Annotated in this window: 59 protein-coding genes (1 of these 59 running past the window's edge); 36 read left to right on the forward strand and 23 right to left on the reverse strand. The window is 73.7% G+C overall.

What is annotated here, in order from left to right:
* Positions 1-387 carry the beginning of an IclR family transcriptional regulator gene (locus FB558_RS36865; protein ID WP_142062241.1) on the reverse strand. Its footprint begins 450 nt before the window's first position, so the window shows 387 of its 837 coding nt (coding positions 1-387); the start codon lies at positions 385-387; its stop codon lies beyond the left edge, outside the window.
* A complete protein-coding gene (locus tag FB558_RS36870) occupies positions 384-1574 on the reverse strand; it encodes a M20 family metallopeptidase (RefSeq protein ID WP_170231722.1) in 1191 nt (396 codons plus the stop codon). Before FB558_RS36870 ends, FB558_RS36865 begins: the two co-directional genes overlap by 4 nt.
* Before the next feature lie 120 nt (positions 1575-1694).
* On the opposite strand from FB558_RS36870, the gene FB558_RS36875 reads away from it, so the two are divergent.
* The 8 genes from FB558_RS36875 (at position 1695) to FB558_RS36910 (ending at position 11407) form a co-directional block, all read left to right on the forward strand.
* Positions 1695-2804 carry a sugar ABC transporter substrate-binding protein gene (locus tag FB558_RS36875; RefSeq protein ID WP_170231723.1) on the forward strand — a complete coding sequence of 370 codons (1110 nt, stop codon included), beginning with the start codon at positions 1695-1697 and terminating at the stop codon, positions 2802-2804.
* A gap of 42 nt (positions 2805-2846) precedes the next feature.
* Positions 2847-5369 (forward strand): ATP-binding cassette domain-containing protein, encoded by a 2523-nt coding sequence (locus FB558_RS36880; protein ID WP_142062250.1) that lies wholly within the window; start codon positions 2847-2849, stop codon positions 5367-5369.
* Positions 5366-6394, forward strand: coding sequence for a Gfo/Idh/MocA family protein (locus tag FB558_RS36885; RefSeq protein ID WP_142062254.1), 1029 nt, complete (start codon positions 5366-5368; stop codon positions 6392-6394). Before FB558_RS36880 ends, FB558_RS36885 begins: the two co-directional genes overlap by 4 nt.
* Positions 6391-7494 carry an aminotransferase class V-fold PLP-dependent enzyme gene (locus tag FB558_RS36890; protein ID WP_142062258.1) on the forward strand — a complete coding sequence of 368 codons (1104 nt, stop codon included), beginning with the start codon at positions 6391-6393 and terminating at the stop codon, positions 7492-7494. Before FB558_RS36885 ends, FB558_RS36890 begins: the two co-directional genes overlap by 4 nt.
* Positions 7491-8486 (forward strand): ABC transporter permease, encoded by a 996-nt coding sequence (locus FB558_RS36895; RefSeq protein ID WP_142062261.1) that lies wholly within the window; start codon positions 7491-7493, stop codon positions 8484-8486. The genes FB558_RS36890 and FB558_RS36895 overlap by 4 nt, the downstream gene beginning before the upstream one ends.
* A 110-nt stretch (positions 8487-8596) precedes the next feature.
* A complete protein-coding gene (gene thrC / locus FB558_RS36900; RefSeq protein WP_170231724.1) occupies positions 8597-9610 on the forward strand; it encodes a threonine synthase in 1014 nt (337 codons plus the stop codon).
* Between the two features lie 35 nt (positions 9611-9645).
* Positions 9646-10656 carry a Gfo/Idh/MocA family protein gene (locus tag FB558_RS36905; protein ID WP_281288720.1) on the forward strand — a complete coding sequence of 337 codons (1011 nt, stop codon included), beginning with the start codon at positions 9646-9648 and terminating at the stop codon, positions 10654-10656.
* A gap of 34 nt (positions 10657-10690) precedes the next feature.
* On the forward strand, positions 10691-11407 hold the full coding sequence (locus tag FB558_RS36910) for an MBL fold metallo-hydrolase (RefSeq protein WP_170231726.1): 717 nt from the start codon (positions 10691-10693) through the stop codon (positions 11405-11407).
* A 108-nt stretch (positions 11408-11515) separates the two neighbouring features.
* On the opposite strand, the gene FB558_RS36920 is transcribed toward FB558_RS36910, so the two are convergent.
* Positions 11516-11920, reverse strand: coding sequence for a DUF6223 family protein (locus tag FB558_RS36920; protein ID WP_142062275.1), 405 nt, complete (start codon positions 11918-11920; stop codon positions 11516-11518).
* A 295-nt stretch (positions 11921-12215) separates the two neighbouring features.
* Between FB558_RS36920 and FB558_RS36925 the strand changes: the two genes are divergently transcribed.
* The 7 genes from FB558_RS36925 to serA all read left to right on the forward strand — a co-directional run bounded on the left by FB558_RS36925 (position 12216) and on the right by serA (position 19707).
* Positions 12216-13403, forward strand: a complete 1188-nt coding sequence (locus FB558_RS36925; RefSeq protein ID WP_142062278.1) for a sensor histidine kinase — start codon at positions 12216-12218, stop codon at positions 13401-13403.
* Between the two features lie 7 nt (positions 13404-13410).
* Entirely contained in the window at positions 13411-14103 is a 693-nt protein-coding gene (locus FB558_RS36930) for a response regulator (RefSeq protein WP_246107036.1), read from the forward strand.
* Positions 14104-14574: 471 nt separating this feature from the next.
* Positions 14575-15516, forward strand: a complete 942-nt coding sequence (locus tag FB558_RS36935) for an NsdA family TPR-like regulatory protein (RefSeq protein WP_484291598.1) — start codon at positions 14575-14577, stop codon at positions 15514-15516.
* A gap of 10 nt (positions 15517-15526) precedes the next feature.
* On the forward strand, positions 15527-16009 hold the full coding sequence (locus FB558_RS36940; protein WP_246107037.1) for an NUDIX domain-containing protein: 483 nt from the start codon (positions 15527-15529) through the stop codon (positions 16007-16009).
* Between the two features lie 188 nt (positions 16010-16197).
* On the forward strand, positions 16198-16830 hold the full coding sequence (locus FB558_RS36945; protein ID WP_142062289.1) for a hypothetical protein: 633 nt from the start codon (positions 16198-16200) through the stop codon (positions 16828-16830).
* 197 nt (positions 16831-17027) lie between these two features.
* On the forward strand, positions 17028-18341 hold the full coding sequence (locus FB558_RS36950; RefSeq protein WP_142062292.1) for a lipopolysaccharide biosynthesis protein: 1314 nt from the start codon (positions 17028-17030) through the stop codon (positions 18339-18341).
* Between the two features lie 175 nt (positions 18342-18516).
* Positions 18517-19707 carry a phosphoglycerate dehydrogenase gene (gene serA / locus FB558_RS36955; protein ID WP_246107081.1) on the forward strand — a complete coding sequence of 397 codons (1191 nt, stop codon included), beginning with the start codon at positions 18517-18519 and terminating at the stop codon, positions 19705-19707.
* A 248-nt stretch (positions 19708-19955) separates the two neighbouring features.
* On the opposite strand, the gene FB558_RS36960 is transcribed toward serA, so the two are convergent.
* Both FB558_RS36960 and FB558_RS36965 read right to left on the reverse strand, forming a co-directional pair.
* On the reverse strand, positions 19956-20651 hold the full coding sequence (locus tag FB558_RS36960) for a cation diffusion facilitator family transporter (RefSeq protein WP_142062298.1): 696 nt from the start codon (positions 20649-20651) through the stop codon (positions 19956-19958).
* On the reverse strand, positions 20648-20998 hold the full coding sequence (locus FB558_RS36965; protein ID WP_211367111.1) for an ArsR/SmtB family transcription factor: 351 nt from the start codon (positions 20996-20998) through the stop codon (positions 20648-20650). Before FB558_RS36965 ends, FB558_RS36960 begins: the two co-directional genes overlap by 4 nt.
* A 74-nt stretch (positions 20999-21072) precedes the next feature.
* Here FB558_RS36965 and FB558_RS36970 point away from each other — a divergent pair, with 74 nt between their 5' ends.
* Together FB558_RS36970 and FB558_RS45370 are read left to right on the forward strand one after the other, a co-directional pair.
* Entirely contained in the window at positions 21073-22221 is a 1149-nt protein-coding gene (locus FB558_RS36970) for an MFS transporter (RefSeq protein ID WP_142062307.1), read from the forward strand.
* 92 nt (positions 22222-22313) lie between these two features.
* The gene (locus FB558_RS45370) at positions 22314-22442 is read left to right on the forward strand and encodes a hypothetical protein (RefSeq protein WP_281288717.1); all 129 of its coding nucleotides are present in this window, start codon (positions 22314-22316) and stop codon (positions 22440-22442) included.
* A gap of 52 nt (positions 22443-22494) precedes the next feature.
* Here the strand turns inward: FB558_RS45370 and FB558_RS36975 are convergent, their stop codons facing one another.
* The gene (locus FB558_RS36975; RefSeq protein WP_142062310.1) at positions 22495-23325 is read right to left on the reverse strand and encodes a helix-turn-helix transcriptional regulator; all 831 of its coding nucleotides are present in this window, start codon (positions 23323-23325) and stop codon (positions 22495-22497) included.
* Between the two features lie 139 nt (positions 23326-23464).
* On the opposite strand from FB558_RS36975, the gene FB558_RS36980 reads away from it, so the two are divergent.
* A complete protein-coding gene (locus FB558_RS36980; RefSeq protein WP_142062313.1) occupies positions 23465-24517 on the forward strand; it encodes a questin oxidase family protein in 1053 nt (350 codons plus the stop codon).
* Between the two features lie 64 nt (positions 24518-24581).
* On the opposite strand, the gene FB558_RS36985 is transcribed toward FB558_RS36980, so the two are convergent.
* Positions 24582-25328 (reverse strand): MerR family transcriptional regulator, encoded by a 747-nt coding sequence (locus tag FB558_RS36985; RefSeq protein WP_246107038.1) that lies wholly within the window; start codon positions 25326-25328, stop codon positions 24582-24584.
* A 38-nt stretch (positions 25329-25366) separates the two neighbouring features.
* Here FB558_RS36985 and FB558_RS36990 point away from each other — a divergent pair, with 38 nt between their 5' ends.
* Positions 25367-25627, forward strand: a complete 261-nt coding sequence (locus FB558_RS36990) for a hypothetical protein (protein ID WP_142062316.1) — start codon at positions 25367-25369, stop codon at positions 25625-25627.
* Positions 25628-25933: 306 nt separating this feature from the next.
* Positions 25934-26416 carry a CAP domain-containing protein gene (locus FB558_RS36995; protein ID WP_170231728.1) on the forward strand — a complete coding sequence of 161 codons (483 nt, stop codon included), beginning with the start codon at positions 25934-25936 and terminating at the stop codon, positions 26414-26416.
* A 13-nt stretch (positions 26417-26429) separates the two neighbouring features.
* Here the strand turns inward: FB558_RS36995 and FB558_RS37000 are convergent, their stop codons facing one another.
* A complete protein-coding gene (locus FB558_RS37000) occupies positions 26430-27476 on the reverse strand; it encodes a LacI family DNA-binding transcriptional regulator (protein ID WP_142062322.1) in 1047 nt (348 codons plus the stop codon).
* A 224-nt stretch (positions 27477-27700) separates the two neighbouring features.
* On the opposite strand from FB558_RS37000, the gene FB558_RS37005 reads away from it, so the two are divergent.
* The 6 genes from FB558_RS37005 to FB558_RS37030 are packed head-to-tail and all read left to right on the forward strand — an operon-like array spanning position 27701 to position 33637.
* Positions 27701-28873 (forward strand): Gfo/Idh/MocA family protein, encoded by a 1173-nt coding sequence (locus tag FB558_RS37005; protein ID WP_142062325.1) that lies wholly within the window; start codon positions 27701-27703, stop codon positions 28871-28873.
* 26 nt (positions 28874-28899) lie between these two features.
* Positions 28900-29754, forward strand: coding sequence for a sugar phosphate isomerase/epimerase family protein (locus FB558_RS37010; protein ID WP_142062328.1), 855 nt, complete (start codon positions 28900-28902; stop codon positions 29752-29754).
* A gap of 41 nt (positions 29755-29795) precedes the next feature.
* Entirely contained in the window at positions 29796-31052 is a 1257-nt protein-coding gene (locus tag FB558_RS37015) for an ABC transporter substrate-binding protein (protein WP_142062331.1), read from the forward strand.
* A complete protein-coding gene (locus FB558_RS37020) occupies positions 31039-32019 on the forward strand; it encodes a carbohydrate ABC transporter permease (protein WP_142062334.1) in 981 nt (326 codons plus the stop codon). The genes FB558_RS37015 and FB558_RS37020 overlap by 14 nt, the downstream gene beginning before the upstream one ends.
* The gene (locus tag FB558_RS37025) at positions 32016-32879 is read left to right on the forward strand and encodes a carbohydrate ABC transporter permease (protein WP_142062337.1); all 864 of its coding nucleotides are present in this window, start codon (positions 32016-32018) and stop codon (positions 32877-32879) included. Before FB558_RS37020 ends, FB558_RS37025 begins: the two co-directional genes overlap by 4 nt.
* On the forward strand, positions 32876-33637 hold the full coding sequence (locus FB558_RS37030; protein WP_142062340.1) for a sugar phosphate isomerase/epimerase family protein: 762 nt from the start codon (positions 32876-32878) through the stop codon (positions 33635-33637). The genes FB558_RS37025 and FB558_RS37030 overlap by 4 nt, the downstream gene beginning before the upstream one ends.
* 87 nt (positions 33638-33724) lie before the next feature.
* On the opposite strand, the gene FB558_RS37035 is transcribed toward FB558_RS37030, so the two are convergent.
* Positions 33725-34609 (reverse strand): LLM class flavin-dependent oxidoreductase, encoded by an 885-nt coding sequence (locus tag FB558_RS37035; RefSeq protein ID WP_142062343.1) that lies wholly within the window; start codon positions 34607-34609, stop codon positions 33725-33727.
* A gap of 136 nt (positions 34610-34745) precedes the next feature.
* Here FB558_RS37035 and FB558_RS37040 point away from each other — a divergent pair, with 136 nt between their 5' ends.
* The gene (locus FB558_RS37040; RefSeq protein ID WP_142062345.1) at positions 34746-35330 is read left to right on the forward strand and encodes a TetR/AcrR family transcriptional regulator; all 585 of its coding nucleotides are present in this window, start codon (positions 34746-34748) and stop codon (positions 35328-35330) included.
* A gap of 43 nt (positions 35331-35373) precedes the next feature.
* Here FB558_RS37040 and FB558_RS37045 read toward each other — a convergent pair whose 3' ends face one another.
* Positions 35374-36081 (reverse strand): DUF1990 family protein, encoded by a 708-nt coding sequence (locus tag FB558_RS37045; RefSeq protein WP_142062348.1) that lies wholly within the window; start codon positions 36079-36081, stop codon positions 35374-35376.
* Positions 36082-36517: 436 nt separating this feature from the next.
* Positions 36518-37153, reverse strand: a complete 636-nt coding sequence (locus FB558_RS37050) for a GntR family transcriptional regulator (protein ID WP_246107039.1) — start codon at positions 37151-37153, stop codon at positions 36518-36520.
* Positions 37154-37214: 61 nt separating this feature from the next.
* On the opposite strand from FB558_RS37050, the gene FB558_RS37055 reads away from it, so the two are divergent.
* From FB558_RS37055 to FB558_RS37085, 7 genes are all read left to right on the forward strand, one after another.
* On the forward strand, positions 37215-38222 hold the full coding sequence (locus tag FB558_RS37055) for a 1-aminocyclopropane-1-carboxylate deaminase (protein WP_142062354.1): 1008 nt from the start codon (positions 37215-37217) through the stop codon (positions 38220-38222).
* A gap of 90 nt (positions 38223-38312) precedes the next feature.
* Positions 38313-39056, forward strand: a complete 744-nt coding sequence (locus FB558_RS43600; protein ID WP_170231729.1) for a DUF4129 domain-containing protein — start codon at positions 38313-38315, stop codon at positions 39054-39056.
* Entirely contained in the window at positions 39053-39616 is a 564-nt protein-coding gene (locus FB558_RS37070) for a hypothetical protein (protein WP_142062360.1), read from the forward strand. The genes FB558_RS43600 and FB558_RS37070 overlap by 4 nt, the downstream gene beginning before the upstream one ends.
* Positions 39606-40610: an AAA family ATPase gene (locus tag FB558_RS37075; protein WP_142062363.1), complete on the forward strand. Its 1005-nt coding sequence runs from the start codon at positions 39606-39608 to the stop codon at positions 40608-40610. The genes FB558_RS37070 and FB558_RS37075 overlap by 11 nt, the downstream gene beginning before the upstream one ends.
* Positions 40607-41026, forward strand: coding sequence for a hypothetical protein (locus FB558_RS43605; protein WP_170231730.1), 420 nt, complete (start codon positions 40607-40609; stop codon positions 41024-41026). The genes FB558_RS37075 and FB558_RS43605 overlap by 4 nt, the downstream gene beginning before the upstream one ends.
* Positions 40939-41916, forward strand: a complete 978-nt coding sequence (locus FB558_RS37080; protein WP_170231731.1) for a DUF58 domain-containing protein — start codon at positions 40939-40941, stop codon at positions 41914-41916. Before FB558_RS43605 ends, FB558_RS37080 begins: the two co-directional genes overlap by 88 nt.
* Positions 41913-42485, forward strand: coding sequence for a hypothetical protein (locus tag FB558_RS37085; protein WP_142062370.1), 573 nt, complete (start codon positions 41913-41915; stop codon positions 42483-42485). Before FB558_RS37080 ends, FB558_RS37085 begins: the two co-directional genes overlap by 4 nt.
* Here the strand turns inward: FB558_RS37085 and FB558_RS43610 are convergent.
* The gene (locus FB558_RS43610) at positions 42482-43492 is read right to left on the reverse strand and encodes a sensor histidine kinase (RefSeq protein WP_170231732.1); all 1011 of its coding nucleotides are present in this window, start codon (positions 43490-43492) and stop codon (positions 42482-42484) included. The two genes, FB558_RS37085 and FB558_RS43610, sit on opposite strands and share 4 nt — an antisense overlap.
* A 302-nt stretch (positions 43493-43794) precedes the next feature.
* Between FB558_RS43610 and FB558_RS43615 the strand changes: the two genes are divergently transcribed.
* Positions 43795-43995: a hypothetical protein gene (locus tag FB558_RS43615; protein ID WP_170231716.1), complete on the forward strand. Its 201-nt coding sequence runs from the start codon at positions 43795-43797 to the stop codon at positions 43993-43995.
* Positions 43996-44049: 54 nt separating this feature from the next.
* On the opposite strand, the gene FB558_RS37095 is transcribed toward FB558_RS43615, so the two are convergent.
* Positions 44050-44511, reverse strand: a complete 462-nt coding sequence (locus tag FB558_RS37095) for a VOC family protein (RefSeq protein ID WP_142062375.1) — start codon at positions 44509-44511, stop codon at positions 44050-44052.
* Positions 44512-44641: 130 nt separating this feature from the next.
* Entirely contained in the window at positions 44642-45598 is a 957-nt protein-coding gene (locus tag FB558_RS37100; protein WP_142062378.1) for a GlxA family transcriptional regulator, read from the reverse strand.
* A 72-nt stretch (positions 45599-45670) separates the two neighbouring features.
* Between FB558_RS37100 and FB558_RS37105 the strand changes: the two genes are divergently transcribed.
* Complete coding sequence (locus FB558_RS37105; protein ID WP_142062381.1) at positions 45671-46696, forward strand: saccharopine dehydrogenase family protein; 1026 nt, start codon at positions 45671-45673, stop codon at positions 46694-46696.
* Here FB558_RS37105 and FB558_RS37110 read toward each other — a convergent pair.
* The 9 genes from FB558_RS37110 to FB558_RS37150 form a co-directional block, all read right to left on the reverse strand.
* Positions 46680-47723: a glycoside hydrolase family 183 protein gene (locus tag FB558_RS37110; RefSeq protein WP_142062384.1), complete on the reverse strand. Its 1044-nt coding sequence runs from the start codon at positions 47721-47723 to the stop codon at positions 46680-46682. The two genes, FB558_RS37105 and FB558_RS37110, sit on opposite strands and share 17 nt — an antisense overlap.
* A 10-nt stretch (positions 47724-47733) precedes the next feature.
* Positions 47734-49158 (reverse strand): SDR family oxidoreductase, encoded by a 1425-nt coding sequence (locus tag FB558_RS37115; protein ID WP_142062387.1) that lies wholly within the window; start codon positions 49156-49158, stop codon positions 47734-47736.
* Positions 49159-49178: 20 nt separating this feature from the next.
* Positions 49179-49553, reverse strand: a complete 375-nt coding sequence (locus tag FB558_RS37120) for a DUF6319 family protein (RefSeq protein ID WP_142062390.1) — start codon at positions 49551-49553, stop codon at positions 49179-49181.
* Positions 49554-49622: 69 nt separating this feature from the next.
* Entirely contained in the window at positions 49623-50120 is a 498-nt protein-coding gene (locus FB558_RS37125; protein WP_142062393.1) for a GtrA family protein, read from the reverse strand.
* A gap of 115 nt (positions 50121-50235) precedes the next feature.
* Positions 50236-50952: a GAF and ANTAR domain-containing protein gene (locus tag FB558_RS37130; protein WP_142062396.1), complete on the reverse strand. Its 717-nt coding sequence runs from the start codon at positions 50950-50952 to the stop codon at positions 50236-50238.
* Positions 50953-51429: 477 nt separating this feature from the next.
* Positions 51430-52653, reverse strand: coding sequence for a macrolide family glycosyltransferase (locus FB558_RS37135; protein WP_246107040.1), 1224 nt, complete (start codon positions 52651-52653; stop codon positions 51430-51432).
* On the reverse strand, positions 52650-53381 hold the full coding sequence (locus tag FB558_RS37140; RefSeq protein ID WP_170231733.1) for a TetR/AcrR family transcriptional regulator: 732 nt from the start codon (positions 53379-53381) through the stop codon (positions 52650-52652). The genes FB558_RS37135 and FB558_RS37140 overlap by 4 nt, the downstream gene beginning before the upstream one ends.
* Before the next feature lie 49 nt (positions 53382-53430).
* Entirely contained in the window at positions 53431-54105 is a 675-nt protein-coding gene (gene lipB, locus FB558_RS37145) for a lipoyl(octanoyl) transferase LipB (protein ID WP_246107041.1), read from the reverse strand.
* Between the two features lie 325 nt (positions 54106-54430).
* Positions 54431-55063, reverse strand: coding sequence for a TetR/AcrR family transcriptional regulator (locus FB558_RS37150; RefSeq protein ID WP_142062402.1), 633 nt, complete (start codon positions 55061-55063; stop codon positions 54431-54433).
* Positions 55064-55073 lie beyond the last annotated feature (10 nt).

The following is a 55073-nucleotide window of genomic DNA, read 5'->3' on the forward strand; positions in this document are numbered from 1 at the left end:
CCGGTCCTCGTCGAGGACGCCGAGCGCGCACGTCTCCCCGGTGTCGTCGGTGAGGCGCCGCATCAGGTCGCGCGCCTCCGAGCGGATCTCGATGGAGTCGAGGTAGGACGCGCCGAGCTCCAGCAGGTGCCGGCCGACGCGCCACCGCCCGCCCTCGCCGGTTCGCGCGACCCGCAGGTCCTGCAGCACGGTGAGCAGCCGGTGCACCGTGGCTTCCGGAAGGGAGGCTGCGGCGGCGAGTTCCGCGAGCGTGAGGCCGTCGACCGCCTCGGAGAGGAGGTCGAGCAGTGCGAACGCGCGGACGAGGTTGCGCGCGTGGCTCGGCTTGGCCGCGTCGTCGGTCGCGGGGGAGGCCGCCCGTCTGGCGGACATCTGCTGCTCGGTCATGCCGGTCCTCGTCGGTTCTCGCTGAGGTAGGTGTGGGCGAGCCGCTCGTACAGCCGCTCGGCCTGGGACAGCTGGGACACCCCGACGTGCTCGTCGGGGCCGTGTGCGACCGAGAGCCAGCCGGGGCCGAGGGCGGCGATCGAGGGGGTGTCGCCGATGTTGGTGAAGTGGGTGGCGTCGGTTCCGCCGGGGTATGCGCCGAGCGGTAGTTCGTGGCCCAGGACGTCGACACAAGCCTGTTGGGCGGCGGTGACCACGGAGTGGCGGGGATCGATCTCGGCTGCCTCCATCCAGCCGAGCGAGCCGTCGGCGTACCGGATCTCCCAGTTCACGTCGGTGGGGAGCGCGGCGGCGAGGAGGTCGCACAGCTCGCGGTGGAGGGTCTCGCGGTCCATTCCGGGGACCAGGCGGATGTCGGAGGCGATCATGGCCTCGCCGGGGTGGACGCCGTAGAAGACGCCGCCCGAGATCCGGACGGCGGCGTTCACGGTCGGTGTGCAGGGGATCGACGGGGGCCGCGGGACGCTGGGGGTGAAGTCCGCGATCGCGGTGGCGGCCCTGGCGGCGGCGACGGTGGCGCTGGTGGGGAGGCGGTCGGACAGGCCGCTGTGGCCCTGCTTGCCCCGGACGACCACCTCGAAGCAGCAGATGCCGCGGGAGATCAGGTACATCGCCTCCCACGGGCTAGATACTCCCGAGGGTTCGCCGATGACGATCGCGTCGGCGTCCACCAGGCCCTGCCGGGACAGGGCGATGGAGCCGTGGTCGGAGCCGGCCTCTTCGTCGGCGGTGAGGATGAGCGACAGTCGGCCGCGTCGGGCCGTGCGGGCCCAGGACTCGATGGCGAGGAGCATCGCGGCGATCGCGCCCTTCATGTCGGACGAGCCGAGGCCGTAGGCGAGGTCGCCGTCCACGACCAGGTCGAGCGGGGGCGTGTGCCAGGCCGAGAGGTCGCCGATCGGTTTGGTGTCGAGGTGCCCGGACAGCGCCAGGTGCGGCCCGGTTCCGGCGTCGGCGGTGACCAGGACGTTGCAGCGGCCCGGCGCGGTCTCGACCACCTCGGCGGTCAGCCCGCGCTCGCGGGCGTGGTCGGCGACGAACGCGGCGATCCGCGCCTCGCCGACACCGGGGTTCTGCGAGTCGATCGCCACCAGCTCCGCGGCCAGCGCCAGTACCGGTGATCCCACACCAAGCTCCCCTCCGGATGGCATGCCAGGGAGATGCCGTCCCCATCAAGTCTTGACGCAGTCTTCCATTTTTGCCTAGCGTTCGGAACCGCCTTCCAAATTTGCTCGACGAGGAGCGTCATGGGACGTGCGGAACCTGGAACACCGCGACCGGGGTGGCGCGCGCTGCTCGCCCTGCTGCTGGCCGTGGGGATCGCGGTGACCGGCTGTTCCATGACCCCACCCGGCCGCACGATCGATGCCGGCACCGCGGCGCCTGCGGGCGGTCAGTCAGGCCTCCCCGTCGTCGGGGTGTCCGCGATCGACCTGACGTCGTCGTTCTTCGTCGGGATGCGCAACGCGGGGGAGGAGGCGGCCGCCGACTACGGCGTCACCACCGTCTGGCAGAGCGCCGAGGGCAGCGTCGAGCGGCAGGTCTCGACGATCCAGAACTTCGTGAACCAGCGGGTCAGCGCGATCCTGATCGACCCGCTGGACAAGAACGCGTTGCAGCCCGCCATCGCCCGCGCCACCCAGGCCGGGATCCCGGTGGTGACCATGGGCAACAAGATCGAGGCCGACGGCAACCACAGCACCCTCTACCACGACGCCGAGAACATGGCGATGGTGGCGCGCGCGACCGGCGCGTACCTGGGCGGGCGCGGTGAGGTGGCGCTGCTGGTCGGTTCGCGCGGCAACTACGTCTCCGACACCCGGGAGCAGGCGTTCGTGTCCACGCTGCAGCGGGAGTACCCCGGTGTCCGACTGGTCTCGGTGCAGCCCACCGCGTTCGACGCGCGCAAGGCCTCCAACACCACGGTGACGTGGATGACCACCTACCCGGACCTGGACCTGATCGCGTGCATCAGCGGCCCGCTGTGCCTGTCCGCCAAGGCCACCGCGTCGTCGCTGAGCCGGCCGGACCTGAAGGTGGCCGGGCACGACGGCGAGCAGGACCTGCAGCCGTTGCTGGACAACGGCTCGATGATCATCGACGTGCTGACCGGTCCCGAGCGGGTCGGGTACTGGAACGTCGCGGTCGGGGCCCGGCTCGCCAAGGGGGCCGAACTGCCCCGCGACCTGTACATGCCTTCGTACTTCATCACCACCGACGCGACGGCGGCGCAGCTGGAGCAGCGCGGCCTCACCTTCCCGTACGTGACACCCGAGCGTGCCGCGGAGCTCAGCCGTGCCTACGAGTCCGAGTTCGGCCCGTCCCTGCCCGATTCCGAGATGACCACCTCCCAGTGACGCTCCGACCCCGAAGGACCCCGACCCCTTAAGGACAAGGCCATGTCCGCGATCTTGCGTCGCAGCCCGCTGTTGGTCCTCATCGTCGTCACCGTCGCCGTGTTCGGCGTGCTGCGCCCGGAGTTCCTCAGCGTCACCGGCTTCCTCGACATCGGGCAGCAGATCGCCGTCACCGCGATACTGGCGTTTGCACTGACGGCCGTGATCATCGCGCGCGGGATCGACATCTCGGTGGGCTCGACGCTCTCGGTGTCGGGCGTGGTCGGCGCGCAGGTGCTGTCGGCCGGGCTGCCCGCGCCGCTGGCGATGGCCGCATGCGTCCTCACCGGCGCACTGATCGGCGCGCTGAACGGCGTGCTCATCGGCCTGCTCGGGGTGAGCCCGCTGATCGCCACGCTGGGCACGATGGCGTTCGGCAGCGGTGCCGCGCTGGCGCTGTCCGGTGCCTCCTCGATCGCGGTCGAAGAGATCGCGATGCTGCTGCCCGGCGGCAGCTACGTCGGCCCGATCCCGTCGTCGGTGCTCATCGCGGTCGTGCTCATGATCGCCTGGATGTTGCTGCTCGGCCGCACCCTGTACGGCCGGTGGATCTACGCGGTGGGCGGCAACATCGACGCCGCCCGTGCCTCGCTGGTGCCCGCCCGGCTGGTCCAGCTGTCGACGTTCGTGCTGGCCGGTGCCTCGGCCGGGTTCGGCGCGGTCGTGATGATCGGACGGGTCGGTTCGGCGCAGCCGATGGCGGGGCAGGGTCTGGAGTTCGCCGCCATCACCGCTGCGGTGGTCGGCGGTGCCAAGCTGTCGGGCGGGTCCGGCACGATCGGCGGCACCATGCTCGGCGCGATCTTCGTCGGTGTCGTGAACTCGGGCCTGTCGTTCCTGGCCGTACCGCAGCAGACCATCTACGTCGTGACCGGCGCGCTGGTCATCATCGCCGTGCTGCTCACCCAGCGGCAGGAGCTGACCGCGTTGTGGGACGGCGCGCGCCGCGCGTTGCGAAGCGGCGGCGCGACGCGGGTGGGCACCTCGGCCGGCGGACGCCGTACGCACCGAATCGAGCTGGAGGGCATCGGCAAGAGCTACCCCGGTGTACGAGCGCTGCACGAGGTGTCGTTCGGGCTCGGTTCGGGCGAGGTCGTCGGGTTGGTCGGCGAGAACGGTGCGGGCAAGTCGACGCTGGTGAAGATGCTCGCCGGCGCCCACGAGCCGGACACCGGGCGGCTGCTGCTCGACGGTGAGCCGGTACGGCTGCGCTCTCCCGAGGATTCTCGCGCGGCCGGGGTCAGCGTGATCCACCAGCACTTCAGCCTGGTTCCCGACCTGACCGTGTTGGAGAACCTCTTCCTCGGCCGCGAGCCGACCCGGCTCGGGGTGCTGCGTCGCCGCCGCATGCGCAAGGAGGCGCGCAGGGTCCTCGCCGAGCTGGAACTGGACGTCGACCTGGACGCGCGGCTGGCCGGGCTGCCGGTCGGCGAGCGCCAGCTGGTCGAGGTCGCCAAGGCGATGCTGGACGACGCGTGGCTGGTCATCATGGACGAGCCCACCTCGACGCTGTCCCACCGCGAGCGCGAGCGGCTCTACGAGCTGGTCGGGCGCCTGCTCGACCGCCACGTGGCGGTCCTCTACATCTCGCACCGGATGGAGGAGGTCTACCAGCTGGCCCGGCGCGCGGTCGTGTTGCGCGACGGCGAGTTCGTCGGCGAGGCAGACCTGTCGGAGGTGGCCGAGCCGGCGTTGATCTCGATGATGGTGGGCCGGCGCATCGACGCGGTGTTCGCGCACCGCGGGACCGAACCGGGCGAGGCGCTTCTGGAGATCGACGGGATCGCCGACGGCGGCCGGCTGGTGGAGGCGTCGGTGACCGTGCGGGCCGGGGAGATCGTCGGGCTTGCCGGACTGATGGGCTCGGGCCGCAGCGAGGTGCTGCGCTGCGCGGCGGGCCTGTCCCGCCGGACCGCAGGACGGGTGCGGGTGGATGGGCGCGAGCTGCGGTCCGGCGACCTGCCCGAGGCGAACGAGCGGGGCGTGGCGTACGTGCCGGAGGAGCGGTTGCGCGAAGGCGTCGTGCCGGCGATGTCGGTCGCGGACAACATCGTGCTGGCCTGGCTGCGCCGCCACTCCCGGTTCGGCGTGGTGCCGCGCGGAGCCGGGCAGCTGGCGACCGAGTCGATCGCGCGGCTGGGGATCAAGCCGCCGGCACCGGACCGGGCCACCGGCGTCCTGTCCGGCGGCAACCAGCAAAAGGTGGTGCTGGCCCGCTGGCTGGCCACCGAGCCGCGGGTACTGCTCCTGGACGAGCCCACCAATGGCGTCGACGTGGGCTCCAAGGCGGAGATCCACGCGCTGATCGGAGACCTGAAGGAGCGCGGACTGGCCGTCCTGCTGGTCTCCAGCGAGCTGCCCGAGCTGCTCGGGGTGGCCGACCGGATCCACGTCATGCGCGACGGGCGCGTCGTGGGCGAGCTGGCGCGCGGGGCAACCGAGGAGCAGGTCATGGAGCTGGCGTTCGGGCAGAGCTCCGCGGTCGCGGCCGGACAGCACGAGATCCGATCTGGGAGGAACCAATGACCGTCAAGATCGCCGTTGTCGGGGCAGGCTTCATGGGGCGTCTGCACGCCCGAACCGTCGCCGAATCCACCGAGGCCGAGCTGACCGCCGTGGTCGACCGGGACCCGGAGGTCGGCCGGGCCACGGCCGAGGAGTTGGGCACCCGGCACCTGGCCGAGGTGGAGGACGCGCTGCACGAGGATGTCGACGCGTTCGTGGTGGCCGTACCGGACCGGGCGCACGTCGGCCCGGCCACGACGGTGCTGCGCGCGGGACGTCCGGTCCTGCTGGAGAAGCCGATGGCCGACACCCTGGAGGGCGCGCGGGCCATCGACCGCGCCGCCGCCGAGGGCGGGACCGGCGTGATGGTGGGCCAGCTCCTGCGCTTCGACCCGCGCTACGCGGGCGCCGCGGCCGCTGTCGCCGCCGGTGACATCGGTGAGCCCGTGCACGTGACGGCAGGGCGGATCGCGGCCCGCGACATCGGCCTGCGGATGAACGGCACCAGCTCGGTCCTGTTCTACCTGGGTGTCCACGACGTGGACGCGATGCAGTGGGTGACCGGCAAGCGCATCACCCGGGTGTACTCGCGCGCGGTCTCCAAACTCATGCCCGCCCACGGGGTGCGGTCCGAGGATGCGATCCTCACCGTCGCCGACCTGGAGGACGGCGCGATCGGTGAGCTGTTCAACGGCTGGACCCGCCGCTCGGACGACCCGGTCGGCATCGATGGCCGCCTGGAGGTCATGGGCACCGAGGGCATGGTCGCGGTCGACGTGCGCGATCACGGCCTTCGGGTGTACGGAGACGCCGGCCTCGCCACCCCGGACGCGCTGCACTGGCCGGAGGTCAATGCACGCATCCGTGGCGACCTCGCCGCCGAGGTGCGGGCGTTCGTCGCCTCCGTGCGCGACGGTGCGACGTTCCCCGTCCCGACCGCCGCCGCCATGCGCAACGTGGCGGTCAACGACGCGATCCTGCGTTCGGTGGAGAGCGGGAAGCCGGAGGACGTCGAGCTCGTCGACGAGGCCGAGTCGGCGCGATGAACCGGCCCGGGACGGCGGCGCGGGACCTCGCGTTCCCCGATCTCGGCGACCTCGCCCACCTGGACACCGCCACCATGGGCGTCCTCCCGGGCGAGGCCGCCGCGGCGCTGCACGACGCGGTCACGCAGTGGACCCGCGGCACGGGCGACCACGGCGTGTGGGAGGCGGCCGCGGAGGAGGCGCGGGGCCTGGTGGCGGGCCTGGTCGGGATGTCGGCGTGCGACGTGGCGTTGCTGCCCTCGCACGTCGCGGCCGCGACCACAGTGGCACGGGCGTGGCCGGACGCCCGCGTCGTCGTCCCGGAGGCCGAGTTCCGCGCGAACCTGCTGCCCTGGATCGCCGACCGCGACCGGGGCGCGGTACGGCTCGTGCCGTCGCCCGCCACGACCGACGCGCTGTGTGCCGCGGTGGACCAGGGCCCCGACCTGGTCGCGGTGTCGAGCGTCCAGTCCGCTGACGGGCTGCGCGTCGATCTGCCACGTCTGGTCGAGCACGCGCACCGTCGCGGGGCGCTCGTGTACGTCGACGCCAGCCAGTCCCTCGGGGTGGACGCGACGCTGGGCCGCTGCGGCGCCGACTTCATCGCGGCCGTCGGGTACAAGTGGCTGCTCGGCGCCCGGGGCACCGCGTTCCTGGCCGTGCGGCCCGAGCACCAACGGCGCTTCGCCCCGGTCCTCACGGGGCCGGAGTCGTGCGCCGACGGGGCGATCTACGGCGCCGGGTACCGGCTGTGGGACGACGCGCGCCGCTTCGACCAGCCCCAGGCGTGGCAGGCGTGGGTCGCGACCGCGGCCTCGCTGCGCCACCTGTGCGCCTACGACCAGGCGGAGCTGGAGCGCCACGCCACCGGCCTCGCCGGGCGTTTCGTCGAGGCGGTCCACGCGCTGGGCGTCGCGACCACCCCGGCCGACGTGCCCTCCGCGATCGTCGGGGTGACCCACCCCGACCCGCAGTCCGCCGTCCAGCGGCTCCGGGAGGCCGGGGTACGGGCCGCGGCGCGCGCCGAGTCCCTCCGCTTCGCCTTCCACCTCTACACCACCGAGCGCGACGTCGACCGCGCGATCGCCGCACTCGCAGCGACTACCGGGAGCACGACATGACAGCCCTCGCCCCGTCCCGCCGACCGTTGTCCCCGCGGCTGGCCGGTTCGGCGGTCGCACTCGTGCCCGTCGTCCTGCTGGTGCTGCTGCTGATCGCTTTCGCGATCGCTGACCCGCGCATCGCCGCACCGGTCAACCTGCGCAACATCCTGCTGCAGGCCGTGCCGATCGCGCTGCTGGCGCTGAGCGCCCACGTCGTGCTGGTGTCGGCGGGCATCGACCTGTCCGCCGGGTACGCGGTCGGGCTCTCGGGCGTGGTGATGGCGGGTCATCTCGACGTCGGCGGCGGTCTGCCGGCCGCCGCTCTCCTCGGCCTCGGTGGCGTGCTCGCGGTCGGTCTCGCCAACGGAGTCCTGGTCGGCGTCACCCGGTTGCCGCCGTTCATCGCGACGCTCGGCACGATGACGATCGTCCAGGGGCTCACACTGCTGGCCGCGCCCCAGGGCATGGTCCTGGTGGAGAGCGACTTCCTGGCCTTCCTCGGCCAGGGCTCGCTGCTCGGGATCCCCGTACCGCTGCTGGTCGTGGCCGGCGTGTCCGTCGCGCTGTGGTTCCTGATGAGGCGCACGCGCTTCGGGATCCGCACCTACGCGTACGGGTCCGACGAGCAGTCGAGCCTGCTGGCGGGCGTGCGGCGCGCGTCGCAGATGGTGGGCGTCTACGGCGTCGCGGCCGTCCTGGTGTTCCTGACCACGGTCATGGTGGTCGCGCAGGTGCCGCTGGTGCAGCCGAACCTCGGCGGGATCAACCTCCTGCTGGACGCGATCGCCGCCGCGGTGATCGGCGGCACCAGCATCTTCGGCGGCCGCGGCACGGTCGCCGGCGTCCTGGTCGGCGCGATGATCATCGCGTTGCTGACCAACGCCCTGCAGGTCCTCGGGGTGGATCCGTCCGCGATCGAGCTGTTCAAGGGCCTCATCATCGTCGTCGCCCTCGTGGTCGACGTGACCGTGCGCCGCCTGCACCAGCGGGTCACCGGGATCGCCGGATGAGCCCCCGCGAGTGGACGCCGGTCTGCCGGGCCTGCGGAGCGCGCAATCCCGGGACGTGGTCGCGCTGCCCGGGCTGTGGCGGGGTCCAGGTCCTGGAGGGCCCTCGCACCGTGCCGACGCCTTCGGGTGCCGGCGGTCTGTGGCGGTTCCGGGATGCCCTGCCGCCCGTCCGCCACGAGATCACGATGGGGGAGGGCGGAACCCCGCTTGTGCGCTGCGAGCGGCTCGCCGCCCGTACCGAGGTGGCGCAGGTACTGGTCAAGAACGAGACCGTCAACCCGACCCTGTCGTTCAAGGATCGGGCGATGGCCCTCGGCGTGAGCCTCGCCCGCGACGCCGACACGCCCGGGGTGGTGGCGGCCTCCACCGGCAACACCGCGGTGTCGGCCGCCGCGTACGCCGCCCGCGCCGGGCTGCCCTGCCGGCTCTACTGCGCCGCCGGCGCCGCCGGGAGCGCGAAGCTGCGCACCGCGCAGGCGTACGGAGCGGGTGTCGAGCCCGTGGACGGTGACTTCAGCTCCGCCCACGCCGCAGCCGCGGAGCTCGAGGCGGAGGGCTGGTTCCCGCTGACCACCACCTTCCGCAACCCGTACCTGGCCGAGGCCCACCGCACGGTCGCGCTGGAGCTGTTCGAGCAGACCGGTGGCTCCGTACCGGACTGGGTGCTGGTGCCGGTGGGGGCGGGGCCCCTGCTCGTCGGTGCGTACGAGGGCTTCCGCGCCCTCGCCGACGCGGGGCGGATCCCCCGCGTGCCCCGCATGGTCGCCGTTCAGGTCGACGCCTGCGCGCCTCTGGTGGACGCCTGGCGCACGAACGCAGCAACGGTGACGGCGGCGAACCCCCGCCCCACGGTGGCGGGCGCCATCGCCGACCCCCTGCGCGGCTACGAGGACGAAGGCGTGCTCACCCTGGAGGCCGTACGCGAATCGAACGGTCTCGCCGTCTCCGTCCCGGACGAGGCCGTGCTCGCGGCGGTGGACGACCTGGCACGCCACGAAGGCCTGCTCGTGGAGCCCGCGGGAGCAGCGCCCCTCGCCGCTCTGGCGGCGCTGGCCGCGGACGGCACGGTCGCACCGGACGCCCGGGTCGTCCTCCTGGCCACCGGCCACGGTGCCAAGGAATGAGAGCAGACGAGGGAGAGTCCGTGACACGAGTGGCGATGGCGGGTGCCGGCCGCTTCGGAGCGCTTCATCTGCAAGTGCTCCGATCGCTGCCGGTCGAGGTCGTGGCCGTGTGCGAGCCGGACGCGGGGCGGCGGGCGGCCGTGCAGGAGGAGTTCGGGATCGCCGCGGGGTACGCCTCGCTCGGCGACCTGCTGGCACGGGAGCGCGTCGATCTCGTCGACGTCGTGTCGGACGAGTCCTCGCACGGGAAGCTGGTACTGCAGGCCATCGATGCCGGCTGCCACGTCGTCGTCGAGAAGCCGTTGTGCACGGACGTCGACGAGGCGGAACGGATCCGTGCGGGGGCCCGGGAGCGGGGCGTCGAGGTGGTGACCGGGCAGATCAGCCGGTTCGGCGCGGGGTACCAGCACCTGCGGGACGTGCTCGACCGGGGCGAGCTGGGGCGGCCGGTGAACCTGAGGTTCCGGCGCGACTTCAGCCGGTCCTGGTTCCCGGCGTTCGGGAAGCGGATCCATCCGGTCTGGGAGTCCGGGATCCACGACATCGACCTCGCCGTCTGGTACGCCGGGGCGCCGTGCCGCGCGGTCTACGCCGTGCAGCGCACCATCTCCGGGCTGGAGCACCCGGACACGCTGGTCGCCGTGCTGACGTTCGCCAATGACGTGGTCGCCACGCTCGAGAGCGCTTGGCTCGTTCCGGACGCCGCGCCGCAGACGCTGCGGGGTGCGCTCGAGCTGGACGGGACGATCGACGCGGTGACCGAGCTGCTCGGTGACCGGGGGACCGCGGCGTACCGGCTCGCCCACGACGGGCTCACGGTCCGTACCGACAGCGCGGTGGCGCATCCGGAGCTCACACTGTGGCCGACCGTGGCCGGACGGGTGTCCGGGGCCCTGCGGGAGGAGCTGGGGTACGCCGTCGAGGTGGCTGCGGGGCAGCGGCACAACGACGTGATTCCACTGGACGAGGCGGTGGAGGGGGTCCGGATCGCGGCCGCGATCCAGGAGTCGGCACAGCGGTGCACCCGCGTATCGCTGGGAGGTTGAGGTGGGCGCCCGCAGGCTGAATGACTCCCTCTGGTTGATCGACACGGGGTCCCCGTACGACTGCCACGTGTACGTGGCCGACGGCGGCACCGGGGCGGCGCTGATCGACTGCGGGACCGGGCTGGCCGCCGAGCGCCTCCTCGAGGGGATCGAGGGGACCGGGTGCCTGGACCGCCTGTCGCACGTCTTCGTGACGCACTACCACGCGGACCACGCCGGTGGTGCCGCCGACGTGCACGCGGAGCGGGGCGTGCGCGTGCTGGCGAGCGCCGAGACCGCAGCGGCGCTGCGTGTCGGGGACGAGGACCGCACGCAGGTGGCGGTCGCGCGCGCGGCCGGCGTCTACCCGGCCGACTACCGGTTTCCGGCTTGCCGCGTGGACGAGGTGGTGGCCGACGGCGCCCGCCACGAGGTGGGAGAGCTGTCGGTGACGGTGCACGCCTCGCCCGGGCACTGCGACGGTCACCTCTGCTTCATGGTTGACGACGGTGATCGACGCGCGCTGTGCACGGGCGACTCGATCTTCAGCGGCGGACGGGTCTCGGTCCAGCCGATCCCGGACTGCAGCCCGTACCTGTACGCCCGCACGTCCCAGAGGCTGGCGGAGCTGTCGGCCGATATGCTGCTGCCCGGGCACCTGGATCTGGTCCTGACGGATGCGGCCGCCGATCTGGCCCGAGCCGCGGAGTCCTTCCGCCGACTGGTCCCCCCACCGAACATCCTGAAGGCGGACAACGCGGATCCCAACTGACGGGCGGGCGGGGTCGCATCCGTGAGCATCGCCGCCTCGCTCCGCGCCGCCGTGCTGGGGCCTGCCGCTCTTCCCCCACATGACGATGACGGTCACCCCGCTCGCCGCTCACCAGTCGGACGTCGGCCTCGCCTGACCGCTGCCCGCTCCTGCCCGGCGGGCGCGGCCCAGACCGAGCCCACCGAGGACCGTGCCGGTCAACCCCAGCACCAGCGCCACGACGGCCCCGGCCAGCCCGTTGCCGGTACCGAGACCACCGGCGGAGTTGGCGATGTGCACGGCGGCGACGCCCACGGCGACCAGCCCTGTCGCCAGAGCCACGATGATCCCGGTCCGCGAGTCGGCGGCGCGGACCCGACCGGCGGGGCGGGCGAGGACCAGACCGCCGACGATCGCACTGATCAGGCCCACCACGGCGGCCGCGGTGGGCACGAGCCGCCCGCTGCCGATGCCGCCTGCGGCCATGTGGAGGTGCGCGTCCGCTGACGCGGCGAACACGTGGAGAACGGACATCGAGGTCGTCCTTCCGGTCGGGTGACGGGTATCGGTAGGTGTGCTGCGGCGGTCCCTCCGCGCTGCACGTGCACCGCGCTCGGGTGGAGCCGCGGTGCGGTTCCTCGCCGATGGCGTGGAAGCGATGCTTCCTGCCGAGCCGGGTTCGCGCGTCGGGCGACGGAGGTGTTCTCCCGCTGCTGCTCTCGGCGTACGGTCAGCCGCCGGTCGTAGTGCCGAGACACCACGCCGGGTGGACGCGGGCGCTCGGTGGCACGCGGACCATGGGGCGTCGAGCCCGGAGCGAGGGGGCGCCATGCGTGAGACGGTGCGGCGGGTCCCCGTGCCGCCGGTGGTGGCCGACGCGGTTCTCGGGGCCTTCGTGGCGGTCGCGCTCCTCGCCGCCGCGTTCGCCCAGGTCGGCCCGTCGGCGGTCGCGGACCCCCGCCCACCGGACGCCGGAGCGGTCGCTCTCGCCGCGATGATCGCCGCCGCGGTCGCGGTGCGTCGCCGTTTCCCGGTCGCTGCACTGGTCGTGCTCAACGCGGTCACCGTCGTCTGGTTCCTCGGGGACCACCACGGGCGGCTGGTCGCGCTGGCTCCGCTGATCGGCTGCTACACGCTCGCAGCCTGCCGCGGTTGGCGGTGGGGCCTCGCGGGCGCGGTGTTCACCGCGCTGGTCGAGATCGTCGGGATCCGGGTGGTGGCCGGTGACACCGCGACCGACGGTGTGGTCCCCACCGCCGTGCTGCTGGCGGCCACCGCGGGCAGCGCCGGTGCGGCCGTGGGCTACTACCGGGCGGTGCTCGCGGCCACCCGCGCGCAACTCGCCCGGGAGGCCCAGACCCGCGAGGAGCGGGCCCGCCGGCTCGCGGCCGAGGAGCGGCTGCGCATCGCCCGCGAGCTGCACGACGTCTTCGGGCACACCATGGCCACCATCAGCGTGCAGGCGGGTGTCGGCCTGCACGTCATCGACAAACGCCCCGGGCAGGCGGGCGAGGCACTCGCGGCGATCAAGAAGATCTGCGACGAGGGCCTCACCGACGTCAAGATCATCCTCGGCGTCCTGCGGGCCGATACGTCGGCAGGGGAGCCGCCCGGGCAACCGCGGGCGCCCCTTGGCGGGCTCGGCCGGCTCACCGAGCTGTTCGACTCGGCCGAGGCCGCGGGCCTGCGGGTGGAGCTGGACGTCGACGGCGACCCGCGGCCGCTGCCCGCCGCCGTCGACCTGGCCGCCTACCGGATCGTCCAGGAGGCGCTGACCAACGTGCTGCGCCACGCCGGGGCCCGCACCGTGCGGCTGGCGCTGACCCACGAACCGTCGCGGCTGGTCGTCCGCATCCGCGACGACGGGCCGACCCGCGGTGCGGCGAGCCCCTCGGGGTACGGGATCGACGGGATGCGCGAACGCGCCCGGGCGCTGTCCGGTCGGCTCACCGCGGCTCCGCACCCCGATGGCGGCTTCGAGGTGTGCGCCGAGCTGCCCGTCCCGGAGCAGGGATGATGTCCGCGTGAGCGACCGGGGTGCGGAGGCGGTGCCGGAGCCCGTCCGCGTGCTCATCGCCGACGACGAAGCGCTCGTCCGCGGCGGCTTCCGGGTCCTCGTCGACTCCGAGCCCGGCATGCTCGTGGTGGGCGAGGCCGCGGACGGGGCCACCGCGGTGGAGCTGGCCCGGCGAACGCGCCCCGACGTGGTGCTGATGGACGTCAGGATGCCCGGCGTCGACGGTCTGGGCGCCACCCGCCAGATCGCCGCCGACCCCGACCTCGCGGGCGTCCACGTCCTCATCCTCACCACCTTCGACCACGACGAGTACGTCATCGAGGCGCTCGGCGCGGGTGCCGCCGGGTTCCTGGTCAAGAACACCGAGCCCGGTCAGCTGCTGCACGGCATCCGCGTCGTCGCAGGCGGGGAGTCGCTGCTGTCCCCGGGGCTGACCCGGCGGCTGATCGCCCGCCTCACCAGCCGGACCGCGGCGCCCCGCATCGACACCGACGCGCTGGCCCAGCTCACCGCCCGCGAGAAGGAGGTCGTCGGGCTCGTCGCCCACGGCTTGAGCAACAGCGACATCGCCGCCGCCCTCACCATCAGCCACGCCACGGCCAAGACCCACGTCAGCCGCGCCATGACCAAGCTGGGGGCCCGCGACCGCGCGCAGCTGGTCGCCATCGCCTACCAACACCGCCTCGTCACACCACCGTGACGGCCGGGGCGCCGAGCCGGCGTGCCGGGCATCACCGGGCACAGCGGGCGGCTCGTGTGGCGGCGGCATAGATGGTGCACGGCCAGACCTGGTGGCCTTGTTGGGCTCCCAACGGGCACGCCCGGCAGTACCCGCGGCCGTCATCCGCGTGTTGGGCCAGCAGTTTCGCTGTCGCGGTCGGCTGCGTGGACAGGAACAGCGCCAGCTCGACCGTGATCGACCGGCTCGTGATCGCCCGACTTCCTTGCGCCTCCTGCTCGGTGGCGGGTGTAGTTCCGGTCGATGCGTGTCGTCGATGATTCTGGTGCACCGTGTCTCCTGTCGGTCGCGAGACCTGTCAGGCCAATTACGGCGCCATCGAGGAGCGCACCGCCACGGTGCATTCGTGGTCATCTGTGGTCGGCGTGGATGACCACCCGATCAAACCCCATCTTGAGCACGTCGATGCTTTCGGGCGGGTGCCTCGGCGATATGGTCATTCCGCGTCCGACCGGAGTTCGGCCGGACCGTCGATGCGGGCGAGCGACTATCCGTTCACGATCGAAGAGGGGGCGCGGGGGCGGTGGTCTCTACAGCTCTGTCGCGACCTACCTGCAGTCCGAGGTCGCGCGGTCCCTCTTCGCCCCGCGCTCGGACGTCCGCGTGTTCGCCGCCGCGGCGTCGCTCACCGAGATCGCCGGATGGATGGCGCACGACAGTGGGCGAGACGTGGACGCCAGGTCGCACTTCGTGGGGGCGTACCGACTTGCGCTCGCCGCCGGATCAGCGGCTCTGGCTGCGAACATGTGCGCGTCGATGTCTCATCTGGCGGATCAGCTGGGTTGTGCGCAGGACGCATTGCGAATCGCCGATGCCGGCCTGGAACGGGTGGGGCAGGCAGGCGGTGTGGCCCGAGTCGAGGCGCGGCTGCACGCGATGCGCGCGAAAGCCTTCGCGCAGGGCGCGGATCGAGACGCGTGCCTCGACGAGTTGGCGCACGCTGAGCGAGCGCTCGGCGGCACGGACGACGATGAGCATGCCGGATGGGCGGCGCACTTCGACGGGGGATCGTTGGCTGCCGAGGCCGCGACCGCGCTACATCGGCTCGGTGATCTCGCCGAGGCGCAGCGGCAGGCGCGCCGAGTGCTCGACCTGCGCAGGGGCGACAGGGTCCGAGCTCTCGCGTTCGGCCGGCTGACGCTCGCGTCGATCCTGCTCGATGCAGGGCACATGGATGAGGCCGCAGCCCTGGGGCAACTGGTGGCGGAGACCGCGCCGACCCTGTCGTCCGCACGCGTCCGGTCCGGGCTCGGCGAGCTCGCCCTCTCGATCCGCGCACACCCCAGGACGGCGGGAACCACGGCGTTCCTCGCGGCGATGGCTGGGCTGGACGCCGGCGCGACGCCTGAGGTGATCAGTGTGTGGCCGGTGTAGACATCGGGTCGTGGATCCGCACTTCGCTCATCTCGCTGAGGGGAACGCGCGCCAAGCGCGCAAGCGCGTCGCAGCCGATGTGCTGATCCGCGACGAGGCCGGTCGCGTCCTGCTCGTCGACCCGACCTACAAAGAGGGGTGGGATCTACCAGGGGGGATGGTGGAGGCCAACGAGTCCCCTCGAAGCGGAGCGCTCCGAGAACTCGACGAGGAGCTCGGCCTGGAGCCGACGCTCGGTCGTCCGCTCGTGGTCGAGTGGGTGGGGGCGCACGGCCCGTGGGACGACCAGATCGTCTTCGTGTTCGACGGCGGGGTGATCCTCGACACCGAGGTGCGGAGCATCCGGGTCCGGGATCGGGAGATCGCCGCCTGGCGCTTCTTCGACGTGGACGCCGCTCGCAGCGAGATGCGTGAGCACGTCGGGCGCAGGCTCCGGGCTGCGGTCGACTCGCTCGAGAGCGGCGCGACCCGCTACCTCGAACGCGGGGCCTGAGGCGCCCGTCCCAGGCCGCCGACTGGTCGCGCGGCGGCCGGCCGTCACCCCGCGGAGCCGACCGGTAACACCGCGAACCCGGGTTCCGAAGGGTTCCGTGCACGGCGTCGGCACCGCGAGCGCTCCCTTCCGCGGATGGTTCGAGCGGCCGGGATCCAGCACGCCCACCTCGCGGGACGGAATACTCGATGACGGCCTTCTACCTGTTCGGCGCGGCGCTGACCGCCGTCCTGTATCCCGTGCTCCTCGCGAAGCGCTACCGAGGCCGGCGGCGGTGGATCGTCGTCGGCGTCGTCCTCGGGCTGGTCGCGGCACTGGTGTGGCCGGTGACCCTCTGGGTGGCGGTTGCCCTGTGGCTGACCGGGTTCACGCGTCCGAGCACCGGCGTGCGGCGGCGTCGTCGGGTCGTGTTCCCGCTCGCGGCCTGCGGGTCCCTGGCCACCTTCGTGATCATCGGCCTGATCGTCGGTCCGGCGCCCGCGTCTCCTGCGGGCACGCCGGCGGCCGTCGCGGACGTCATCGCGACCACCACGCCCGCGGTGCCGACCACCACCGCCGCCCCGACCACGGCGCCGCCGCCTCCTTCCACGGCTCCGGCGGTCACGACCACGACTCGGCCACCGGTCGCCACCACCACGACCCCGCCACCCCAGCCGAAGCCGAAGCCCCAGCCGGAGCCGAATCCCGAGCCCCGGCACGATCCCGCCCCGGACGCTGATCGTGATGACTCGGGCACCAAGCCCCGCACCGGGAACAGCGGGCACCCGTGCGGGCCGGGGGAACGCGACGGTGACGGTGACGGCTACTGCGGCGAAGGCTGAGGGCCGAGAGCGGAAGGGGGCCCGCGGTGGCTGTGCGCTGCTGCCCGCGGGATGCTCTCCGCAACCGGGTCGCGTGGTCCACCGGCTAACGCAGCCGAAGATGATCTCGATAGTCCGCTGTGTCGTCGTGTCGGGGGGTTGCGTGATGCCGGGCCGCGTGTGGGAACCGACCGGGGGGTCGGATCAGGATGGCGCCCGTGTCTGACGCCGAACCCTCGACCGTGCCGATCCGCGCCCGTCGTCCGGGCGCCGACAGCTGGCGCGCGCCGCAGCATCGCGACGGGATGGCGCTCGTGCTCAGCTCGGGCGTGTCGTCGGCGATCGGGATGCTGTTCTGGGTGCTCGCCGCGCGACTGTTCGACCAGGGCACGGTCGGGCTCAACTCGGCGGCCCTGTCGGCGGTGTCGCTGCTCGCGTCGGCCTCCCACCTGAACCTCGGCAACGCGATCCTGCGGTTCGTCCCCGTGGCCGACCGACGCCGCGCGGTGGTCGCCGGCTGCTTCGCCGTCGGCCTCGGGTGGGGGGCGGTGGTGGGACTGGGTTTCGGCGTCGGGGCGAACGTCTGGGCGCCGGACCTCGTCGCGGCGTTCGGGCACCCGGCCGTCATCGCCTTCTACCTGGTCGGTGTGCCGATCTGGACGGTGTTCGTCCTGCAGGACTCCGTCCTCACCGCGATCGGGCGTGCGGGCCTGGTCCTGGTGGAGAACCTCGCGTTCGCCGTGCTGAAGGTCGGCCTGCTGGCGCTGGCGGCGTGGTGGGGCCTGGCGAGCGGGATCGCGCTCGGCACGATGGTGGCCACTCTGCTCGCCGTGGCCGTGGTCGTCGGCTACCTGGCTCGGGCGCTGCGCACGCAGCCCGTGCGGGACCCGCACGCGGTCCGGTCGGTCAGGGCGCGCGACCTCGCCGGGTTCGTCGGCGTCGACTACGCGGGGAACGTGGCCTGGCAGGCGGCCGTGTTCGGGCTTCCGCTCATCGTGATCGCCCTGGCCGGCGCCGACGGCGCCGCCGTGTACGGGGTGGCGTGGCAGATCACCTACGCGCTCTACCTGGTCGCGTCCGGCATGGGCAAGTCGATGGTGGCCCACTCGGCCGCGGGCGACAGCGCGGCGATCGCGCGGGCTCGGCGGGGGATGGATCGCAAGGCGATGACCCTCGTCCTGCCCGGGTCCGTCGTCGTCGCCGCCGGGTCCTACTTCATCCTGTGGGTGTTCGGGAGCAGCTACGCCGAGTCCGGGGCGGTCGTGCTCGCGGTGCTCGCGCTGTCCGCGATCCCGAACGTCGTCACGAACTCCGCGCTCTGGGAGGCGCGCGTGCGCCGTCAACGGGCGGTGCAATTCGGGTTGCCCGCCTCGATCAGCGCGGTCGTCATCGTCGCCACGCTGGTCCTGGTCCCCACGGTGGGCATCGTGGGCGTGGGATGGGCGTGGCTGGCGGCCCAGAGCGTGGCCGCCGCCGTGATCCTGGTGTACCGCCGGCGGTCGCGGCCCCTCGCGCCGTCGGTCACCGGCTGAGCTGTCCCGGGCACCGTCCGTCGACGCCGGTCGCTACCGGATCCCCTCGCTCGGTGCAGCGCGGGGTGCGGCCGGCAAGGAGCGCGTCCCCCCGTCCGGTGGACCGCAGGCGGGCGGCGCGCGAGCCGGGTGCGACCACGACGGCGCCCGCGCCTAGGTTGTCGGGGTGAAGGTGATGCTGCTGGAGAACATCCACCCGGTCGCGGCAGCGGCGTTCCGCCGGGCCGGTTTCGAGGTCGACGTGCGCTCGCGCTCCCTGAGCGAGGACGAGCTCGTCGCCGAGCTCCCGGGCGTGTCGGTGCTCGGCATCCGTTCCAACACGACGGTCACGCCCGCCGTGCTCGAGGCCGGCAAGGACCTCCTGGCGCTGGGGTGCTTCTGCATCGGGACCAACCAGGTGCACCTGGACGCCGCCGCCGAGCGCGGCCTGCCGGTGTTCAACGCGCCGTACTCGAACACCCGCAGCGTGGTCGAGTTGGTGCTGGGGGAGATCGTCGCGCTGGCCCGCCGGCTCACGGAGAAGACCCAGCGGATGCACGAGGGCGTGTGGGACAAGTCCGCGAAGGGCAGCCACGAGGTCCGCGGGCGCACGCTGGGCATCGTCGGCTACGGCAACATCGGCACCCAGCTGTCCAACGTCGCCGAGGCCGTCGGCATGCGGGTGATCTTCTTCGACACCGCCGACCGGTTGGCGCACGGCAACGCGCGTCGGGTCGGGTCGCTGGAGGAGCTGCTGGGCGAGGCGGACGTGGTGAGCATCCACGTCGACGGCAGGCCCGGCAACGCCGGGCTGTTCGGTGCGGAGCGGTTCGCCATGATGAAGCCGGGGGCGGTGTTCATCAACGCCTCCCGCGGGATGGTGGTCGACGACGCGGCGCTGCGCGACCACATCCTGTCCGGGCACCTGTCCGGTGCGGCCATCGACGTCTTCCCGCTCGAGCCGAAGGCGCAGGGCGACCCGTTCGACTCCCCGCTGCGGGGCCTCGACAACGTCATCCTCACCCCGCACGTCGGCGGCTCCACGCAGGAGGCGCAGGAGGAGATCGGGCACTTCGTCGCGAACAAGCTGCTCGGGTTCGTCGGGGCGGGGAGCACGGCGCTCACGGTCAACCTGCCGCAGGTGTCGCCGCCGCAGCCGCAGGGCGCGTTCCGGATGGGGTACCTGCACGAGAACTCGCCCGGCGTGCTGGCCGAGATCAACCGGTTGCTCGCCGACACCGGGGTGAACGTGGTCGGCCAGTCGCTGTCCACGCGTGGTGGCTACGGCTACGTCGTCACCGACACCGACACGGTGCTGTCGGACGACGTGCTGTCCGCCCTGCACAAGGCGCCGCAGACGGTCTGGTTGCGTTCCTGGCAGCTCTGAGCGTGGTGGGCCGGGAAAGGCGTCGGACTTCGGGCCGGAGCGCCCTGGGATCTGGGCCGTCCGCAGTCGGTCCGAGTCGCACAGCGCTGCGAGTCGGTGATCCCCGCCTCGGCGAGGCGGTCCGCACGTCTGCAGCGATTTCGGGCTGGTCAACACCTACGCCGGGCTGATCCCCGCCGATACCTCGCACGGCATCCCGTTCTGCATCCTGCCCGTCAGGGCGTAAGGCCGGGACGTCGGCCCGACCTTCACGAGGCCGGGCCGCCCCCGCACCCGCACCCGCCCGCGGGCGGGTCGCCGTCCTCGTCCGCCTGGCCGAGCTGCACGGGCGCGCAGCACGTCTCCCCGCGCAGCGCCGCGCGGCCCTCCCGGACCGCGACGACGGCCAGGCCGAGCGCGACCACCGGGTCCGCCCACCACCAGCCCAGCGTGGAGTTCAGCACCAGCCCGACGAGCACGGCCGCGGACAGGTAGGTGCAGAGCAGGGTCTGCCGGGAGTCGGCGACCGCGCTCGCCGAGCCGTACTCGCGCCCGGCGCGGCGCTGGGCGTGGGAGAGGAACGGCATCACCAGGACGCTGAGCGCCACCAGCCCGATGCCGACGGGCGAGTGTTCCGGCCGCTCGGCGCCGATCAGGGTGCGCAGCGCCTCGACCGCGACGTAGGCGGCCAGGGCGAAGAAGGACCAGGCGATGACGCGCAGCGCCACCTTCTCGCGGCGTTCCGGGTCCGGGCCGGCGAACTGCCAGGCCACCGCGGCCGCGGAGCTGACCTCGACCACCGAGTCGAGCCCGAACCCGATGAGGGCGACCGAGTCCGCGATCGTACCGGCGATGATCGCCACGACCGCCTCAACGAGGTTGTAGGTGATCGTGGCGGCCACGAGCAGCCGGATGCGGCGGCGCAGCACCGCTCGCCGCGCGGTGGGGGCGGGCGCGCCGCTCACGCGGTCGCCACCGCTTCGGCCGCGGGCACGCCGTAGTTCGCGCACAGCGCGACCGCCTCGCCGGTCTCGGCGAGCAGTAGCTCCGCGCTGCGCAGCAGGTCGACCAGCTCCGGGCGGGTCAGCGAGTAGAACGACTGCCGACCCTCGATGCGGTAGTCGATCAAGCGGCAGTCCCGCAGGCAGGCCAGGTGCTTCGACACCGTGGACTGGGCCAGCCCGAGCGCCCGCGTCAGGTCCACGACCCGCGCTTCGCCCTCCGCCAGTCGCCGCACGATCGCCAGCCGCGTGGGATCGCCGAGCGACCGGAACAACGCCACCGCCGGAGCCACGTCTCGAGCGCAATTCATCGCCACGGGGCGATGCTAGCGCTTGCGAGCGATCTCCGGGAGGTCGGCACGGGTGATCGCCTACTGTCGCGGCAGTGGCTCCCCGGCGTGCGCGGTTCGGTGTCTCGATCGTCTTCCTGGTCTGCGGGGCCGCGTTCGCCACGTGGGCGGCCCGGGTGCCCGCCGCTCAGGAGCGGCTCGGCCTCACCGAGGGCGAGCTCGCGCTCGGCCTGTTCGGGCTCGCGGCCGGGTCCGTCCTCGCGATGCTCGCGGCGGGCCCGATCATCGCGGTGATCGGGAGCAGGCGGGCGAGCATCGGCGGTGCCGCCGTGCTCTGCGCCGGTCTCCCCGCCGTCGCCGCCGCGCCGGACCTCGGCCTGTTCGTCGCCGCCCTCGCGGTGCTGGGTGTCGGGAACAGCCTGCTGGACGTCTCCATGAACGCGCACGCCGCGCGCGTCGAGGACGCGTACGGGCGGCCGATCTTCGCGAGCTTCCACGCGTACTGGAACGTGGGCGGGCTGGCGGGCTCCGGGCTCGCCGCCGGGCTGGCGGCGGCCGGCGTGCCGATCGGGGTCCACTTCCCGGTCGCCGCCGCCGTGCTGCTCGCGCTGGCGTTGGTGGCCACCCGGGCGTTCCTGCCCGGCGCCGACCCCGGAGCCGGGGGACCGGCGTTCTCGCTCCCCGGGCGCGCCCTCGTGCCCCTGGGGCTGATCGCGTTCTGCGGGTTCCTCGCCGAGGGCACCGTGAACGACTGGAGCGCGGTGCTGCTCGTCGGGGAGACGGGAGCCACCGGATCCGTGGCGTCGCTCGGCTACTTCGCGTTCTCGATCGCGATGATCGGCGTCCGGCTGGTCGCGGACCGGTTGGTGGCGCGAGCCGGCGCGGTGGCCGTCACCCGGACCGCGGCGGCGGTGACCGTCGCGGGCTTCGGGGTCGTGGTCCTCGCCGCCGCGCCCGCGGTGGGCATCGTGGGCTTCGCCGTGGTCGGGCTGGGGGTGTCGGCCGTCGTGCCCGTGGCGTGGAGCGTCGCGGCGCGGAAGGAGCCGGAGGCGCCGGGACGTGCGATCGCCGCCGTCGCGACCTGCGGGTACCTGGGCTTCCTGGTCGGCCCGGTCCTCGTCGGCGCCCTCGCCTCCGCGGTCGGGCTGCGCGGCGCGGTCCTGGCGGTCGGCGTGGTGATGGTGCTCGTGCTCCTCCTCGCTCCCGCACTGCGCCTTCCCGCCCGCCCGCGCGTCACGCGGTGATCGGGGGGACGCGGCATTCCGCGTGAGGGCGTTGTGCCTCGTTCGAGGTCCTGCAGGCCCGCTCGAGGCAACTGGCGCACGATCATGCCCGGTTGTACGCCGAGATGGTCGAGGTCTCCCACACCGTCGCCCTGGCCGACGCCGAGGGCGAGCGGGACGAGGTCGTGGCGCGGCCGTCGGCCCAGGACCTCCCGGCCGACGAGGGGCGACCGCCGTTCTGATCCACCGTCGTGGCGGTGGCCTCTCTGTCGCGGGACGTGCTGGGCCTCGCGCTCAGACCTCCTGGCGCGCGCTGGCGGCCAGCGAGCCGAGCAGGGCGAGGGCCTCGCTGCTCGCCGACCCCGGCTCCGCGTGGTAGACGACGAGCTCCTGTCCCGGGCTCGTGCGGACGTCGAAGGTCTGCATGATCAGCGTCAACGGTCCGACGTCGCCGTGCTGGAAGCTCTTGCGTTCGAGCGCCTTGCCGCGAGCGTCGTGGTGGGCCCACAGCTGCGCGAACTCGGGGCTGTCCGCGAGCAGCTCCCCGAGTACCTGCCGCACGCGGGGGTCGTCGGGCGCCTTGCCGTGGCCGAGCCGGAACCCGGCCACCGAGTTCCGGGCGACCTCGGGCCAGTCCCGGTAGAAGGTGCGGGCGGCCGGGTCGGTGAACACGACGTGCAACAGGTTGCGCGAGTGCGCCCAGGAGTGGAAGAGCGCGTCGGCGATCGCGTTGGACGCCAGCACGTCGTAGGCCCGGTTGTAGACGATGGCCGGGTTGTGCGGCCACGCGGCCATCAGTTGCAGGAGGCTCGGGTCGACGCGCTCGCTCACCGCGGCGGCCCGTGGGTGTGGGCCGAGCCCGGCCACGCGGTGCAGGTGCTCGCGCCCGTCCTCGCCGACCCGGAGGGCGCGGGCCAAGGCGTCCACCACCTGCGCCGAGGGCCTGCGTTCGCGGCCCTGCTCGAGGCGGGTGTAGTAGTCGACGCTGAGCCCGGCGAGCATCGCCACCTCCTCGCGCCGAAGGCCCGGCACGCGGCGGTGCCCGGTGCTGGGCAGGTTCACCTCCGCGGGGGTGACCTGCGCGCGCCGGGCGGTGAGGTGGGCGCCGAGCTCTGACGAGGCCATACCGCGATGGTAGGGGCGCGAGCCGTCACCAACCTGGGTGCAGCGCTCCCGGGAAGAGCGCTGCCCTCCCTCCACCTCGTGGGCCGGGCGGGCAACGTGCCCTTGACCTGAAGCCGGGTCGAGATCGAACACTGGTGCGATGACCGACGACGTGCTGCTCGACGCCCTCGACCGGCTCCACGACACCGGCCCGGAGTTCGACGGCTTCCTCGCCAACCACGCTCCGATGGCGGCGGAGGCCCTGATCCGGATCGGTGGAGCGGACGCAGTGGCCGGGTGGGTGGACGGCTACCTGCCTCGCCTGGGTCCGGCGCCGGCCGTCGTCAGGGGGATCAGCGAGGCCGACTGGCGGGAGCACCTCGGAGACGTCCGCCTCGCCGGTGACTGGGTCGCCCACCTGCGTCAGCAGGCCCACGACCTGTCCTGGCGCGATCTGCTGCTGCGGTGGTGGCCGCGGCTGCTCCCCGGCATGGCGGCCAGCGCCACCCACGGGGTGATCCGCACCGCGCACGCGGTCCGCTCGCTGAGCGCGGCCGGCGACGGGGCTGATGCGCTGCTCGTCGACGAGCTCGTCCAGGGCCTCGCCCTCTGGGCGGCCCGTTACCAGCCGCTCCCGGGCGCCCCGCGGCTGCGGGGTGGGCTCGATGCCGTCACCGCGATCAGCCGTCTGCCGCGGCTCGATCCGGTGGTGCCGTCCGAGGGGCCGGGGATCGGTGGTCGCCTGCAGTCGCTGCACCGCCTTCCCCGCCTCGGGGGAGGCCTCGATGCGTGGAAGGCGGGCTCCGACCCCGACGTGGCGCTGGACGAGCTCATCGGCGCGGCGGCCCGGGTGCTGGCCGCGCGGTCGGACATACCGATCGCCTTCTGCCACGCGGTCACCGCCCCTGCCGCCGTACGGCTGGTGCTGCCCCTGCTCCCCGCCGACCTGCAACGGGCGAGCGTCGCCGCGAGCTGGCAGGTGGTCGGCGGCATCGTTGCCGCGTTCGCCGCGCCCCGCATGGCGGCCGAGGCCACCCCCGCCGCGGCCGACGGCGTGCCGTCCGTCGCCCGCCTCGCCGCCCGCGCCGTCGAGCACGGCGACGAACACGTCATCAAGCTGACCGAGGCGGCCCTGCGCGAGTTCGACCGCAGCGAGGACCCCACCCTCCTCGTCGCCGCCGCCCGCTTCCGCGAGCGCCTCCCCGTGCCCTGAGCCGGCCCGGCGCCGGCGGCCGCTGCGGGCCTCGACCGACCGGCTGCCGGCGGGGGAGGAACGATCACGCGCTCAGCTGCTCGCGGATCAGCGTGTCGAGGCGCCGCCACGCCGGTGACGCGGCGTTGACGGCTCCCTGGACCAGCCCCGGGATCGGGGAGTCGGCGCCGTACCCGGGCAGGTCGCCGGATCCGTATTGCTCCCGGGTGGCGTCGACGATCCGGCGGGCGAGGTCGTCGACGCGGGGGTCGTGCGGGTCGAGGTCGTGCGCGTGGTCGTAGTCGAGGTGCAGCCGGCGCAGCGCCGGGTCGGACATGATCTGGACGGTCTCGCGGAACACCCTGACCGCGGCGTCCGGGTGGGTGGCGAACACGAGGAGCCACAGGTCCTTCTGGAGCGCCACCCATCGTCGGCTGAAACCGAGGCGCGGCAGATGCTCGAGGTGGCTGCCGACCTCGGCCGGTATCGCCGGCAGCCGCCCGTCTGCGAGGCGTCGCAGCCGTCTCTGCGTGGCTCGCAGCTCGCGGATGCGCGCCGAGAGGTCGGTGTCGATCCGGTGGACCGCCTGCCGGAAGTCGTCGTCGGTGGCGGAGCGGAGGTCGCGGATCCGGGCCAGGGGGACACCGGCCTCGGCCAGCGTGCGCGTCTTGATCAGGTCGATGGCGTGGGCGGCTCGGTACCGCCGGTATCCGGACGCGTCGCGCTCGGGTTCGGGGAGGAGCCCCTTGTCGTGGTACACCCGGATCGTCTTGATCGACACCCCGACGAAGCGGGCGAGCTGCCCGATGGTGAGCACGAGCCATGATCGCACTTGACCCTGCCCCTGGGGCAAGGTTGCAGGATGGCGGCATGGTGAGCGCGAACGTCGACCGGGAGACCCTCCGGGCCCTGGCCGACGAGGGAAACGAGACCGCGATGGACCGGCTGGCCGACCTGGCCGACGCCCGTGGGGACCTCGAGGAGCTGAGCGGGTTGCTGGACGAGGGGTGCCTGCGCGCCGGGCACCTGCTCACCCGGCGCGCGGTCGGGCGGGGCGACCTGCGGGAGCTGCAACGCATCTCGGACGCCGGGTGCGATGAGGCGGGCGAGGAGTTGGAGCGGCTGCTGTGAGCTACGCGGCCGGGTACCGCTCGTACACCGATCCTGGTGCTCGCACACCGACTGCAGTCGGTGTGCGAGCACAGAAGTTGGTGTGTGACCGATTCGGCCGGCGAGTGCGCCTCCGCCCTGCCGCCCGACCTGGTCCTGCACCCAGCGTCACCACGGTCGTCCGGAACGGGTGGTGGCCGGACTCGCCGGGCCGTCGCAATCGACCATATCGTTTCGCTGGGTGCACGAGTGCGGATGTGCGGCGGCATCCGGCCCCCTTCCACCATTGCTCTTCCGTGTCCGGGGCGCGCTGCTAACTTCTGCGCCATGACCGTTTTCGGGCGCCTCGGCAGTGCCCTTCTCGGGGCCGCCGCCACTGCTGTCCTCTTCTCCGGAATCGCGGCGGCCGCGCCGCTGGCGGCATCGGCCGCACCCTCGCGCGGGGGCGCCGTGGCCGACCTCGTCGCCGCCACGAACGCGGCGCGCCAGGCGGCGGGCTGCCCGGCGGTGGAGCCGGATGCGCAGCTCCACGAGGTGGCGCAGGCGCATGCGGCCGAGCTGGCGCGGCACCGGTACCTCGAGCACGTCGACCGCGAGGGGCGCACGTCGGACGAGCGCATCCGGTCCGCCGGGTACGGGGAGTCCTCCGGTGAGAACCTCGCCTTCGGCTATCCCACCGCCGCCGAGGTCATGGAGGTGTGGATGAGTTCCTCCGGACACCGCCGGAGCATCGAGGACTGCACCTACACCGCGATCGGTGTCGGATACGTGGCGGACGGCCATTACTGGGTGCAGGACTTCGGTTCCTGACCGTTTCTCCTGGTCATTTCTCCGCATTCGGTGCCGGGCCGCTGCTCGCCCGGACCGTGAGGTGGGTGGGGAGGACGGCGCGCATCCGCGGCGGCGCCGACGGTGCGGGCTCGACCCGGCTCAGCAGCATCGTGACCGCGACGCGGCCTGCGTCCTCGATCGGCGCCGTCACCGTCGTGAGCGGCGGGTGGCAGAAGTCGGACCCGAACACGTCGTCGCACCCGACGACCGAGAGCTCGGCGGGCACGCGGACGTCGCGATCGCGCAGGCGCGTGAGCATGCCGATCGCGATCAGGTCGTTGAACACCACGCAGGCGCTGACCCGCTCGCCGAGCACGGCGTCGGCGGCCGCGGCCCCCGACGTCAGCCGCGGACTCCACGGGCCGACGAGCCGCACCTCGATCCCGAGGCGTGCGGCCTCGGTCTCCAGGGCGGTCCAGCGCCGCGCGCTCGACCACGAGTTCGCCGGTCCCGCGACGTAGGCGACACGGCGGTGACCGAGCGAGTGCAGGTGCCCGAGCGCCTGGGTCACGCCGGTCGGGGTGTCGAGGACCACCGACGGCACGCCGGGCACGTCCCGGTTGACGGTGACGACCGGCTGGCGCCGCGCCACCTCGGCGAGGTGCTCGTCGCGCAGGCGTGAGGCGGCGAGCACGACGCCGTCCGAGGACTTGCGCATGACCTCCAGCGCGGCCGCCTCGACGTCGCTGGACTCGTCGGTGTCGACGAGCAGTTGCGTGAACCCCGCCGCGTTGAGACGGCGCTGGGCACCCCGGATGAGGTCGAAGTAGAAGGGGTTGGTGATGTCGGGCACCAGCACCGCGACCGTCCTGGTGCGTCCCGAGCTCAGCGAGCGGGCCTGGTTGCTCGGCACGTAGGAGAGGGCGGCGGCGGCGACCTCGACGCGCTCCCGGGTGCGGTGGTGCACCCGGCCGGGGTTGCTCAGCGCGCGGGACACCGTGGAGGGCGAGACCTCCGCGAGCCGCGCCACGTCCATGATCGTCGCGGGGCGTGCGGATGCGCCGCCGGCCGGGGTCGGATCGGCGTCGTCCTGCGGCATGGACACCTCCGTCGGCGTCGGCGCGGCCAGTCTAGAGCCGATTGCCGTCGAACCGGCAAAATCTGGAAAACGCTTGCCAGTAGCGTTGCCGTTGCCTACCGTCATGTGGCGTCCGGCTCGTCACGACGATGACCCCTCCTCCGCCTCCGGTCGTGGGACCCGACCTCCCCGGCCACGGCTCCGTCGCACGCCACACCCACCGACGCCGTTGGAGTGACCCCGGCATGACCGCACCCGTCCCCCTCGCCACGGCCGTCGTCGGCTGCGGCGTCATCGGCAGGACCCATGTCGACGCGATCCTCGGGCTCGACCGGCTGCGCCTGAGCGCGCTCGTCGACCCCGTGGCCGAGCGGGCCGACGCACTCGCCGCCACCGTCGAGGAACGCACCGGCGTGCGGCCGGCCGCGCACTCCTCGATCGGCGACGCCCTCGCCGGTCCCGGGAGGCCGGACCTCCTCGTGCTCGCCACTCCGAGCGGGATGCACGTCGACCAGGCGATCGAGGGGCTCGAGGGCGGTGCGCACGTGCTCGTCGAGAAGCCGCTGGACGTCGACGTGCGCCGGGCCCGCAGGCTGGCCGCCGTCGCGCGGGTCGCGGCGGGGCGCGGGCAGGTCTGCAGCATCGTCAGCCAGCACCGGTTCGACCCGTCGAGCCAGGCCGTGCGACGCGCGATCGCGGGCGGCGAGCTGGGCCGCCTCACCTCGGCGGTCGCGAGCGTCTCGTGGTGGCGGTCGCAGGCCTACTACGACTCGGGCGACTGGCGCGGCACCTGGGCCCTCGACGGCGGCGGAGCCCTCATGAACCAGGGCGTCCACACCCTGGACCTCCTGCTGTGGTTCCTCGGCAGGCCGGTCACGGTGAGCGCCGAGTTCGGCCTGCTCGCGCACGAGGGCGTCGAGGTCGAGGACACGGTGGTCGCGACGCTGGTGTTCGAGTCGGGCGCGCTCGCGGTGCTGCACGCGACCACCGCCGCCTACCCCGGCCTCACGGCCCGCGTCCAGGTGCTCGGCGAGCGCGGCTCGGCGGTGATCGACGCCGACCGGCTCGAGTACTTCCACGCGGCGGGCGACGACGGCGACGGCGCGTCGCCCGCGATGGGGCGGCGCGGCGGCGGCAACCAGGCCGAGCGCCACCGCGACCCGGCCGAGCCGGCCCTGGCGGGGATCGCCGCCGCGCCCGTCACCCGCGGCCACCTCCGGCAGTACCTCGACCTGCTCGCCGCGGTCGACGGCGCGGGCGCGCCCGGCGTCACCGTCGACGACGCCCTGCTCGCGCTCGCGACCGTCCGCGCGGTGTACGTGTCCGCGACCACCGGCGAGAAGGTCGCGGTGGCCGACGTGCTCGGCGGCCGGTTCGACGACGTGGCTCCCGCGGTCACGCGGCCCGTCACGGTCTGACGCTCCAGGAAGGCAGGGAGGACCCCATGGCGCGCATCGGCGTCCAGGCGATGATGCTCAAGGACGCGGTCGCGGAGCTCGGTGCGTTCGAGACGCTGCGCCGCGTCGTCGACATCGGCTACCGCGTCGCCGAGATCTCCCAGATCCCGCTGACCCCCACCACGGTGGACGAGCTCGTGAAGGCGCGCGACGAGCTCGGCTTCGCCTACTCGTCCACGTCGGCCGCACTCGCGCCGGGCGGTGCGAACGACTCGCTCGAGGACTCCTTCGACAAGGTCGTCTCCGACACCCGCAGGCTCGGCGCCGACATGGTGCGCATCGGCATGCTGCCGGTGCCCGCGCTGCGCTCGATCGAGGCCGTCCGCGACTTCTGCCATCGGGCGGACGCCGCGGCCCGCCGCCTCGCCGACGAGGGCATCCGCCTCTACTACCACAACCACCACGTCGAGTTCGCCAAGCACGAGGGTCGCTACCTGCTCGACGTCATCGCGGAGAGCTCCCCGAACGTCGGCCTCGAGCTCGACGCGCACTGGATCGCCCGCGGCGGCCTCGACCCGTCCCGCGTGATCGGTCAGCACGCCGGCCGCGTGCGGATGGTCCACCTGAAGGACTACCGGATCGGCTGGCCGTCGGAGGCGGCGATCGACGCGCACGCGGCGGGCGACACGGGCGCCTGGAAGGCCGCGTGGGTCGGGGTCGTGCAGTTCGCCGAGGTCGGCGAGGGCAACCTCGACTGGACCTCGATCATCGAGACGTCGCTCGCCTCGGGCGCGGAGTACCTGCTCGTCGAGCAGGACGAGCTCTACGGCCGGACCGTGTGGGAGTCGCTGCGGATCTCCCACGACAACCTGCACCGGTACGGCTACGGCGAGCTGTTCTAGCCGGCCACCGGCCCCATCCACGTCGATCAAGGGAGATCACCATGGATGTGACAGCCAGAGCACGTGCCCTCGTGGCCACCCTCGCGGTCGCCTGCCTCGCCCTCGCCGGGTGCGCCTCGTCGGAGGAGGCGGCAGGCGGCCCCGTCACCCTCGAGTTCTGGGCGTGGGGATCGAACATCGACAAGCGGGTCGAGGTCTGGAACCAGTCCCACCCGGACGTCCAGGTCGCCATCTCCGCGCCGGCGAGCGGCTCGGACTTCCCGGTCCGCGTCCTCACCGCGGTGCGCGCCGGGGAGGGCCCGGACATCGCCCAGGCCGAGTACACCCAGCTCCCGACCTACGTCTCGGCGGGCGTGCTCGCCGACGTCGAGAGCGTGCGCCCGGACATGGAGGCGGCCTACGCCCCCGAGGTGCTCGAGACCGTGACCTTCGACGGCACGATCTTCGGCATCCCCCAGGACCTCGGCCCGTCGATGTTCATCTACCGCAAGGACCTGTTCGCGCAGCACGGCCTGGCGGTCCCGACCACCTGGGACGAGTTCCGCACCCTCGCGGAGCAGGTCCGGGCGCTGCCGGGCAGCCCGTACCTCGTCAACTTCAGCAACGTCGACGCGGACCTCTTCATGGGGCTCGCCCTGCAGGCCGGCGCCCAGTGGTGGGAGTACTCCGGCGGAGCGTGGAGCGTCGAGATCGACGACGAACCCACGAACCGGGTGCTGGACTTCTGGCGGGGGCTGGTCGAGGACGACCTGGTGAGCACCTTCCAGACCAGCAGCCCGCAGCAGGTCGAGGCGACCGCGAGCGGTCAGGTCCTCGCCCAGCTCGCCGGCGCGTGGGCGCCGGGCCCGCTGCTCAACCAGTACCCCGACACGGTGGGCAAGTGGGCCGGCGCCCAGATCCCGCAGTGGGACCCGAGCGCGCCGCGCTCCTTCGCCCGCGGCGGCTCGGCCAACGTCGTCCTGCAGGACACCGAGCACCACGACGAGGCGGTCGAGTTCCTGATGTGGCTCAACGCCTCCGACGAGGGCGCCGAGGGTCTCGTGCAGGTCAACAAGTTCACCGGTGCGCTGCACGGCCAGCAGATCGACCGCGACCCGCCGGCACTCATGCCGGGCGACACCTCGTACTGGCCGACGGCTGTCGAGTCCGCATCGCACCTGGTGCCTGCGCAGTGGGGGCCGAACACGCAGGTCGCGTTCACCGCGCTCACCGACCGGCTCGGGGCCGCGTTCGAGTCGGGGAGCTGGTCCGAGGTCCTGCCGACCGTCGAACAGGTCGTGCGAGATGATCTCGCCTGAGGCCACCCTGCCCGCCGCGGCGCAGCGGAGGGGGGCCGTCGGCGCGCCGGGGCGGCGCGGCTCCCCGTTGCGGCGCGCCCAGTACACCGCCGCCTACGCCCTGATGGCACCCGCACTGGCACTGTTCACGGTCGCGTTCGTCATCCCGATCGGCTACTCGGTGTGGCTCAGCGTGTTCGGGCGGCGGTCCGGTTCGGGCGGGGCCTACGCCGCCCGTGAGGAGCAGTTCGTCGGCCTCGGCAACTACCTCGACGTCCTCGCCGACCCGACGTTCTGGGAGAGCCTGCTGCGGTTGGCCGTGTTCTCCGTCCTCCTGGTGCCGCTGATGATGGTCACCTCGATCCTGCTCGCGCTCCTGCTCGATCTGCCGCGGGCCCGGCTCGGCGCGTTCAGCCGCACGGCGATCTTCCTGCCCTACGGCGTGCCGAGCGTCATCGCGGCGTTGATGTGGGGGTTCCTCTACGTCCCGGAGATCAGCCCGGTGCACCAGCTCGCGTCGGGCGTCGGCGTCGAGCTGCCCGCCCTGCTCACCGGCGACTGGATCTACGTCGCGCTCGTGAACGTCGTGCTGTGGGGCGGCATCGGGTTCAACACCGTGATCATCTACACCTCGTTGCAGTCGTTGCCCCGGGAGCAGATCGACGCCGCCCGCATCGACGGCTGCGGGGAGGCGCGCATCGCCCGCTACGTCAAACTGCCGCACGTGGTGCCCGCGACGGTGCTCACCGGGCTGTTCGCGATGATCGGCGCGCTGCAGATCTACAGCGAGCCGACGATGCTGGCCACGCTGGCCAACGGCATTCACTCGACGTTCTTCCCGCTCATGCGCGTGTACCGCGACGCGTACGCGCACGACGACCTCAACACGGCGGCCGCGGGCTCGATCCTGCTCGCGCTCGCCACGGTCGTGCTCTCGCTGCTCGTGCTCGGCGGCCGGCAGCTCGCGGCGCGGAGGGCGGAGCGATGAGCACCGCGACCGCCGACCGGCGCCGGGCGGGCGTGCCGTGGGGCACCGTGTTCCCGACGCTCGTGCTGCTCGGCGCGGCGGGGTACTTCCTGCTGCCCGTGGTGTGGGTCGCCTTCTCGGCGACCAAGTCCACCGGCGAGCTGTTCACCACGCCCTCGTTCGCGTTCGGCGGGAGCCTCGTCGACAACGTCGTCGAGCTCTTCCGCTACGAGGACGGGCGCTTCTCGCTGTGGCTGGCCAACAGCTTCCTGTACAGCGTCGCCGGTGCCGCGCTGTCGACGCTGTTCTCGGCAGGCGCGGGCTACGCGCTCGCCGTCTACCGGTTCCCGGGCAAGCGCGTGATCATGGTCGGGCTCGTCGGGGGTGTGCTGCTGCCGGGGATCACCCTGACCATCCCGCAGTACATGCTGTTCGCGCAGCTGGGCATCACGAACACCTACTGGGCGGTCCTCATCCCGGCCTCGATCACGCCGTTCGGCATCTACCTCGCCTACGTGTTCGGCCGCGCGTCCGTTCCCCAGGAGATGGTCGAGGCGGCCCGGGTGGACGGGTCGGGGGAGTGGCGCACGTTCCGCTCGATTGGGCTGCCGCTGCTCGTCCCGGGCCTCGTGACGATCTTCCTGCTGCAGTTCATCGGCGCGTGGAACAACTTCCTGCTGCCCTACATCATGCTCGACGAGCCCGACCTCTTCCCGATCACCGTGGCCATGTACCTGATGCTCAACCGCGGTGGCTCCGAACCGGTCCTCTACTCGCTGGCCGTGGCCGGATCCGCCGTCGCCATCGTCCCCGTCATCGCGTTCGTCCTGATCCTGCAGCGTTTCTGGCGCCTCGACCTCGTCTCCGGGAGCATCAAATGACCTCGATCGGCGTCATCGCACCCTCCGGCCGCACCGAGACCGCGTTCGGCGCGGGCGTCGACTACGTCGAGCCCTCGATCGTGGGCAACGTCGCGGTCGCCGACGGCGACGGCTGGCGGCTCGCGCCCGAGTACGAGGGCAGGCGGCACCCGTCGTTCGCGATCCTGTTCCCCGGCGACGTGCGCGTCGCGGACCCGGGCTTCCCCCGCGAGCGGGTCAGCGCGTACGTCGACGCCGTGCTGCCCCTCGTCGCGTCCGTCGCCGAGCCCGGAGCGAAGATCGTGTTCGGATCGGGGCGGTCGCGGACCGTCCCGGACGGGGCCGACCGCGCCGCCGCCGAGGAGCGGTTCGCCGACGTCTTGCGCGAGACCCGGGACCGGGCTGCCGGGCTGGGCCTGCAGATCATGCTCGAGCCCCTGCACCAGGGGGAGACCAACCTCGTCAACTCGATCCGCGAGGCGGTGGCCTTCCTCGACGGGCACGGCGTCACCGGCGTGCCCGTCGTCGCGGACCTGTTCCACATCGAGCTCGAGCACGAGCCGTTCACCGTGCTCCACGACCACGCCGACCGGATCGGGCACGCCCACATCGCCGACGCCGGGCGGCGCTACCTCGGCTCGGGCGACTGGCCGTGGCGGGAGTTCGTGCGCGAGCTGCACACCGTCGGCTACGACGGCTCGATCTCGCTCGAGTGCATCTGGGGCGAGGACTTCGGCGCCGAGGTGCGGGCGTCGGTGGAGCGGCTGCGGGCGCTCTGACGGGGTGTGATCAGGGATTCGCATGACGAACGGCACTTTCGTCGGTTAGGTACCGACGAGAGTGCCGTTCGTCCGGTGGGAGCCTGATCATCGGGCAACACGCTCCATGTGGATGAGCTCGTCGACGACCCACCGCGCGGCGTCGGGCGGGTAGGGCGCCGGGAGTCCCAGGACGATGTGGTGGAAGCCGGCGTCGATCGCCTCCCCGATCGCGTCCCGGGTGCGGCCGGGCTGGTCGTAGGCGACGGGCAGGGCGATCGAGCGGGTGATCGAGGCCGGGTCGCGGCCGATCTCGGCGCAGTAGCGGTCCAGCAGCGCGCTGCGGCGGGCGAGATCGTCGATGTCGCCGCCGCCGGGGATGTTCCACAGGTCCGCGTGCTCGGCGACCACGCGCAGGGTCGCGGACGCCCGGCCGCCGATCATGATCGGCGGGTGCGGGCGCTGGACGGGCTTGGGGTTGCCGAACGCGCCGGCGAGCTGCACGTGGGTGCCGTGGAAGTCGAACGGCTCGGGCTCGGTCCACAACCGCCGGATCACGGTGCACGCCTCGGCGAGCGCGGCCACGGCGTGCGCGGCGTCGTGGTAGGGCAGCCCGTGCGCGTCGTACTCGCGCCTTGCCAGCGGGTGGCTGGGGCGGGAGCCGGCGCCGATGCCGAAGTCGAGCCGTCCGCCGGAGACGACGTCGACGGTCGCGGCGATCTTGGCCAGCACCGCGGGCGGGCGGAAGCGGTTGCTGGTCACGAGCAGGCCCAGGCGCAGGCGTCGGGTCTGCGCAGCGAGGGCGGAGAGCAGGGTCCAGCCCTCGAACGTCGGGCCGTCGGGGTCGCCGAAGATGGGCATCAGGTGGTCGTAGAGCCAGGCGTGCTCGATCTCCGGGAACGTGTCGGCGTCGCGCCAGACCCGCAGGATGTCGTGGTAGTCGACATGGGAGGGGGCGGTCATGATCCCGAATCGGGGGCGGGGGTTCGGCATGGAGCCGGTGCTCCTTCGGTGGCGAGAGCGACGGTAGGCGCCTGCTCTGGCAGGATGAGTAAACGGAACGTTGCTCCGCCAACGATACGGAGCGTTGTTCCGGTTCGCAAGGTCGGTGGTGGAGGAGTGGTGCGGTGTGAGCGACGGAGCGGGCGGCGGGCGCGCCCGACCCAAGCGGGCGGACGCCCGGCGCAACGAGGCCGTCCTGCTCGACGCTGCCGCCGCGGTCTTCGTCCGGTCGGGGGTGGAGGCGCCGGTCCGCGACATCGCGGCCGAGGCCGGCGTCGGGATGGGCACGATCTACCGCCACTTCCCGACCCGGGCAGACCTGATCGTCGCCGTCTACCGGCACCAGGTGGAGGCCTGCGCCGAGGCGGGGCTGGACCTGCTGGCGCGCAGCGCGACGCCGTACGCCGCGCTGGAGCGGTGGATCAACCTGTTCGTCGACTTCCTGGTCACCAAGCACGGGCTCGCCGCCGTGCTGCAGTCCGACGCCGCCGGCTCCGACGCGCTGCACGCCTACTTCCTCGAGCGCCTCGTGCCCGCGTGCGCCCAGCTGCTCGAGGCGGCGGCCGCAGCCGGGGAGATCCGGTCCGACCTGGAGGCCTACGAGCTCATGCGGGGCGTCGGGAACCTCTGCGTCGGCGCCGGCCACGACCCCCGCTACGACGCGCGGCGGCTGGTCGGGCTCCTCGTCGCGGGGCTGCGCCGACCGCACTGACCACCCGCGCGTGCCGGCTCAGGGCCGCCGCGGTCGGCCCGTGCTAGCGCCCGATCCGGATCGTCCAGGCCTCGAACCGGCCCGGCCGGGCGCCGCTCGGCGCGCGGACGATCCCGTCGGGCCCGGGCTGCGGCGGGGGAGGGGGTGCCTGGAGCAGCGCGCGCAGGCGCTGCAGGGCGTTGCGGTAGAACCGCAGCTGGGTCCGGCGCCCGAACAGCTGGAACCCCAGCCGCAACACCGGGTTCGCGATCGGGCCGCGGCGGGAGTAGGCGATGATCCGGAACTCGACGCGGCCGGTGTCGAGCTCCTTGACCACCTCGTAGGTCAGCCGGCCTTGCTCGATGTGGCCCTGCAGCGTCTGGTAGGACCAGCCGACCTGGCGTTCGGGCCCGTGGGGGCCGTCGCGCACCTGGTCGTGCCGGTCGGTGATCCGCACGCCCATGAGGAACCGCAGCACGAGGAACCGGCCCTCCAGCACCATGTCCCGGCCGAGGAGGTCACCGGGATGGCGGTAGGCGGCGCGCAGGATCGCCGGATCGCTGAACTCGTAGCTGTTGACCAGCGTGCCGGCCGTCTCGAACAGCCCGCCCGGCTCCGGTTCACCGGGGGCCTCCCGGCCCAGCTCCAGCACCTGCCGGTCGCGGTTCCAGCCGGAGACGACGGCGGGCGGTGCGCAGGCCTCGCTGTAGTTGACCGGTCTGCGGCTCAGGTCGTCGAGCATGTCGGTGAGGCGGGAGTCGGGTGTCAGCATCGGCCGTCCCTGGCGGTGTGGCGCGCGGGTACGCGGCTCGGCGGGCGGGTCACGAGGGGCGTTCGGCCAGTAGCGCCGGCCGTCGCAGCGTCTCCCTGTTCCGCGCCCTGATCACGGGTGCAGGCTTCCCGCCGCGACCGCGCGCTGAACGCCGACGGCGCTCGGCGTGCGGGCCGGGCGCGAGCCGTACGTCAGGGTCCCCGCGGCCGCTCTCACGTGCTTCTCGCCGGGGATGATCGCCAGGAGTGGTGTGAGGGCGACAGATCTGTCGCCGTCACACCACTTCTGCTGATCATGGCCGGACGCCGTTCCGCGGAACGGCGCGCCCACTGCAGCCCGCCCCACCCGGCAGGAGCCGGCTGCCAGGGCATTGACCAGCCCGGATGGTCGCGATATTTTGCATATCGCGACGAGGGGAGAGCGCATGGGCGGCTGTTCAGTCCGCCGGCGCGTACGCGTCGAGGGTCATCCAGTTCCGCCGGGCCTCGACGGCCGCCGCGTCGGCGTCGCCGGACTCGGCGAGCTCGATGATCCGTGCGTGCTGCGCGACGGAGTCCCGCCCGCGCAGCGAGGCGAACCGGATGCGTTCGACGCGCCGGAGCACCGGGGTGTACTGGTCGAGGACGGCGCGGACCGCGGCGTTCCCGGCCCGGTCGACGGCGACCCGGTGGAACGAGTCGTCGGCCGCGATCGCGTCGACCACCTCGCCTGCGCGCAGCGCGGTGTCGAAGGCGTGGTTCGCCGCCCGCATCGCCTCCATGTCCGCGGCGGTGAACAGCGGCACGGCCGTGCGCACGGCGAGCTCGTTCATCGCCGCCGTCACCACCTGCGCGTCGGCCACGGTGCGGGGGTCGATCGGGCTGACGATCGTGTAGCGCCCCGGCTTCGTCTCCACCAGGCCCGCGCTCTCGAGCCGGGTCAGTGCCTCCCGGATCGGTGTGCGGCTGACGCCGAGCCAGCTGGAGAGCTCACCGTCGAGCAAGCGCTCGCCGGGCTCGAGGGTGCCGTCGATGATCGCGTCGCGGATCCGCACGAACGCGCTGTCGCGCAGCAACCGGCGCTGTTCGGACACACCCGCCACGGGAACCGGCACACCCCATCATGCACACACGCCCCACGGACCGAGGAGCAGCATGTCCCTTGACGACTTCGACCGGTACCCGCTGATGTTCGGGCCGAGCCCGGTGCACCGGTTGGAGCGGTTGACCCGCCACCTGGGAGGGGCGCAGATCTGGGCCAAGCGCGAGGACTGCAACTCGGGCCTGGCCTTCGGCGGCAACAAGACCCGCAAGTTGGAGTACATCGTCCCCGACGCGATCGCGAAGGGCGCCGACACCCTCGTCTCCATCGGCGGGTACCAGTCGAACCACACCCGGCAGGTGGCCGCGGTCGCCGCGCGGCTCGGGATGAAGGCCCGCCTGGTGCAGGAGCGCTGGGTCGACTGGCCCGACGTCGTCAACGACAAGGTCGGCAACATCCTGCTCTCCCGGATCATGGGCGCCGACGTGCGGCTGGACCCCTCCGGCTTCGGGATCGGGATCAAGGACTCGTGGGAGACCGCGCTGGAGGAGGTCCGCGCGGCGGGCGGAGTTCCCTACGGCATCCCGGCCGGCGCCTCCGAGCACCCGCTCGGCGGGCTGGGCTTCGCCCACTGGGCCGCGGAGGTGGCGCAGCAGGAGCAGGAGCTCGGGGTCTTCTTCGACACGATCGTCGTCTGCACCGTCACCGGCTCGACGCACGCCGGCATGATCGCCGGGTTCGCGGGCCAGGACCGCCCGCGCCGCGTGCTCGGCATCGACGCGTCCGCGACGATCGACCCGACCCGCGAGCAGGTGGCGCGCATCGCCCGGCACACGGCGGACCTCGTCGGGCTCGGCCGGGACCTGCGCGACGACGAGATCACCGTGCTCGAGGGCTGGGCCGGTGACCGCTACGGCATCCCGGTCGCCTCGACGATCGACGCGATCCGGCTGACCGCCCAGCTCGAAGGGATGATCATCGACCCGGTCTACGAGGGCAAGTCGATGGCCGGGCTGATCGACCTGGTCCGGGCCGGTGAGATCGCGCCGGACTCCACCGTCCTGTACGCGCACCTCGGCGGGCAGCCCGCGCTCAACGCCTACGCCGGAGCCTTCGGCTGACCGCTCCCACGGACGGTACGGTCGCACGGTGAGCACCGCTGCCCCGAGCGTCGCTGCCCCGGCCCGCGCCGCCGCCCCGAGCCCGCTCGGGTGAGGTCGCACCGCACGCTGGTGATCGGCACGCTGCTCGGGCTCGTCGTGGTCGTGGCCGCGGGGAGCCAGGGCTCGGCCCGCTTCACCGGCCTGCGCTGGAACCCCGGCGGGGCGGAGCCGGCTCCACCGCCGACGCACCCGCCCGGCCCGGCACAGCCGCCGCCGACCCGGGCGCCTGCGGTGCCGGGCTCGGGTGGCGCGGTGGACGTGTCGACGATCCTGCTGTGGATCGCGATCGCGGTCGCCGCCGTCCTCGTCGCCGTGCTGCTGTGGCGCTGGCTCGCGCGCCGCCCGCCCCGTGCGACGAGCGGGGTCCCGGCCACCGGCCCGCTGCCGGCGCCGCCGCACGAACCCGCGGCGGAGCCCGAGCCCGAGCCCGAGCCCGAGCCCGAGCCCGAGCCGCCGGTGCTGCGCCGCGGGGTCGAGGAGGCGTTGCGGCTGCTCGAGCACGAGCACGAGCCGGGCGACGCGGTGATGCAGGCGTGGCTCGGTCTCCAGCGGACGGCGGAGGACTCGGGCATCGTGCGCGGCGCCGCGGAGACACCCACCGAGTTCACCTCGCGGATCATGAGGCGGGTGTTCGCCGACGACCGCGCGATCGCCACGCTGCTCGCCCTCTACCTGCGCGTCCGCTTCGGTGACCACCCGGTGACCGCCGCGGACGTGGAGCGGGCCCGCGAGGCGCTCGCGGGTCTGGCCCGGACCTGGGACGACGGCGCGTCCCCCCGGCCCGTCCCGTGACCCCCGGGGTCCCGCGCGCCGGCCTGTTCGGGGGCGAGCTGCGACGCCACGGTGCCCGCGTCGCCCTCCTCGCCGCCGGCGCCGCACTGGCCGGGGTGGCGTGCTGGGTCGTCGGGATGGACGCCGGGCACGCCGCCACGGTCGGGCTGGCGCTCGCGGCCGCAGGTCTCTGCTGGATCGCGCTGCCCGGACACCGCGAGGTGGCCTGGCCCGACGCCGCCGCGACCGACGAGGTCGGCGCGCGGTGGGACGTCGCCCGGCTCTCCTGGTCGCTGCGGCCCAAGCGCGGCCGCGTGCCGCTCGCGGGGATGCGTCCGGTGCAGGACCTCGCCCGGCGCCGCCTCGAGCTCCGCGGCCTCGACCTGGGGGACCCCCGGGATCGGGCGGCGATCGAGCGTCTTGTCGGCGAGGCCGTCTACGCCACGCTCGCGCTGCCCGCGACACGTCCCCCGCACGTGCGCGCGGTGCTGCGCTGCCTCGACGCGCTCGACCGCCTGGACGCGCACGACCACCCCGACGCGCTCGACCCCTCGCAGAAGGAGACCCGGCATGATCGATGACCCCGCGCAGGAGCCGCTCGCCGTCGACGAGGTCGCGCGGCGCAGCGACGAGATCCTCGGCGTGGTCGGCACGGTCGTGGTGGGGATGGCCGACGCCGTCGAGCTCGCCCTCGCGAGCATCCTCGCCGGGGGGCACGTGCTCTTCGAGGACGTTCCCGGCCTCGGCAAGACGCTCGCGGCGCGCAGCCTCGCTGCCGCGCTCGGACTGGAGTTCCGTCGGGTCCAGTGCACCCCCGACCTGCTGCCCGCCGACATCACCGGCTCGTTCGTCTACGCGCCGGCGGCGAACGACTTCGCCTTCCGGCGCGGGCCCGTCTTCACCGGGCTCCTGCTCGCCGACGAGATCAACCGCACCTCGCCCAAGACCCAGTCGGCGTTCCTCGAGGCGATGGCGGAGGGGCAGGTCACGGTCGAGGGCGAGAGCTTCGCGCTGCCGTCACCGTTCCACGTCATCGCGACGTCCAACCCGATCGAGTACGAGGGCACCTACGCGCTGCCCGAGGCGCAGCTCGACCGGTTCATGGTGCGGCTGGCCGTCGGCTACCCGGACCGGGCGGGGGAGCGGCGGGTCCTGCTCGCGCGGGTCGAGCGCCGCCACGAGGTGGCATCCGTGGAACCGGTCGTCGACGCGCCGACGCTGCGGGCGATGCAGGCCGGCGTGGAGACCGTGTACGTCGAGCCCGACGTCGCCGGCTACTGCGTGGACCTCGCGGTGGCCACCCGGGAGCACCGCTCGGTGCAGGTCGGGGCGTCGCCCCGGGGATCGCAGGCGCTGATGCTGGTGGCCCGCGCGCGGGCCGTCATGGCCGGGCGCGACTTCGTGACGCCCGAGGACGTGAAGCACGTCGCCGTCCCCGTGCTCGCGCACCGGCTCTCGCTGACGACCCAGGCGTGGGCCGGCGGGCTGCAGGCCACCGACGTCGTGGCCTCGATCGTCCGCGAGGTGCCCGGGCCGCCGACCGTCGGTGCGCGCTCGGCGGCCGCGGTGTCATGAGCAGCGGTGCCACGAGCGAGGCCACCCGGTGGGTGCTGAGCCGGAGCGGGACCGCGGCGGTGGTCGTCGCCGTCGCCATCGCGGCGGGCGGCCTCGTGCTCTCCCGGGTCGACATGGCACTGCTGGCCCTGCCCTTCGTCGTCATGGCCTGCCGGAACCGGGACGCGCGACCGGGGCCCGGCAGCGGTGCGGCCGTCGCCGTGGACCTCGCGCCACCGGCACGCGGCGAGGCCGAGGTGTCGGCCGCGGTCACGATCACGTGCGCTCCCGGCGTCGACGGGGCCGCCCTGCGGGTGTCGAGCTTCGGTGGCGCCCCCAGGAGATCGTCGTGGCCGCCGGCTCCCGTCCGGTCACGCTGCGGCTACCCCTGCTGCACTCCGGGCAGCACGAGGTGCTGCGCGTGGAGCACCGGCTGATCGGCGTCGACGGCGCGGTACTCGGGCGCCCGCAGCACCCGCTGAGCGTCCGGCGGATCGTCCCGGTGCCGTACACCGCACCCGCGCACCTGCCGCTGCCGAGGCGGCTGCGCGGGCTGACCGGCACCCACGACTCCTCCCGGCCGGGCGACGGCGGCGACTTCCGCGACGTGCACCCGTTCGCGCCGGGGGACCGGCTGCGCCGCATCGACTGGAAGGCGACCGCCCGCCGGGGGAGGTTCGCCGGTGACCTGTACGTCCGCCGCACCGCCGCGACCTCCGACGCGACCGTCGTCGTCGTCCTCGACAGCGGCGACGACCTCGGCGAGCAGGTGGCGTCGTGGAGCCGGAGCGCGGGCGCCACGACGGGCACCAGCTCCCTCGACATCGCCCGCGAGGCCGCCGGCTCGCTCGCCGCGGGCTACGTCCGGGCCGGCGACCGCGTCGGGTTCCACGACCTCGCCGGGGCCGCGCGGATGATCGCCGCGGGCGGTGGGCAGCGGCACCTGTGGCGGTTGCTGCGCGCGATCGAGCTCACCGGGCCGTCCGGCGTGCGGTCGCGCCGCCGACGCCCTCCGGTCGTCCCGGCGGACGCGCTGGTGTACGTGCTGTCGACGTTCCTGGACGAGGAGGCATCGCGCATGGCGGAGCTGTGGTCGGCCGCCGGGCACCGGGTGATCGCCGTCGACGTCCTCCCCACTCCCCGCTTCACCGGCGCGTCCCGGGCGGAGCGGCTCGCCCACCGGATCGTGATCATGAACCGCGGCGACCGCATCCGGTCCCTGCAGGCCCAGGGTGTGGAGGTCCTGCGCTGGCAGGACGACGGTCCGGCGGATCCGCGCGAGGCCCGGCTGCGCGCGCTCTGCCGTCCCCTGCGGGACCGGCGATGACCGGCTCCTCGACCGTGGTCCGCGTCCGGCCCCGGCCCGCGATGGGCCCGTGGATCCCCGCGGCGGCGGCGCGGGTCGCGCTCGGCGTCGTCGGTGTCCTGCTCTGCCTGGAGCGCCTGCCGCCGGGCTTCGTGCTCGTCGCCGGGCTGGGCCTGCTCGGCGCCGCCGTCGCCGTGCCGCGGTGGGCGACGGCGTGGGTGCTGCTCCTCCTGCTCGCCGGGACCCAGCTGCGTGAGCTGCCGTCGGCGCAGGACGGGCGCTTCTACCTGCTCCTCGCCGGTCTGCACCTGGTGCACGTGCTCGCGGCGCAGGCGCTGGCCCTCCCGTGGCGGGGGCGGGTGCAGCTCGCAGTGCTCCGGCGCCCGCTGCTGCGGTTCGTCGCCGTGCAGGTCCCGGTGCAGGCCACGGCGTTCGCCGCGCTCGCGCTCCTGGCTCCCGGCCCGGACGGCGCAGCGCCGTTCGTCCTGCCCGTGGCCGGTGTGGCCGGGGGCGCGGCCCTCGTCGCCGTCACGGTGGTGCTGATCGTCCCGCTGCTCCGGGAACGGATCGCCGGTCCCGGCGACTCCTAGACGCCCTGGTGGCCGGCCGCGTGCTCGCTGCCGATCGCCGGACGGATGTGCGGGAGCGGGAACTGGATCTCCACCGTCGTACCGGCGGGCCCGGTGTCGACGTGGACGGCGTCGGCGAGCTGCCGGATCATCCACATTCCCATCCCGCCGAGGTGCCCGCAGGTCGGATCCGGGGGGTGGAATCCCTTGATGGCGATGTCGTCCCCGGGGCCGTGGTCGTCCACGCGCAGGACGATCCGGTCGGGTGTGGTCCAGAGCCGGACGCGGCAAGGGCGCTCGCCGTGGCTCACGGCGTTCGTCATGGCCTCCGTGGCGGCGAGCTCGAAGTCGTAGTCGTCGTCGGTGGCGAGACCGAGGGCGAGGGCGGCCTCGACGGCCGCGTGCCGCACCTCGGCGAGCTGCCCGGGCGCGGCGAGCCGGACGTCGAAGCCCACCTGCCGGGGGACCGCCGACAACGGTCCGGGATGGGCCCCGAGGTAGGAGCCGGGCCGCAGGAAGGCCTCGCTCCTGGTGGTGCGGCCGTCGAGGTCGAGCAGGTACGGGTGCACCTCGCTGACGTGGTCCAGGACGTGGGCCGGGTAGCGGCGCCGGTCGTAGAGGCAGACCCACGGGTACCCGAACGCGCCCAGCACGTCGTTGCTCGCCGCCTCGAACCGCAGGTAGGCCGCGGTGCGCGCATCGTCGGTGTCGGTCGTGTTCTCGGCGAGCAGCCGCACCCGGTTGCCGGACCCGGACTGGTCGGCGAGGTACGCGCGCAGCCCCGAGAACATGGGTCCGAGGCTGCGGTAGCTGAGATCCGGCAGCTGCCATCGGACGCCGTCGCGGTCGGCGCCCAGCGCCGTGCCGAGGTGCTCCGCGGCTTCCGGGGACACGATCGCGACCGTGTCGTCGCCGGCGGCCAGGCCGTTGCGCAGGAACGGCAGCACCCGCCGTCGCAGGTCCTCGGCCGATCCGTACACCGTGGCCGCGTGCGGCGGCCGCGAGCCCGATGCGTCGTCGCCGGTCACGTCCGCCCGCCAGTCACGTTCACCCGTCCTCACGTTCACAGCCCGTGGTGCCCACACCGGCCCTGTTCCCACGCACCGCCGCGCTATGCGCGCATCCGGGCACGGTGCCACGCACCCGCCCGGCAGTCCGTCCGAGGACGTGTCCGCGCGAGCGGGGCCGGTGCGCAGCGCCGTCTGCGGGTAGGGTCGGTGGGTCAGGTCGGGCGGGCACTCCGTGTGCGCCTCGTGCAGATCGCCGCCTGACGCACGGTCGCGCCGGGCCACCACGACTGTCGGCGCGACGATCGAGGGAGTACGGACGCATGACCTGGACCGGAGACCCTTCCCACGCCGACGAGACCGGCCGTTTCGCTGCCGCGCAAGCCGTTGCCGCGGCGGAGTCCGACCTGCAGCACCGGCGCGCCGCGCGTGTCGTGGCCGGGCGGGCGACCGACGCCGCGGACTGCGCGGAGATGCTGGCGATGCTCGGGCTGACCGGGCGTGGCGAGCCCGTGGCCCGGTGACGGCGACCCGGTAGCGACGGCCACCCGCTCCCGGCCGCGGCCGGGAGCGGGCGCTCAGTCGAGGCAGAACTCGTTGCCCTCGGGGTCGGTCAGCACGATGAAGCCGGCGCTCAGCGGGGGCGCGGGCTCGTGGCGGCGCACCCGCGTCGCCCCCAGGGCGACGAGCCGGTGGCACTCGGCCTCCAGCGCGGCCATCCGCTCGTCCCCCTCCAGCCCGGGAGCCGCACGGACGTCGAGGTGCACCCGGTTCTTGGCGACCTTGTCCTCGGGCACCTGCTGGAAGAACAGGCGCGGGCCGTGCCCGTCCGGGTCCTCGACCGCCGAGCTCGTGTTGCGCTGCTCCTCCGGCACGCCGATCCGCGCGAGGAACTCGTCCCACGCGGCCAGCGCGTCGGCGCCCTCGGGAAGCGCGACGCCGGGCGGGCCGGGGTGGACGTAGCCCAGCGCGTCGCGCCAGAAGCACGACAGGGCGCGCGGGTCGCGCGCGTCGAAGGTGATCTGGATGTGGCGGCTCATCGGCGCGCTCCGTTCACGGGGGTTCCGGTCTGCACGGGCCCACCCTGGCACCGCGGTCCGACAAGTCCGGTGCCGCGGCGGAGCGGTCCTGGTCCTGGCGCCGCAGCGGAGGCCGATCACGGACGGGGCTTCATCGCGGTGATCCGACCTGCCCGAAGGTGGCGCGGTAGACGGTGGGGCTGACGCCCAGGGCCCGGCGGAAGTGCCGGCGCAGCGCGGTGGCCGAGCCGAGGCCGCAGCGGGTGGCGACCTGTTCGACCGTGGCGTCCGTGCGCTCCAGGAGCTCCTGGGCGACGGCGAGCCGTTGCTGGTGGAGCCACTCCAGGGGACGGACACCGATCTCGGCCTGCATGCGGCGCGCGAGGTGCCGGCTGCTCAGCCCCGCCGCCCGGGCCAGGTCCTCCACCGTGAGCGGCTCACCGAGGCGGGCCCGGGCCCACTCCAGGGCCGTCGCCAGCCCGTGGGGCGATCGCGGACCGCTCGGCGGGGCGATGAACTGCGCCTGCCCGCTGGGCCGGTGCCCGGGCCCGACGAGCGTGCGGACCAGCCCGTTCGCCGCGGCCGCGCCGTGGTCGGTGCGGACCAGGTGCACGCACAGGTCGAGCGCGGCCGTCTTCCCCGCCGAGGTGAGCACCCGGCCGTCGGCGACGTAGAGGACGTTCGCGCGGACCGTCACGCGGGGGTGCAGGCGCGCGAGCTGCTCGGCGTGCATCCAGTGCGTGGTCGCGGCCCGGCCGTCGAGCAGGCCCGCGGCGGCCAGCACGAACGCCCCCGTGCAGAGGGAGACGATCCGCGCTCCGCGGTCGTGGGCGTCGGTGAGCGCCGACAGCAGCGCGGGATCGGGCGGAGACTCGAGGTCGCTGGTCGAGGGCACGACCACGGTGTCGGCGCCGGGCAGCGCCGCGAGATCGCGCGCGGTGGCACCGGGCAACCACGGCGCCGGTGACCCGTCCGGCGTGCAGACCGTCAGGTCGTACCAGCTCCCGTCGGGCGAGAGCTCGCGGCGGTCGACGCCGAACACCTCCGCCGCGATCGCGAGCTCCAGCAGCATCGTGTGCTCGTGCACCGCGATCGCGACCCTGTGCATGTCCGGAACTGTACGAGGTGCGTCGGAACCGACGATGGCCGTTGCGGCCCCGCGCCGACGACGATCACCGGCGTGGAACGACGAGGACATGCAGAACCACCGCGGCGGGTCGTGGTGTACGGCGCCTACGGCCACACCGGTCGGTTCGTCACGGCCGAGCTGCTCCGGCGCGGGCTGGTGCCGATCCTGTCCGGCCGCGACCCCGAGCGGCTCGCGGCGCTCGGCGCGGACCATCCCGGTCTCGAGTGCCGGCCCGCGACGGTCGACGACCCGCGGGTGCTGAACGGGGCCGCTGCGGTGATCAACTGTGCCGGTCCGTTCCTGGACACCGCGAGCCCGCTGGCCGGTGCCGCCGTGCGCGCCGGCGTCCACTACCTCGACGTCAGCGCCGAGCAGACGACGGTCCAGGCGCTGCACCGCGAGCAGGCGGGCGACGCCCGGGCCGCGGGCGTCGCCGTCGTGCCGGCGATGGCCTTCTACGGCGGGCTCGCCGACCTCCTCGCCACCTCGGCCATGGGGGACTGGACGAGAGCGGACGAGATCACGGTCGCGGTCGCGCTCGACCGGTGGTGGCCGACGGCCGGGACGCGGCTCACGGGCCGGCGCAACACCGCGCGGCGCCTCGTCGTCGCCGGCGGCCGGCTGGTGCCGCTCGCCGACCCGCCGCCCATCCGGGCCTGGCCGTTCCCCGAACCGTTCGGGCGGCAGGAGACCGTCGAGCTGCCGTTCTCCGAGATCGTCACCATGGCCACGCACCTGCGCGCGTCGGCGATTCACTCCTTCTTCCGCACCGGGCCCCTGCACGACCTGCGGGACCCGGCCACGCCGGGTCCCGAAGCCGTCGACGGAACCGGCCGTTCCGCCCAGCGGTTCGTGGTCGAGGTCGTGGCGCGCCGCGGCACGGGCGAACGCCGGATCACCGCCGCCGGGCGCGACATCTACGCCGTCAGCGCGCCGATCGTGGTGGAGGCGACCGTCCGCATCCTCGACGGCCGGGTGGCCGGGCTCGGCGTCGCGGCACCGGGCGAGCTGTTCGACGCCGACGACGTGCTCGGCGCCCTCTCCCCGGACCCGCTGACGGTCAGGCGCGAGTGGTGAGCCCCGGCAGGTCCGAGACGTCCGTGCGGAACTGCATCGCCCGGTACGGCCAGTTCGTCGCGGTGTTCCACTGGCTCACCACGAGGTGCAGCTCGCGCAGCGTCGAGCCGGGCAGCACGTACCCGCCGTAGAGCTGGGCGACGTGTCCACCGGCGTGGTCCTCGCCGTCCCAGCCGCAGCCGCGCAGCACCGTCGCGACGGGCGCGACGTGCAGGTCGTCCGTCGGCCCGGTCAGCACCCGGACGTCGATGCGGTACCGGCCGTCGTCGAACCCCGACAGCACCCAGCGTTCGTGCGCGTCCCCGGCGGGCACGCGGCGCAGTGACAGCTCCCCGAACCGCCCGTCGAGCACGAGGGTCGGTGGGTGGCCCCAGCCCCACCGCCCGCCCTCGAGGCCCCAGGTCTGCCACGCCGCCGGGTCGGTCACGGCGGTCTCGGGCACCCGGTGCAGCAGCAGGCCGTGCGCCCGCTGGAAGCCGGTGGTCAGCGCGTACACCCAGCCGTCGCCGCCGCGTTCCCAGGTGAGCATCTGGAACAGGCCGTCGTGCTGGTCCGCGGGCCAGCGGGTGCCCGTGGGACGCCAGGTGCGCCCGCCGTCCCGGGAGCGGTGCAGCTCGGTCCAGCGCACGTTGCCCAGCTCGCGGCACACCATCACGTGCAGGTACATGTCGTCGCCGACGGTGAGGACGTCGGTGGGCAGGACGGTCGTCACCCGCCGCAGCGCCAGGCCCCACCGGCGCCATCCGTGGTGCAGGTACCGCACCAGCTGGCGGGCGTGCGCCCCGCGCCCGGCCGAGCCGGTCCAGCGCAGCCCGGTCGGCAGGCTCGCCGGGTCGGCGAACAGCGCGACCGGCGAACGCCAGCCGGGCCCGCCGACCCCGGGCCGCCGGAACGTGTCCCCGAACACCGAGACCAGGTGCCCCTGCGGGGCGGTCGCGGTGGCCCCCAGGTCGGTGCCGCCGACCCCGAAGCGGTCGGTGATCCCGGGGCCGGTGAGATCGGTGATCTTGGTGGCGAGCCGGTCCACACCCACCTCCTCACCAGTTCGTCGGTGCGTAGTCCTTGAGGAAGCAGCCGTGCAGGTCCTCACCCGCCTCGCCGCGAACGATCGGGTCGTACACGCGCGCGGCGCCGTCCACCAGGTCCAGCGGGGCGTGGAAGCCCTCGTCGGCCAGCCGCACCTTGGTGGGGTGCGGCCGCTCGTCGGTGATCCAACCGGTGTCGACCGCGGTCATCAGGATGCCGTCGCTCTCGAGCATCTCGGCGGCGCTGGTGCGGGTGAGCATGTTGAGCGCGGCCTTCGCCATGTTGGTGTGCGGGTGCCCGGGACCCTTGTAGGCGCGGCTGAACTGCCCTTCCATCGCGCTGACGTTCACCACGTACTTGCGGCGCGCCTGCGCGGCGGCCAACGCCGGTCGCAGCGCGCTGACCAGGATGAACGGTGCGGTCTGGTTGCAGAGCTGCACCTCGAGCAGCTCGAGGGGGTCGATCTCGTGGACGCGCCGGCTCCAGCTGTTCTCCGGCGCGGTGTCGGGCAGCAGCCCGCCCGCGTCCACCGCGGTGCCTGCGCTCATCCGCTCGGGCGATGCGCTGCGGGCGGTGAGGGCGAGCGCGGTGAGGGCGGTGGGCGTCCGGTGCGCGCCCGCGGCGCCGGCGAGCGCGGGCGGGCGGTCGTCGCGGACGTGGTCGAACGTGATCACCTCCACCGGCGTGCCGGCTGCGAGCGGTGCGCGCTCGGCCGCGACGAGGGGCGCGTAGGCGCCGGGGGAGCGGCGGACCGTCTGCGCCGCGTTGTTGATCAGGATGTCGAGCGGGCCCTGCGCGGCGACGGAGTCGGCGAGGGCGACGACCTGGGCCGGATCGCGCAGGTCGATGCCGACGACGCGCAGCCGGTGCAGCCAGTCCGCGCTGTCGGGCAGGGCGGAGAAGCGGCGCACGGCGTCGGCCGGGAACCGGGTGGTGATCGTCGTGTGGGCGCCGTCGCGCAGCAGGCGCAGGGCGATGTACATGCCGATCTTGGCCCGGCCGCCGGTGAGCAGGGCGCGCCGGCCGGTGAGGTCGGTGCGGGCGTCGCGCCGCTCGCGGTTCAGCGCCGCGCACGGCGGGCAGAGCTGGTGGTAGAACGCGTCCACCACGTGGTAGCGGTTCTTGCACGTGTAGCACGCACGCGAGCGCAGCAGCGTGCCCGCGGTGGCCCCGACGGCGGTGGAGACCAGCGGCAGGCCCTGCGTCTCGTCGTCGATCCGCCCGGGCGCGCCGGTGGCGGTGGCGGCGGTGACGGCGCCGTCGGCCGCCGCGATCGCCTCCCGCTTCGCCGCCCGGCGACGCAGCTTCACCGACTTGTAGATCCCCGCCGTGGCCCGCCGGACGCGCACCGCGTCCGGGTGCTCGGGTGGGAGGGCGTCGACCTCGGCGAGCACCCGGAGGCAGGTCTGCAGGTCGTCGGGGTCGATTCCGGACACCGCAGAAGCCTACGTGCGGCCTATTCCTCGATCTCCGCCAGCGCCTTGCGCGCCTGCTCGAGCTCGGCCTCGAGCGCGGCGACCCGGGCGGCGCGCTGCTCCCGCGCGGCGCCGATCACGGCGTCGATCGGGCCCGCCAGCTCCGCGTGCAGCTCCTGGGCCGCCTTCGACACGGCCGCGGCCGACACCGGCAGCCCGCGGCTGAGCCAGGTGCTCCCCTGCTTGAGCTCGGCCACCCAGTCGCCGTCCGCCGTGCCGGTGACGGTGAGCGTGAGCTCGATCGTGCGCGTGGTGCGGGCGGTGGAGCCCTTCGGCCGCCCGCGACGCGGCTTGGCGGGCTCCGCGGGCGGGGCGTCCGCGATCGCGGTGGTGCCGGCGTCGTCTGGTGTGCTCATCGCTGCGTCGCTCCCTGTGGCGGGTGTCTGTGGCGGGCGCGCTGATCGTAGAACGCGTGTTCGAAGCGCTCACAGCCGGTCCGGTGCTCGGAAGACGACCCAGCGCATCGCGCAGTACATGAACAGGCCCTCGCACGCGCCCGCCGCGACCCGGGCCACCTGGTACTGCACGCCGAGCGCCTCGAGCGCGGAGCTGACGCCGACCAGGATCGCGAAGTTGACCGCGACGACGCCGACGTAGACGGCCGTCTGGCGGCCCAGGGGAGCGTGCGACCGGAAGTTCAGGACGCGGTTGAGCAGGAAGCTCGATGCGAACGCGATCGCGTACCCGATGCCGACGGCGAGGCCGTAGGGCACGTCCCAGTGGCCGTGCAGGGCCGTGAGGATCAGCAGGTCCGCGCAGAAGGTGGTGCCGTTGATCGCGGCGAACCCCACGAAGGTCGGGGGCACCACCCGGGACAGGCCGAACGGCAGCCGGGCGGTGACCGCGCGGCACAGCCGCGCGAAGCGCTCCGGGGTGCCGGCCCGGTCGTGTTCGGCGGTGCCGTCCCGCGGCTCGGTACCCACGCACCCTTGGTATCGCTCACGGGTCCCGGCTCGGCGACGGCACGGCGAACCGGAGCTGAACAGCCGGACTCCGAAGCCCGCCGCACCGTGTCTGCGGGTGCGCCGGCACCTGCGGTCACGACACGTGGTGCGAGACCTCGACGCGGCCCTCGATCACATCGACGGCGAGGTCGGTGAGGCGGCGGTTGCGGCTGCGGGCGTGACGGCGCAGGAGGGCGAACGCCGCCTCGGTGTCCAGGTCGAGCCGTTCGGCGAGCATCCCCTTGGCCTGCTCGATCAGGACGCGGCTGCTGAGCGCCGACTCGAGCTGCTCGACGAGCAGTTCCTTCTCGCGTCGTGCGCGCTGTTGCAGCAGCCCGATCGTCGCGACGTCGGTGAACGCGCGGGCGACCGCCGCGGCCGCGGCGTCCATCTCGCGGGGTTCCCGGTGGAACAGGTTCAGCGCCCCGATCACCTCCGCGCGGCGTCGCATCGGCAGCGCGTGCACCGCGGAGAAGCCGAGCTGCCGCAGCGCCGGCGCGAGCCGGGGCCAGCGACGGCCGGCGAGGGCGAGGTCGGCGGCGCCGACCTCCCGCCCGTTGCGGTAGGACTCCACGCACGGGCCCTCGTCGAGGTGCAGCTGGAACGTCTCGAGGAGGCGCGCGTCGTCGCAGGTGGCCGCGACCAGCTGCAGCGCGCCCCGGCGGTCGCCGAGCACCAGCCCGGCGGCGTCGACGTGCAGCAGCTCGACGCACCGGTCGGTCAGCCGCTGGAGGAACTCCACGATGTCGAAGTCGGCCACCAGCGTGTCCGCGAACTCGACGAGCGCTCCGGCGACCTCATCGCTGCGCATGGCGGCCCCGTTCTCCCGAGAGGGGCACGACGCGGCCGCGGAGCGGTCCGTCGGTCCGGTCCGAGCCTAGTGCGACCGCCGACGGCCGTCGCGAGATCGGAGTACGACCCCCCGAACGGACCTAGCCCCCCGTCGCGTCCGGCCTGTACTTCTCATAGCTACCGCTCCAGACCCCGGCGGCAGATGGAGACCGATGCGCCGGGCCGTCATGTCGTCGCGCTGTGCCCGGCGGGAGCGAGGTGGACATGTGCACTGGTAACGGACGACGGCCGCGGCCTTCCGCGCCGCCCCGACCGCCGGCAGGCGGGGGGAGCCCGGTCGCGGGAGCCTGCGGGCCGCCCCCGGCCTGATCGCGGCCACGGTCCCGCACCTCGCGAACTGGGGAGCGCGCGAGGTGCTCTCCCGCTGTGCCGGTCCCGACGAGGGGGTCGGGACCGGCACGGCGCGGTCGTCCCCTCGCGCGGTGGCCGACGACGGTCAGCGACTCCGCTGGAGCAGCTCCTCGACCACCGTGGCCCCGGCGGCGGCGCCCCCGTCGTCGTACAGGGTCTCGGCGAGCGCCCGTGCCGAGGCCCGGGGTGCCGGATCGGTGAGTGCCCGCTCGACGGCGGCACGCAGCCGGTCGGGCGGCACGGGCCGGTTCGACAGGTTGTGGCGCAGCACCACCGCGGCGCCGCGGTCGGCGACGGTGCGGCCGATGACCAGCTGCTCGAACTGCTGGGGGAGGACGACGAGAGGCACCCCGTTCGCCAGCCCCTCCAGCACGCTGTTCATGCCTCCGTGGGTGACGAACACCGCCGTACGCCGCAGGACCTCCAGCTGCGGCACCGACCGGCGGACGAGGGTGTTCGCCGGTGGCGGCCCCAGCCGCGCGGGATCGGTGTGGGACCCGACGGCGAGCAGGACCCGCGCGGGGAGGTCGGCGAGCACCGCGAAGCAGGTGCGGAAGAACTCGTCGGCGGCCGCGTGCAGCGTGCCGAGTGACACCAGGACCAGCGGTTGCGCCGCGTCCAGGTGGGCGGCGAGCTCGGCGTCGATGGCCTGGTCCCCGGCGACGGGGTCGAGCGTGGGGCCGATGAAGTGGCAGCGCCGGTCGACCAGCGGGTTGGCCGGCTGCATCCACCGCGGGATCGGGAAGAGCGTCACGTCGCCCCGGATCGGGAAGGCCGGCCGCGGCGGGAAGAGGTGCTCGCCGAAGCGCTGCACCACCCGCCGCTTCGCCGCGCGCACCGCGGGCAGGTCCGCCGCGGCGGCGCGGAAGAAGTGCACCCCCTCCCGGATCGTCATGCTCCTGAGCTCGCGGCTGCCCACCATCATCGTGGTCATGAGCGAGATCGTGGGCAGCCCGGCGCTCGCCGCGGCCACGTGCCCCCAGGCAGCGTTGGAGTCGAACGCGAGCGCGTCGGGCCGCTGAGCGTCCAGCTCGGCCAGCAGGAACGGCACCAGCGACTCCGTGGCCGTCAGGATCCGGGTCACCACCCGCAGCGGGCTGCCGGTCCGGGTGGCCTCGGCGATGTCCCCCGCGGAGATCGTTCCCGCCGGGTAGGGGCGGAACCGCGCACCGGTCCGCTCGACGGGGCCGCGGAACTCCTCGGCGGAGTGGTACGTGACCTCCACGCCCCGCTCCACCCACGCGCGCACGACCGCAAGGCTCGGGTTGACGTGCCCCGCCGCGGGCATGCCCGCCATGGCGATCCTCATGTGACGACCCCTCGTCGGTCCGGTCCGGCTGCCCTCGCCGGCTGCTCGGTGATGGCGGCGGCCAGCGCGACCCGGAACCGCCGGTACTGCGCGAGCACCTCCGGAGCCACCGCGGCCAGTGCCGCGGGATCGGGCGCGACCGCGGGCTCCAGCACGGCGCGGAGGGTGTGGCCGAGCGCGGCCGCGGCCGCCTCCGGGGCGGTGGTGTGCGAACCCGGCGCCGGCTGGTGGAGGTAGAAGCCGACCTGGACCGCGCCGGCGACGTAGCCCTGCGTGTCGGCGTCGAGGTCGGTGCGCATCAGCCCGTGCGCGCGGAGCAGCCCGAACAGGTCGCGGGCGAGCTCGCTCTTCCCGTCGCGCAGGGGCTGGACCGCGCCTTCGTGGGCCAGGTCGCCCAGCAGGTCGCTGTCGCGCAGGAACATCGCTCGCAGCAGCGGGCGGCGATGCACCCCGAGGTAGGTCAGGCGCGCCTGCTCGGACGGCAGCACCGCCGCCGGGTCCCGTTCGATCGCGCCGGTGAGCTCGTCGACGAGTCCGAGCGACTCGCGCATCAGCATGCACGTGAACAGCCGTGCGCGGGAGTCGAAGTGCAGGTAGACGGTGCCCTTGCCGATGCCGGCGTGCTTGGCGACCTCCTCGATGGTGACCCGCTTGCGCCCCCACCGCAGCACGAGCTCGGCTGCCGCGTCCAGGATCCGCTGCGCGCGCTGTTCGTGCCCGTCGCCCACTCCGCCTCCATGACCGGTGACCAGATCTCTCATCCGGTCACGGGTCAGGCTAGCCGGTGCGGGCGCCGAGCGCGCGCGACACGGCGTCCCGGACGTCGGCGTCCGAGGGTGCGCGCCTGCCCGCCTCGTCGGCGAGGACGCGCAGGGACGTCATCGGTTCGGCGAGCCCGCAGGAGACGAACGCGTCGAAGACCCGCATGTCCGGGTCGACGTTCAGCGCGAACCCGTGCGTGCTGACACCGCCGCGGATCCGCATGCCGATCGAGGCGACCTTGCGGTCATCAGGCGTCCAGACGCCCACGAGGCTCGACGCGCCCGGCGGCGTGTCGCGGCGGCGGGCCGGGACGCCGAGCGCGGCGAGCGCGGCGACGAGGCCCTCCTCCATCCAGCGCACGACGTCGGCGGGCCCGCGCTCCCGGACGTGGGCGACGAGGTAGCCGACGACCTGGCCGGGGCCGTGGTAGGTGGCCTGGCCGCCGCGGTCGACCTCGACCGTGCGCAGCCCGGAGACCGCGGACGGCAGGTGCTCGCGCGGCGTGCGCGGCCCGTGGGTGACGACCGCAGGGTGGGAGAGCAGGACGAGCCGGTCGCCCGCGGTGCCGGCCCGGCATTCGGCCGCCCACCCCTCCATCGCGGAGACGGCCTCCTCGTACGGGACCTCGCCCAGGTCCATCCGGGCGAGTCGGGGGAAGGGGGCGCTGCGGGTGGTGCCGGTCGTCGTCACGGGACCGATCCTCGCGCGCGGCGCCCGCGCCCGGCTCAGGGCATCCGCGCCCCAGAAGTCCCACCCACGACCGGCCCGTGCAGGCCCGCGCCCAGGCGAGGCTCAGGCGTGGCGATCCGCGTCGAGACGGGAGACTCACCCAGCCGAAACGGGAGACTCAGCCGGTCGAAACGGGAGACTCGCGCTGGGTGGGGCGCCTCCTGCGCGAGTCTCCCGTTCGGGCAGGGCGAGTCTCCCGTTCGGGCAGGGCGAGTCTCCCGTTCGGGCAGGGCGAGTTTCGCGTTCGGGCAGGGCCGCTCGCCAGATGAAAGTATGTCCGTATTCGTCACTTGGCCGAGTGGGTCTGCTGCTGCGCGGAGCCGGTGAACACGGTGCCGATACCGCGCCGCAGGACCTCCCGCGCCGGGAACGCGTCCGGGCCCGAGAGTGCGACCTGGTCGGCCAGGCCCTGCACGGTCGCGAGGATCAGGCGCGCGGCGAGCACGGCGTCCACCCCGCGTGCGACCTCGCCGCGCTCCACGCCGCTCTCGACCACCGCCGTGACGTAGCCGAGGAGGTCGCCGCCGGCCCGCCGGGCGACGTCGGCGAGGGCGGGATGGTGCACGGCCTGGGCCTGCAGGCCCTGCCGGACGCGGTATTCGACGTCCCGCTCGGCGTCGAGTGGCAGCAGTTCGACCAGGCTGTCGAGCAGCACCTCGGCGATCGGGAGGCGGGCGGCCCCGCCGTGGCGGACGCGCGCCCGCACGCGTTCGCCCATGCGGTCCGCGGCGTCGTCGTAGGCGAAGCGGAGCAACACGTCCTTGCCTGCGAAGTAGTGCTGGATCAGCCCGACCGACACCCCGGCCTCCGCGGCCACCTTCGCGAACGAGACGGCGGCGAACCCCTCCGCGGCGAGCAGGCGCTGGAACGCGCGCGCCACCTGGGTGCGGCGTTGGTCGTGATCGGCTACCCGCGGCACCGAAAAACCA

The sequence above is a fragment of the Pseudonocardia kunmingensis genome, assembly GCF_006716445.1.
Taxonomy (GTDB): domain Bacteria; phylum Actinomycetota; class Actinomycetes; order Mycobacteriales; family Pseudonocardiaceae; genus Pseudonocardia; species Pseudonocardia kunmingensis.

Coding starts and splice junctions, on each gene's coding strand:
- FB558_RS36875 (WP_170231723.1), top strand. CDS start 1,695: ATGGGACGTGCGGAACCTGGAACACCGCGACCGGGGTGGCGCGCGCTG.
- FB558_RS36880 (WP_142062250.1), top strand. CDS start 2,847: ATGTCCGCGATCTTGCGTCGCAGCCCGCTGTTGGTCCTCATCGTCGTC.
- FB558_RS36885 (WP_142062254.1), top strand. CDS start 5,366: ATGACCGTCAAGATCGCCGTTGTCGGGGCAGGCTTCATGGGGCGTCTG.
- FB558_RS36890 (WP_142062258.1), top strand. CDS start 6,391: ATGAACCGGCCCGGGACGGCGGCGCGGGACCTCGCGTTCCCCGATCTC.
- FB558_RS36895 (WP_142062261.1), top strand. CDS start 7,491: ATGACAGCCCTCGCCCCGTCCCGCCGACCGTTGTCCCCGCGGCTGGCC.
- FB558_RS36905 (WP_281288720.1), top strand. CDS start 9,646: ATGGCGGGTGCCGGCCGCTTCGGAGCGCTTCATCTGCAAGTGCTCCGA.
- FB558_RS36920 (WP_142062275.1), bottom strand. CDS start 11,920: ATGTCCGTTCTCCACGTGTTCGCCGCGTCAGCGGACGCGCACCTCCAC.
- FB558_RS36925 (WP_142062278.1), top strand. CDS start 12,216: ATGCGTGAGACGGTGCGGCGGGTCCCCGTGCCGCCGGTGGTGGCCGAC.
- FB558_RS36935 (WP_484291598.1), top strand. CDS start 14,575: ATGGTCATTCCGCGTCCGACCGGAGTTCGGCCGGACCGTCGATGCGGG.
- FB558_RS36945 (WP_142062289.1), top strand. CDS start 16,198: ATGACGGCCTTCTACCTGTTCGGCGCGGCGCTGACCGCCGTCCTGTAT.
- serA (WP_246107081.1), top strand. CDS start 18,517: ATGCTGCTGGAGAACATCCACCCGGTCGCGGCAGCGGCGTTCCGCCGG.
- FB558_RS36965 (WP_211367111.1), bottom strand. CDS start 20,998: ATGAATTGCGCTCGAGACGTGGCTCCGGCGGTGGCGTTGTTCCGGTCG.
- FB558_RS36975 (WP_142062310.1), bottom strand. CDS start 23,325: ATGGCCTCGTCAGAGCTCGGCGCCCACCTCACCGCCCGGCGCGCGCAG.
- FB558_RS36980 (WP_142062313.1), top strand. CDS start 23,465: ATGACCGACGACGTGCTGCTCGACGCCCTCGACCGGCTCCACGACACC.
- FB558_RS36990 (WP_142062316.1), top strand. CDS start 25,367: ATGGTGAGCGCGAACGTCGACCGGGAGACCCTCCGGGCCCTGGCCGAC.
- FB558_RS36995 (WP_170231728.1), top strand. CDS start 25,934: ATGACCGTTTTCGGGCGCCTCGGCAGTGCCCTTCTCGGGGCCGCCGCC.
- FB558_RS37000 (WP_142062322.1), bottom strand. CDS start 27,476: ATGCCGCAGGACGACGCCGATCCGACCCCGGCCGGCGGCGCATCCGCA.
- FB558_RS37005 (WP_142062325.1), top strand. CDS start 27,701: ATGACCGCACCCGTCCCCCTCGCCACGGCCGTCGTCGGCTGCGGCGTC.
- FB558_RS37010 (WP_142062328.1), top strand. CDS start 28,900: ATGGCGCGCATCGGCGTCCAGGCGATGATGCTCAAGGACGCGGTCGCG.
- FB558_RS37015 (WP_142062331.1), top strand. CDS start 29,796: ATGGATGTGACAGCCAGAGCACGTGCCCTCGTGGCCACCCTCGCGGTC.
- FB558_RS37020 (WP_142062334.1), top strand. CDS start 31,039: ATGATCTCGCCTGAGGCCACCCTGCCCGCCGCGGCGCAGCGGAGGGGG.
- FB558_RS37025 (WP_142062337.1), top strand. CDS start 32,016: ATGAGCACCGCGACCGCCGACCGGCGCCGGGCGGGCGTGCCGTGGGGC.
- FB558_RS37030 (WP_142062340.1), top strand. CDS start 32,876: ATGACCTCGATCGGCGTCATCGCACCCTCCGGCCGCACCGAGACCGCG.
- FB558_RS37035 (WP_142062343.1), bottom strand. CDS start 34,609: ATGCCGAACCCCCGCCCCCGATTCGGGATCATGACCGCCCCCTCCCAT.
- FB558_RS37045 (WP_142062348.1), bottom strand. CDS start 36,081: ATGCTGACACCCGACTCCCGCCTCACCGACATGCTCGACGACCTGAGC.
- FB558_RS37055 (WP_142062354.1), top strand. CDS start 37,215: ATGTCCCTTGACGACTTCGACCGGTACCCGCTGATGTTCGGGCCGAGC.
- FB558_RS37075 (WP_142062363.1), top strand. CDS start 39,606: ATGATCGATGACCCCGCGCAGGAGCCGCTCGCCGTCGACGAGGTCGCG.
- FB558_RS43605 (WP_170231730.1), top strand. CDS start 40,607: ATGAGCAGCGGTGCCACGAGCGAGGCCACCCGGTGGGTGCTGAGCCGG.
- FB558_RS37085 (WP_142062370.1), top strand. CDS start 41,913: ATGACCGGCTCCTCGACCGTGGTCCGCGTCCGGCCCCGGCCCGCGATG.
- FB558_RS43615 (WP_170231716.1), top strand. CDS start 43,795: ATGACCTGGACCGGAGACCCTTCCCACGCCGACGAGACCGGCCGTTTC.
- FB558_RS37095 (WP_142062375.1), bottom strand. CDS start 44,511: ATGAGCCGCCACATCCAGATCACCTTCGACGCGCGCGACCCGCGCGCC.
- FB558_RS37100 (WP_142062378.1), bottom strand. CDS start 45,598: ATGCACAGGGTCGCGATCGCGGTGCACGAGCACACGATGCTGCTGGAG.
- FB558_RS37120 (WP_142062390.1), bottom strand. CDS start 49,553: ATGAGCACACCAGACGACGCCGGCACCACCGCGATCGCGGACGCCCCG.
- FB558_RS37130 (WP_142062396.1), bottom strand. CDS start 50,952: ATGCGCAGCGATGAGGTCGCCGGAGCGCTCGTCGAGTTCGCGGACACG.
- FB558_RS37135 (WP_246107040.1), bottom strand. CDS start 52,653: ATGAGGATCGCCATGGCGGGCATGCCCGCGGCGGGGCACGTCAACCCG.